This window comes from Massilia niabensis (assembly GCF_042655085.1).
Classification (GTDB): Bacteria; Pseudomonadota; Gammaproteobacteria; order Burkholderiales; family Burkholderiaceae_D; genus Telluria; species Telluria niabensis.
Window position 1 is genome coordinate 57,672 of record NZ_JBHSMU010000007.1, and the last position, 56,598, is coordinate 114,269.

The window sequence follows — 56,598 nt, forward strand, 5'->3', positions numbered from 1 at the left end:
GGGGACTTCTGCGACTGGCTCGGTGCCTGGCTCGACCTGCGTGCTGCCAGCATGACCTCGCGCTTCGTTACGACCAGTACCTTCGGTGTCGTGCCGTTCGCAGTCGGTGGCGTCCAGCCACTGGAGCTGCTGCGCGACTTGTACAGCGCCGCGATCGGCGCACTCGACGGTCCGCATCGCGTGCGCGTCTTTTCGGCCGAGCAGAACGCTGCAGTCGTGCGGCGCTTCCGCCTGGTGAACGAGTTCGGCGCCGCGCTCGACGACGACAGCCAGCTGCGCCTCGTGTACCAGCCGAAGGTCGAGCTGGCAACCGGGCGCTGCGTTGGCGCCGAAGCGCTGCTGCGCTGGCGCCACCCGGCCCTGGGCGAGGTGTCGCCCGGCGAATTCTTCCCTGTCATCGAACAGACCGTGCTGGCCCGTGCGACAACGCGCTGGGTGATCGAGCGCGCGCTGCGCCAGCTAGCGAGCTGGCACCGCGCCGGGCTGGCGCAGCAGGTGGCGGTAAACGTGTCGGCGGTGAACCTGCTCGAGCCGGACTTCTGTGCCTGGGTGCTGGCGCGCCTGCGCGAGCACGACTTGCCCCCCACGGCGCTCGCCATCGAAATCACCGAAAGCGCCCTGATGGGCAACCGCCAGCTCGCCGGCGCCACCCTCGACGGCCTCGTTGCCGGCGGCGTGCAGCTGGCGATCGACGATTTCGGCACCGGCTACAGCAGCCTGGCCTACTTGCAGAGCATGCCGGCCAAAGTGGTGAAGATCGACCAGAGCTTTGTCCGCGACCTCGACCAGGACGAACGCAAGCGCGCGCTGGTGGCCACGATGATCAAGCTCTCGCACGACCTGGGGCAGGTGGTGGTGGCCGAAGGGGTGGAGACGGCGGCGGAGGCCCAGTTCCTGCGCGGCGCCGGTTGCGACCAGGTGCAGGGCTACCTGTACGGCCGCCCGATGGCGCCCGAGGATTTCGAGCGTTGGGTGTGCGCCAAGTGGACGCTGCCGCGTCCGCGGGTTGCGCGCCAGCTCGAGCCGGCCTGCGCCTGAAGGCGCATACTCGCCGACGTGAAAAGCATACCGTAGGGTGGACGGGTCTCCCGTCCACGCGTTCAACTGGCACAAGATCAATCGAGCAGGAATGTCAGGCGTGATTTGAACGCGTGGACGGCAGAGCCGTCCACCCTACGTCCTGCCTCGTGCGGTAACTACGCTTTTAAAACTCTTCCCAACCATCTGCGCCCGCCGTTGCGGTTTCCGCCTTAGGCGCTTTCGCCTGTGGCTTGGCCGCAGCACGCGCTGCCTTCGCAGCAGGTGGGGCAAGCCGCGTCGCAGCGGGCTTTGCGACAGCGACAGCCGCCGGCTGCGCCTCCTCCCCGATACGGAACACCGCCACCGTGGTCGCCAGCGTCGCCGCCTGCGTGCGCATCGCGTCGGCGGCGGCCGAGGTTTCCTCGACCAGCGCGGCGTTCTGCTGGGTCACCTGGTCCATCTGGGTGATGGCCTGGTTGATCTGCTCGATGCCGGCGCTCTGCTCGCGGCTGGCTGCGCTGATCTCGCCCATGATGTCGGTGACGCGGCGGATGCTTTCGACAATTTCTTCCATCGTGCCGCCGGCCTCGGCCACCAGGCGGCTGCCGTCGCCGACCTTCGCGTTCGAGTCGGCGATCAGGCCCTTGATGTCCTTGGCCGCGGCTGCCGAGCGCTGGGCCAGGTTGCGCACTTCGCTGGCGACGACCGCGAAGCCGCGGCCCTGCTCGCCGGCGCGCGCCGCTTCCACGGCGGCATTCAGCGCCAGGATATTGGTCTGGAAGGCGATGCCGTCGATGACGCCGATGATGTCGGCGATCCGGCTCGACGAGGCATTGATCGCGTCCATCGTGCCGACCACCTGGCCGATCACCTGGCCGCCGCGCTCGGCGACTTGCGAGGCCGCATCGGCCAGCGTGCTCGCCTGGCGCGCGTTTTCGGCGTTCTGCTTGACGGTCGAGGTCAGTTCTTCCATCGACGACGCCGTCTCTTCCAGCGCGCCGGCCTGCTGCTCGGTTCGCGCGGAGAGATCGAGGCTGCCGGCGGCCACTTGCGACGAGCTCGATGCGATCAGGTCGGTGCCCTTGCGTACCGTCGAGACGGTGGCGACCAGACTGGCGTTCATCTTTTTCAGGGCCGCGAGCAGCTGGCCCAGTTCGTCGGTCGAGGTGACTTCGATCCGGCTGCTCAGGTCGCCGGCGGCAACCGTTTCAGCGATTGCCAGCGCACGTGCGACCGGGGTGGTAATCGAGGCCGTGATGCGCCAGGCGGTGAAGGCTGCCAGCAGCAGGATTGCGGCGCTCAGCGCGTACAGGGTCGTCACCGTGTTGTCGTAGGTCGTGTGGGCCTGGGCCACAGCCTGGTCGGCGAGCTTCTTCTGCAGGTCGATCTGCGCGTTCAGGGTCTTGCGGAATTCGGCCAGCTGCGGGCGATATTCGGCTTGCAGGTAAGTGGCGGCGCCGGCGAGGTCATCCGCGCCGACGCGGCGCATCAGCTCGTTCTGGCCGGCGACGAACTTCAGGTTGTGTTCCTGGTTCTGGCGCAGCAGTGCCTTGCCTTCGTCGCTGACGATCGTTTGCTGGAGCCTGGACAGGATCTCGGCGATCGACGCGCGCGCCTTTTCGATATCGGCTGCCTGCGCCTTGCGGTCGGCGGGGTCCGCGTTAAGCATCATGTTGCGCAGGGCGAGCGAGATGGTGTTGACACGGTGGAGCACATCGTTCGATGCCTCGATCTTGGGCATGTAATTGTTGACGATGACCTCGCTACCCTGGCTGATACGGCTGAGCATGCTGCTGCTGAACAGGACGATGACGATCAGGAAGGCACAGAGGATGCCGAAGCCGGCGAAAAGCCGGGTCCGGACGCGCAGGTTTGCAAGGTTCATGGTCTACGTTGTTCTAATGGTTATCTGGGCAGGACAGGCTCCCGGATGGGGCAGCCTGTCTTTGTATTTGCCGTGCGGCAACCTAGAGTAACGTCTTCAGATTTGCAAACTCAATGACGGAAGATCAAGAACAGCGAGATATATTGACGGTGTGTTGCTTTTGCACCTAAATAGTGCGAACGGTCGTTCTTATACGAGGGCGCCGTCGATGATGCCGCCGCCGAGGCAGATGTCGCCGTCGTACAGCACGGCCGACTGGCCCGGCGTGACCGCCCACTGCGGATCGGTAAAGTCGAGCGCAAAACGGTCCAGCCCGTCCGCAGCCACGGTACAGGCCACGTCTGCCTGGCGGTAGCGCGTCTTGGCCGACAGCAGGCCCGCCGGCGCTTCGCCCGAAACCCAGCTGGCCTGGCCGGCCTCGAGGCGGTTTGACAGCAGCCACGGATGGTCGTGGCCCTGCACGATATATAGCGTGTTGCTGGCGATGTCCTTGCGCGCCACGAACCACGGCTCGCTGGTGCCGTCCGCATTCCGGTGCGACTTCAGGCCGCCGATGCCAATGCCTTTGCGTTGGCCCAGCGTGTAGAACGACAGGCCGATGTGTTCCCCCACAAGCTGGCCGTTGTCGAGCTTGATCGGGCCGGGCTTGTGCGACAGGTAGCGATTCAGGAAGTCGCGGAACGGCCGCTCGCCGATAAAGCAGATGCCGGTGGAATCCTTCTTGGCCGCGTTCGGCAGCTTCAGCTTTTCCGCGATCTGGCGCACTTCCGTCTTCGGGATTTCGCCGAGCGGGAACAGCGACTTCGACAACTGCGCCTGGTTTAGGCGGTGCAGGAAATAGCTCTGGTCCTTGGTGTGGTCGAAGGCCTTTAACAGCTCGAACTTGCCGGCCGAATTCTCCCGCACGCGCGCGTAGTGGCCGGTGGCGATCAGGTCGGCGCCGAGCTTCATTGCATGGTCGAGGAAGGCCTTGAACTTGATCTCGGCATTGCACAGCACGTCCGGGTTCGGCGTGCGGCCGGCCTGGTATTCACGCAGGAATTCGGCGAACACGCGGTCCTTGTATTCGGCGGCGAAATTCACCGCTTCGATGTCGACCCCGACCACGTCGGCCACGCTGGCCGCGTCGATCCAGTCCTGGCGCGACGAGCAGTATTCGGAGTCGTCGTCGTCTTCCCAGTTCTTCATGAACAGGCCGACCACGTCGTAGCCCTGTTCCTTCAGCATCCAGGCCGCGACCGAGGAGTCGACTCCGCCCGACATCCCGATCACGACTTTTTTCTTGCTCATGTTACGTCCGGTTGGTTGTCAGCTCTTCCGCGAATACTGACGGGTGGGTGTACAGCAGGGCCAGTTCGGTGCGCTTGCCGGCCAGGTAATCGTCCACGCACTGCAGCACGATCGGGCTGCGGTGGCGCTCGGCACTGGCGGCGATTTCATCGCGCGTCATCCACAGGGTGCGCAGGATGCCGTCGTCGAGCGGCTGGTCGTATTGCTTGCCGGCCGTGCCGCAGAAGGTAAAGCGCAGGTAGGTGATGTCGGCATTGCGCGACTTCGAGTAATAACGCGACATGTACATGCCGACCAGCCCTGTCGGGATGAATTCATGCGCCGTCTCTTCGATCGACTCGCGCATCACGGCCTGCTCGAGCGATTCGCCCGGGTCCAGGTGACCGGCCGGCTGGTTCAGCTTGATGCCTTCGCTCGTCTCTTCCTCGATCAGGAGGAAACGGCCATCCCGTTCGATGATGGCGGCAACGGTGACTGACGGTCTGAAGGTATGGGTCATGCGCGTCCTCGACAAATGAGCCGACATTCTACAGCGGTGCGCAGAGGGTTGCTCGACGGTACGTGTGCAATGCAGCAAAAAAGCACCAGTTACCGCCATTTGATACAACAAACGTGGCCAGCGCGCCCCATCTGTGTCGTATTTACCCCCGCCTTGGCGAGCAAATTTGGCCGTTGCCCGGACCTGTCATTTTAACTAGCAAAAAGGCTATGTTTACGTGGTAGATTGTGAACACAACACTAATATAGCAAGGAGGAATGCATGAGAATCGGCATTCCGGCCGAAACACGGCCGGGCGAGACCCGCGTAGCGGCAACTCCGGAAACAGTGAAAAAACTAGCGGCAAAACATCAAATCGTGGTTCAAGCAGGCGCCGGCCTGCACGCGGCGGTGACGGACGAGGCCTATGCCGCCGCCGGCGCCACGGTCGGCAGCGCCGACGACGCGCTCGCCTGCGACATGGTCCTGAAAGTGCGCGCCCCGAACGAATCCGAGCGCGCCCGCATGCGCCCTGGCACGGTCGTGGTCGGCATGTTGAATCCTTTCGATGCTGAGAATATCGCCGCCATGGCGAGCAGCCGCCTGACCGCCTTTGCGCTGGAAGCGGCGCCGCGCATCACGCGCGCGCAGTCGATGGACGTGCTGTCCTCGCAGGCGAATATTGCCGGCTACAAGGCCGTGATGCTGGCGGCGAACACGTATCAACGCTTCATGCCGATGCTGATGACTGCCGCCGGCACGGTCAAAGCCGCGCGCGTGCTGATCATGGGTGTCGGCGTGGCCGGCCTGCAGGCGATCGCCACCGCCAAGCGCCTCGGCGCCGTGATCGAAGCCTCCGACGTGCGCCCGCCCGTCAAGGAACAGGTCGAGTCGCTCGGCGCGAAATTCATCGACGTGCCTTTTCTTACCGACGAAGAGCGCGAAATCGCGCAAGGCGTGGGCGGCTACGCGCGCCAGATGCCGGCCGACTGGATGCGCCGCCAGGGAGAGCTGGTGCACGAGCGCGCACGACAAGCCGACATCATCATCACCACCGCCCTGATTCCCGGACGCGCGGCGCCAACCCTGATTCGCGAGGAAACCGTGCGCGCCATGAAGCCCGGCTCGGTGATCGTCGACATGGCGATCGAGCAGGGCGGCAACTGCCCGCTCACCGAACTGGGCAAGACCGTCGTCAAGCATGGGGTCTACATCATCGGCGAGCCGAACCTGGCCTCGCTGGTGGCGGCCGACGCCTCGGCCCTGTACGCGCGCAACGTGCTCGATTTCTTAAAACTCGTGATCGACAAGGACGACAAGTTCGTGATCGACCAGGAAGACGAGATCGTGCGCGCCACGCTGCTGTGCCATGGCGGCGAAGCGTTGCGCAAATAACAAGGAGAGCGATATGGAAATCAGCCACACCATCATCAACCTGATCATCTTCGTGCTGGCGATCTACGTCGGCTACCACGTTGTCTGGACCGTCACGCCGGCGCTGCACACGCCGCTGATGGCAGTCACCAACGCCATCTCCGCCATCATCATCGTCGGCGCCATGCTGGCCGCCGGCCTGACCGAAGGCGCGCTCGGCCAAAGCATGGGCACGCTCGCGGTGGCGCTGGCCGCCGTCAACGTGTTCGGCGGCTTCCTCGTCACCCAGCGCATGCTGGAGATGTTCAAGAAGAAGGAGCCGAAGGCACCAAAGGCCGCGCCACAGAAGGAGGCTGCATGAACTACATCAGCATGAATGTGGTCACGCTGCTCTACCTGGTGGCCTCGGTCTGCTTCATCCAGGCACTGAAGGGGTTGTCCTCGCCGTCGACGGCGCGCCTGGGCAATACCTTCGGCATGGCCGGGATGGCGATCGCGGTGGCGACGACGATTGCCCTGATTTTTAAAATGCAGGCCGAATTCGCCGCCCGTAGCGGCGATGGCGGCGGCATGGGCTTTCCGCTGGTGCTGCTCGGCGTGATTGTCGGCGGCGCGATCGGGGCCTACGCCGCGAAAAAGGTCGAGATGACCAAGATGCCGGAACTGGTGGCGGCGATGCACTCGCTGATCGGCCTGGCTGCCGTCTGCATCGCGGTGGCCGCCGTATCTGAGCCCTGGGCCTTCAACATCGCCGAGCGCGGCGGCGCGCTGCCGTTCGGGAACCGGCTCGAGCTCTTCATCGGCACCTTTGTCGGCGCGGTAACCTTTTCCGGCTCCGTGATCGCCTTCGGCAAACTCTCGGGCAAATACAAATTCCGCCTGTTCCAGGGTGCGCCGGTGCGCTTTGGCGGCCAGCACATCCTGAACCTCGTCATCGCGATTGCCATCATCGCGCTCGGCCTGGTGTTCTGCTTCTCCGATGCGGTGGAGCCGGCCTGGACCCCGTTCGTCATCATGACCGCGCTCTCCTTCGTGCTGGGCGTGCTGATCATCATCCCGATCGGCGGCGCCGACATGCCGGTGGTGGTGTCGATGCTGAACTCGTACTCGGGCTGGGCGGCGGCCGGCATTGGCTTCTCGCTGAACAACTCGATGCTGATCATCGCCGGCTCGCTGGTGGGCTCGTCGGGCGCGATCCTCTCGTACATCATGTGCAAGGCGATGAACCGCTCGTTCTTCAACGTGATCCTGGGCGGCTTCGGCGGCGAGGCGGTGGCCGCCGTGGGCGGCGCCCAGGAACAGCGCCCGGTGAAATCGGGCTCCGCCGAAGACGCGGCCTTCATCCTGCAGAACGCGGAATCCGTGATCATCGTCCCGGGCTACGGCCTGGCGGTGGCGCGCGCCCAGCACTCGGTGAAGGAACTGGTCGACAAGCTGACCGAGCACGGGGTCAACGTGCGCTATGCGATCCACCCGGTGGCGGGGCGCATGCCGGGCCACATGAACGTGCTGCTGGCCGAGGCCGAGGTGCCCTACGACCAGGTGGCCGAGATGGAAGACATCAACGGCGAATTCGGCCAGACCGACGTGGTGCTGGTGCTGGGCGCGAACGACGTCGTCAATCCGGCCGCGAAAGACCCGAAGTCGCCGATCGCCGGCATGCCGATCCTCGAGGCGTACCGGGCGAAGAGCATCATCGTCAACAAGCGCTCGATGGCCTCGGGCTATGCGGGTCTCGATAACGACCTGTTCTACATGCCGAACACGATGATGGTCTTTGGCGACGCGAAGAAGGTGATCGAGTCGATGGTCAAAGCAGTGGAGTAGGAGATTTTGTAGGGTGGGCTCCGCCCGGTGAACCCGTCATTGAGGCCATTGGCCTCAATGACCCCTACGAAAACCTAGCCCTGCCTGTGCGGCAGCAACGCCGACCCGCCCCTTCGCCCATACATCATCAGTTCCGCCAGCAGCGTGCGCGCCGGTTTTACCGCGTCCAGCGTCGCCAGTCCCAATCCGAGCACCGACTGCAGCGGCCCGCTGCCGACAAAGGCCCTGGCCATGGCATCGGTCAGGGCGATCGTCACTTGCCGGTCCTGCGCCCGTTCGTCGATGAAGCGCCCGATGCCTTCCGGCCCCGCGCAACGCGCCAGCAGGCGTGCCAGCACCGCCGCGTCGCGCAGGCCCAGGTTCAGGCCCTGTCCGGCGACCGGATGCAGCGTCTGCGCCGCGTTGCCGATGGCGACCGTGCGCGTGGTGGCGCGCGGCTCGGCGTTGAGCCCAAGCGGGTAGGCGAAGCGCGCCGACACTTTAGTAAAACGCCCCAGGCGCGTACCGAAGGTTTCGCCCAGTTCAGCCAGGAAGCGTTCCTCATCCATCGCCTGCAGCAGCTCGGCGCGCCCGGGCCGTACGCACCAGACAAGTGCATAGCCGTGACCATCGGCGCCATCCTGCGGCAGCAGCGCCAGCGGGCCCTCATCCGTAAAACGCTCGAAGGCGCGGTGCGGGATCGGGTTGCTCGCCGTGACGCGCGCGATCACGGCGCTCTGGCCGTAGTCGCGCAGGCGTGTGCCAATGAGCGCCTTGTCTTCCTGCGCACCGAACACGCCGCCCTCGGCACCGACCACGACCTGCGCGGTGAGGGTACGGCCGTCGTCGAGCGCCAGCGTCACGTGCTCGCCAGATTCATCCAGGGTGGCGACGCGCGCCGGCCGGATCACCTCGATCCCGGCACGCTCCACGGCGCGCGACAGCGCATCGACCACGTCGCCGTAGCGCGCGACGTAGCCCAGCGCATCGAGCTTGTGCTCGTCGCGGTCCAGCAAGCTGCGCCCGAAATAACCGCGGCGCGAGACGTGGATAGTGTGGATCGGCGTCGCCGCAAAGGACCATGCCCCGATTTCTTCCAGCAGCTGGCGGCTGCCCCAGGCCAGCGCAATCGAGCGCGGGTCGGAAATCGCCTGGCCGAGCGCGCGCGCGTCGATCAGCGCGATGCGTTTGCCCTCGACGCCGCGCCGCGCCAGCAGGGCGGCCAGCGCCAGGCCCACCGGCCCGGCGCCGCAGATCGCAACGTCGATATCGTCTTTGTGTTGTTCCATATTCAGCCTCTCATCAGCGCTTCGATCTCGAGCACGGTCTTCGGCGCGGCATCGGTCAGCACGCGCGGGCCCACGTCGCCGACGATGACGTCGTCCTCGATCCGGATGCCGATGTTCCAGAAGCGTTCCGGCACGCCGGGCGCCGGGCGCACGTAGATGCCCGGTTCGACCGTCAGCGCCATGCCTGGCATTAATAATCGCGAAGGCTTGCCCTCGCGCTCCAGGGCCCGGTAACTGCCGGTGTCGTGCACGTCCAGTCCCAGCCAGTGGCCGGTGCCGTGCATGTAGAAGGGCGTGTAGGCGCGCTCGGCGAGCACGTTGTCCACGCTGCCGTATTTGGCCTTGTCGAGCAGGCCGTGCTCGAGCATGCCCGCCGACAGGACCCGCAGCGCCGCTTCGTGCACGTCGCTGTAAGGGCGGCCCGGTTCGATTGCGGCCAGCGCCGCCGCCTGCGCGCGCAGCACCAGTTCGTACAGGGTTTTCTGCGGCTCGGAAAAGCGGCCGTTGACCGGGAAGGTGCGCGTGATGTCGGCGGCGTAGCTGTCGAATTCGCAGCCGGCATCGATCAGGACCAGGTCGCCATCCTGTGTTTGCGCGTTGTTGGCGCTGTAGTGCAGGATGCAGGCGTTGCCGCCTGCCGCCACGATCGGCGTGTAGGCCGGGAACTGGGCGCCGTTGCGGCGGAATTCGTGGAGCAGTTCGGCTTCGAGCTCGTATTCGAACATGCCGGGCCGGGCCGCGCGCATTGCCCGCGCGTGGGCCTGGCCGGAGATGCTTGCGGCGCGCTGCATCAGCGCCTGTTCCGCGTCGTCCTTCAGCAGGCGCATCTCGTCGAGAAGTGTCAGCAGGTGCTGCGTGCGCGACGGGGCGGCGATGCCGCTACGCGCTTTGGCGCGCACGGCCCGCAGCCAGCCCGCCACCCGGGCGTCGAGCGACGCGTCGTGGGCGATGGCATAGTACAGGCTGGGCACGTCGGCCAGCAGGCAGGCCATCTGCGCGTCGAGTTCGGACACGGGATACGCTTCGTCGAAGCCGAAGCTGTCGCGGGCCGCGGCCGGGCCATGGCGGAAACCGTCCCAGATCTCGCGATCGACATCCTTTTCGCGGCAGAACAGGATCGAGCGGGCAGGCGCATCGCCGCGCGCCGCGACCAGCACCAGCGCGCTTTCCGGTTCGGTGAAACCGGTCAAATAATAGAAATAGCTGTCGTGCCGGTAGGGGTAGTCGCTGTCGCTGTTCCGCGCCACCTCCGGCGCCGTGAACAGCACAGCCACCGCGCCGGGCTCCATGCCGGCTGCCAGGCGTGCGCGGCGGGCAGCGTAGGGGTTCACGCGCCGGCCCGCTTGGCCTTGGACAGCGGTGCGTTCAGTTCTTCCAGCTGTTCGACCGTGCCGACATTGACCCAGGGGCCATGGTAGATCTCGCCGCCGACGCGCTTTTGCTCGATGAACTTGCGCATCAGGGGACCGAACTTGAGGAATTCACCGGCTTTCACGCCGTCGAACATTTCCGGGCGATAGACGCCGATGCCGGCGAAATTCCACTTCGGGTCGCCCTCGTTGGCCAGCGTGTACATGTCGAGGCCGAAGTCGCCGTTCGGGTTGTGCCACGGGTTCGGCGTCAGGTACAGCCAGGCGATGTCGCGCTGGTCAGGCGGGATCGGCTGGCCGACCGCATCGTTGTCGGGCAGGGTGCCGAGCGCCTGCGAGAAATCGAAATAGGGCGCGTAGATGTCGCCCGACACGGCCAGGAAGGGTTCTTCGCCGAGCAGGTGCAGGGCGTTGGCGATACCGCCGGCCGTTTCCAGCGGGGTCGGTTCGTGCGAATAGACGATGCGCGCGCCATACTTGCTGCCGTCGCCCAGCTCGTCCTCGATCATGTGGCCGAGGTGCGAGTGGTTGATGACGATGTCGGTGATGCCGGCGCGTACCAGGTTCAGCACGTGCCAGGTGATCAGCGGACGGCCGCGCACCTTGAGCAGGGGTTTCGGGCAGGTGTCCGTCAACGGACGCATGCGCTCGCCGCGGCCGGCGGCGAAAATCATGGCTTTCATGGGCTTCCCTGGAAATGGGCTCAGAAGGTATAGCCGAACTGGGGCGCCTCGCCGTTGCCAAATGCGTCGAAGGTGTCGAGCAGGCGGATCAGGGGCTTGAGTTCAGTGTAGCGGTTGGCGGTCTTGCGCACGTAGTCCATCACGGTCGGCAGGTCGCCCATGTAGATCGCCTTGCCGTCGCGGTAGTTCAGGCGGCAGAAGATGCCGAGGATCTTCAGGTGGCGCTGCAGCGCCATGAATTCGAAGTCGCGGTAGAAGGCGTCGATGTCCGGGTTCACCGGCAGGCCAACCTGCTTGGCGCTCTGCCAGTAGCGCACGACCCAGTCCAGCACGATCTCTTCGTCCCACTGGATGTAGGCGTCGCGCAGGAGCGAGCCGAGGTCATAGGTGATGGGGCCGTAGACGGCGTCCTGGAAGTCGAGCACGCCCGGGTTGTCCTGGTCGAGGAACATCAGGTTGCGCGAGTGGAAATCGCGGTGCATGAACACTTGCTGCTGCGCCAGCACATTGGCGGTGATGGCTTCAAACACTTTATCCAGCTGAGCCTGCTGCTTCTCGTCCAGGGTGACGCCCAGGTGGCGGCCGATGAACCATTCCGGGAACAAATTCATTTCACGCAACACGAAGGCGCGGTCGAATTCGGGCAGCACCCCGGGGCGGCTGTTCAATTGGAACTTGATCAGGGCGTCGACCGCATCCGAGTACATGAAGGCGGCGTTGTCGGCGTCGAGGCGGGCCAGGTAAGTGGTGGTGCCGAGGTCCGACAGCAGCAGGAAGCCGCGCTCGACGTCGCGCGCGACGATGGCCGGCACGGTGACGCCGGCTTCGTGCAGCAGGCTTGCCACGTGGATGAAAGCGGGAACGTTTTCGCGCTCGGGCGGGGCGTCCATCGCGATCAGGGTGTCGCCGAGCTTGGCGCGTAGCGCCGGCGCCACATCGAGGCGGAAATAGCGGCGGAAGCTCGCATCCGACGACGCGGGACGGCGCGAACCGGCTTCCACCAGGCCGAGTGTGCCCAGCCATTCGGTCAGCAGCGCCAGGCGTGCATCCTGTTCAAGCGAAGTAGGGGTGTTTTGATACAAAGAAGACATGAAGCGTCCAGGAGAAGCCGGTTGAGGGGGACAATTCCCATATAATAAGGGATTCAATCCAAAAAATCGCCCTTTATGGTGCAGCCACAGATTCCATGAGCTGGTTTACGGCCCTACCATTCCCGCGGCGGCGGGCAGTTGCCTTGTCCGCCCTCGTCACCGTGGCCTCGGGGCCGTTGCATGCGCAGCTTGCGCCGGCCACGTCTCCTGCCGACGAACAAGACCTTCCGATCACCGTGCGCGCCGAGGAAATTGACGGCCGTCCCGATCGCGAGATCAACCTCAATCGCAACGTCGAGATCACGCGCGGCCAGTCCAGGCTCGTTGCCGATACCGCCTGCTACCGCCTCGTCGAAGACGAGGTCACGGCCAGCGGCAATGTGCAGATGTGGCGTTTCGGCGACCGCTACCAGGGCGACTCGCTGCAGATGAACCTGTCGACCCAGCGCGGCTGGGTGCTCAATCCGCAGTACCGCCTGCAGATGAATAACGCGCAAGGCCGGGCCGACCGCATCGACTTCCTCGGCCAGGACCAGGCGCTCGTGCAGGACGGTACCTACAGCACCTGCGAAGGGCCGAACCCCGACTGGTACCTGAAATCGAGCACGCTGCGCCTCGATACGGGCCGCGACGTCGGCACCGCCGGCAAGACCGTCATCTATTTCAAGGACGTGCCGATCCTGGCCACGCCCGGGATGTCGTTCTCGCTCTCGGGCCAGCGCCGCTCGGGCTGGCTGCCGCCGACGATCGGCTTCGGCTCGAAGGGCGACTCCGAAGTCATGCTGCCCTATTACTTCAACATCGCTCCCAACCGCGATTTGACGGTCTTCCCGCGCCTGATGTTCGACCGCGGCCTGCAGCTCGGCGCCACCGCGCGCTATATCGGCGAAACCACGCGCGGGCCGTATGGCGGCGAAACCCACGCCGAATTCCTGCGCAACGACCGCATCACGAAAACCGACCGCTGGCTGGTCAATTCCTTTCACAACCAGACGCTGGGAGCGGGCTGGAACTATGGCTGGAACGTCAACGGGGCGTCGGACGACGAATACCCGAGCGACTTTTCGCGCACGGTGTCCACCAGCGCCGAGCGCCAGCTGGTGCGCGAGCTGTACACGAGCTACAGCAGGCCGTACTGGAGCCTGACCGCGCGCGCCCAGAATTACCAGATCCTGCAGGAGCCGGCGGCGGTGAACAATCCGGCGCTGGCGATCCCGCGGCCGTATGCCCGCCTGCCGCAGGTCCTGTTTCATGCCGGCCGTTACGATATAAAAGGCTTCGACTGGGCAATCGACGCCGACGCGACGCGCTTCGAGCACCCGACCCTTGACGATGGCGACCGCCTGGTGGCGGTGTCGCAGGTCAGCTATCCGTTTATCCGCCCGGGGTATTACGTCACCCCGAAGCTGATGCTGCACGCGACCAAGTATTCGATGGCAACCAATTCGCGCGGCCCGACCAGCCTGTCGCGCACGCTGCCGATCTTCTCGATCGACAGCGGCATGGTGTTCGAGCGCGACACGACCCTGTTCGGCAGCGCCGTGGCGCAGACCCTCGAGCCGCGCCTGTTCTACGTGCGTACGCCGTACAAGGACCAGGACCAGTTCCCGGTGTTCGACACGGGCGAAGCCGGCTTCAGCTACGCCCAGCTGTTCAGCGAGAACCGCTTCGTCGGCCCCGACCGCGTTTCCGACGCCAACCAGCTGACCGCGGCCCTGGTGTCGCGCTTCATTGAGCCCGACGGCGCCGAGCGCCTGCGTATGGCGTTTGGGCAGCGCTTCTATTTCACCGAACCGCGCGTGCAGATGCCGGGCCGCGTGCAGGACCGCCAGGGCCGCTCCGACCTGCTGCTGGCGGCATCGGGCCGCATCATCAATAACTGGAACTTCGACAGCAGCGTACAATATGATGCGACCAGCACCAGCTTGTACAGCCAGAGCCATGGCGTGCGCTGGACGCCGGGACCGATGAAGGTGCTCAACGCCGAATACCGCTATGTGCGCGACAGTTTCCGCAACGTCGATGTCTCGGCGCAGTGGCCGCTGTCGATGCGCTGGTATGGCGTCGGCCGCGTCAGCTATTCGCTGCGCGACCGCCGCCTGCTCGAGAGCCTGATCGGGCTCGAGTACAAGGCCGATTGCTGGGTGTTCCGGGCGGGCGCGCAGCGCTTCGTCACGGCGGCCCAGACGACCTCGACGCCCATGTTCTTCCAGCTCGAGCTCAACGGCCTGTCGCGCCTGGGTCTCGGCGGCAACCCGCTGGAGGCGTTTTACAAGAGTATTCCCGGCTATACGCGGCTGAACAGTAACGTCGGCCGTCCCTAGCCGGGCGCCCCATGACCCGACCCATGGATGTGTTATTTACCCTGAATGAGTGCACCCCAGATTATGCGTACTACCCGTTTGCATCACCTTAAACTCGCAGCGGCGCTGCTGTGCGCGCTCACGGCCAATGCCGCCATCGGCCAGGCCGCGAAACCCGCTTCTGCTGCACCTGCTGCCGCACCCGCCGCGCCTGCTGCAGCCCCGGCCGCCAAGCCGGCCTCGAAGGAGGGAGCCGGCTTCCTGCCGCCCGCCTCGAGCAGCGCCAACGTCATCGATTCCATCAAGGTGGTCGTCAACGACGAAGTCATCACCACCAACGAACTGCGCGGCCGCGTCGCCCAGATCACTGCCCGCCTGCGCGGCCAGAACGCCCAGCTGCCGGCCCAGGCCGACCTCGAGCGCCAGGTGCTGGAAGCCATGATCGTCGAGCGCGCCCAGCTGCAGCTGGCGCGCGAGATGGGCGTGCGCGTCAATGACCGTGAGCTCGATGCCGCCATCGGCCGCATCGCCGAGGGCCAGAAGATGACGGTCCAGGACATGCGCAACCAGATGGAAAAGGAAGGCATGACCTTCGCCCAGTTCCGCGAAGAGATCCGCAACGAGATCATGATGCAGCGCCTGCGCGAACACGAGGTCGACAGCAAGATCCAGGTCTCCGACGCCGAGGTCGATACCTACCTGGCCGCCGAAAAGGCCGCCGCCGCCGAGAAGGTCGAGATGGACCTGTCGCAGATTTTCGTCGGCATCCCGGCCAATGCCACGCCCGAGCAGATTGCCGCCCGCCGCGCCCGCGCCGACGAAGTGATGCGCCAGCTGCGCACCGGCGCCGACTTCGCCAAGATCGCCGCCACCTATTCCGACGCGCCCGATGCCCTCAAGGGCGGCGCCATCGGCTGGCGCGAGGCGGACCGCCTGCCGCCGCTGTTCGCGAACGAACTGCGCAAACTAAGCCCGGGCCAGGTCACGCCGGTCATCAAGACCAACACCGGCTTCTACATCCTCAAGATGGCCGACAAGCGCAACCTGGCCAAGTCGGATCAGCAGCAGGCGGTGGTGCAGCAGACCCGCGCGCGCCACATCCTGATCAAGCCGACGCCGGCGATGCCGGCCGCGGAAGCCAAGCGCAAGCTGGCCGAGCTGAAGGCGAAGATCGAGAGCAAGTCCGCGACCTTCGAGGAACTGGCACGCCAGAACAGCCAGGACGGTTCGGCCGCCAAGGGCGGCGACATGGGCTGGCTTGAACCGGGCGACCTGGTGCCGGAATTCGAGACCCCGATGAATGCGCTCAAGCTGGGCCAGGTGTCGGACGTGATCGAAACGCCGTTCGGTTTCCACATCATTGAGGTGCTGGAGCGCAAGAGCCAGGACATGACGCAGCAAAAGGAACGCCTGCAGGCACGCCAGGTGATCCGCGAGCGCAAACTCGGCGAAGCCTTCGAGGACTGGGCGCGCGAAGTGCGCGACCGCGCCTACGTCGAGTTCCGCGAGGAAGGCTGAGGCTATGGCAGTACCGGCAGGATCACGGCCGACCCTGGCGCTGACGGTCGGCGAGCCCGCCGGCATCGGCCCCGAGATCGCCATCCGGGCGGCCTGGGCGCTGCGAGATGTCGCCAACTGCGTGCTGGTCGGCGACGCGGCCTTCCTGGCGCTTACCGCCAGCCTGGCCGACCCTGCGATCCGCCTGGCGGCCCTGTCGACCCAGGCGCTGAGAAATGGCGGCCTGCCGCACTTCGGTCCTGAGCGCATCGCCGTCATCGACGTGCCGCTGGCGGCCCACGTGGTGCCCGGCCTGCTGGACGCGCAAAACGGCCGCGCCGTGCTGGCCACGCTCGACCTCGCGGTCGAGGGTGTGCAAGCCGGCTGGTTCGACGCCATCGTCACTGCGCCCCTGCAAAAGAGCACCATCAACGAGGCCGGCATCGCGTTTTCCGGCCATACCGAATACCTGGCCGAAAAGACGGGCACCCCGCAAGTCGTGATGATGCTGGCCGGACAACCGGCAAACGACCAGCCTTATCTGCGCGTGGCGCTGGCCACCACCCATCTGCCCTTGAAGGACGTCCCAGGCGCGATCACCCGGGAGGGCCTGGCCCAGGTGCTCGACATCATCGATGCCGACTTGCGCACCAAGTTCGGCATCGCCGCGCCGCGCATCCTGGTGACGGGCCTGAACCCGCATGCCGGCGAAAACGGCTACCTCGGGCGCGAAGAGATCGACGTCATCGAACCCGCCCTGGCGGCTGCACGTGCGCGCGGCATCGATGCGCGCGGCCCGTACCCGGCCGACACCCTGTTCCAGCCGAAATACCTGCAGGACGCCGACTGCGTGCTGGCGATGTACCACGACCAGGGCCTGCCGACCCTCAAGCACGCGACCTTCGGGCGCGGCATCAACGTCACGCTCGGCCTGCCGCTGATCCGCACCTCGGTCGACCATGGCACCGCGCTCGACCTGGCCGCGCGCGGCCTGGGCCTGGCCGACTGCGGCAGCATGGAAGAGGCGATCCGCGCCGCCATGCACATGGTTGCGGCCAGCAAATCCGGCGCACAATCCAAATAACGAAAGCACCAATGAAACACGTTGCACGCAAGCGCTTCGGCCAGAACTTCCTGACCGATAAACTCGTCCTGACCAGCATCATCGAAGCGATCGATCCGCGCCGCGGCGAAGCAATGGTCGAGATCGGGCCGGGCCTGGCCGCGATGACGGCGCTGCTGCTCAAGCAACTGGACCACATGCATGTGGTCGAACTCGACCGCGACCTGGTGGCGCGCCTGGAAAAGGCCTACCCGCGCGAAAAGCTCACCATCCATTCGGGCGACGCACTGAAGTTCGATTACAGCTCGATTCCCGTGCCGGAAGGGCAGAAGCTGCGCATCGTCGGCAACCTGCCATACAACATCTCGAGCCCGCTGCTGTTCCACCTGGCCGAGTTCGCGCACCTGGTCGAGGACCAGCACTTCATGCTGCAAAAGGAAGTAGTCGAGCGCATGGTGGCCGAGCCGGGCACCAAGGCCTACGGCCGCCTGTCGGTGATGCTGCAATGGCGCTACGACATGTCGCTGCTGTTCATCGTGCCGCCGACCGCCTTCGATCCGCCGCCCCAGGTCGAGTCGGCCATCGTGCGCATGGTGCCGACGCGGAACCAGCTCGCTGTCGATGGCGCAACGCTGTCGGCAGTGGTGCAGAAGGCGTTTTCCCAGCGCCGCAAGGTCATCCGCAACTGCGTGGCCGGCATGTTCACCGAGCAGCAGCTGGTCGACGCCGGCATCGACCCGGGCACCCGCCCGGAAACGGTCAGCCTCGAGCAGTACGTGGCGCTGGCGAATATCCTCAAGCCGGGTTGAATGCTGTAACGCTCCGCCTCCCTGGCGGGGCCGCATTAAAACGCACGGCTACCTCAGCCGTGCCGCGCTGCACAATACGCACACAACGCACTCTATCGGCCTCCGGCGCGCTTCATCGCGCGCTTTTTGCATTCCGTCGCAACCCGATGGAAGGCCCGCGCCCCGATTGCTAAAGTACTCCCATCGAAAGCCCGAACGCACCCAGCAGAGGGCAACAACCACTCACAAGGGAGTACTGAAATGAACGTCCTCAAACACATGGAAGCGCTCTTTGTCGTCGCCGCACTGGTCGTTGGCGTCAGCACCTATGCCAGCGCCGAGAGCTACAAGGCGCAAGTGCGCGCCGATGCGATGGTGTCGGTCGGCAGCGAAAAAATGGCTGTGGTGAAGGTCACCGCCAAGCGCCTCGCGCCGATGACGAAGGTCGGCTGAAGCCTGCAGGCGAAAAAAAAGCCCACCGTTGCGGGTGGGCTAAATCCAATTCTTTTCTGAGGAGAGTTGGAGGAGACAGGTGCAGTATGCTGCATCACAGCATATACGTCTAATTTTCTTTCAGAATAGGCGACATGCGTGTGGTGAATATCTCTCGTTAAGCGTTAGGCTGACAAACCACGGCAACGTTGGTCACTGGGTTGTCGCCCATGATCCCGGCGCCGTTGCTGACGGTGCAGGTCAGGTTGGCGGGCTTGCTCAGGACCGTGATGCCGTAGGTCTGGTTATACGTCACCAGGGTCTCCTCGCTCGCGAAGGCGAAACTGGTCGCATTGGCGGCGACGATGACCTGGCCGCCGGTGCTGCCGTTAGTCAGGACCAGTTCGCCACTCGTGAGGCCGCTCACCGTGCCGCTGATCGGGTTTTTGACCAGTGCGCAGGCAATGGCGGCGTTGATGACGGACAGGCGGCCTGCCGTGTCCGCGGTGCCACCGGCCAGGACGCAGTTTTGGTGCGGGGGCAACGTCTTCACGGTCACGTTATAGGGGTCGCCGTAGTCGACCTGGGTATTGAACGCATAGTTGACGTTTTTCGGCACGCGCCCAATGACGTTGCCCTTGTCGTCCTTCACATCGTCATAGCCGAGTGGCTTGACCGCCACGTCTTCGCCATTGTTCGACAGCACCAAGCCCTCGAATTCCAGGCCGGTGACGGCGCCGCCGACGGTGTAGCTCGAGGTGCCGCCGCCGCAGGCGGAGAGGCCGGCGGCCAGCGCCAGGGTCAGCGCGGCCAGCGCCAGGGTCGATTTCTTCAAATTAGCCTCCAGAATCATGGGGTGCAACGCACGACGATGCTCGCGACGTTACCTGATGGCATCTGTCCTGTGCCGTTCTCCACGGCGCAGTTCGGTCCGCCGGGCGTAGGCAGCACGGTCACGCCATACGGCGAATCTTCGGATACCGGGGCCATCTGAAAGGTCGTGGCGTTCGGGGCGATCTCGACCTTGTCGGTGCCGTTGACGAGCACGAGGCCGGTCTTGTTGCCCAGTCCGACGACCGAGCCGCCCAGCGCCCACTTGCGGATCGTGCAGGTGACGCGGACAGTGTTGACATTGAAGACGGCGCGGCCAGTCGCGTTGTCCACCACGCAGCCGCCCGGCTCGACGTTGGCCGGAACGCTTTTCACCTCGACGAAATAGCGGTCGTCGGTTTCCACCAGGTCGTTGAAAACGAAGCTGCCCGAACTCGCGATGGCGAGGTCCGAACCGCCGTTGTTCGTCAGGACCAGGCCCGGCTTGGTAACGCCGGAGACCGTGCCGCCGATATACAGGTCGCCGTCGCCGCCGCCGCAGGCGGACAGGCTCAACGCGCATGCCAGCGCGAGGCCGGCACGCAGGGGGGAACGAATCATCATTTCTCCAAATAAAAAGGGAAGGGGCTGGCGCGCAACCGGATGCGCCACGCCGCACGATAGAAGTTTGCCCATCATTTTAGAGCATTTGACAAGCCCCGGGCCTATCGCTCTTTGTATCACGGTGTAACGTGGGCGCGCGATTGCACGCATTTGCATTTGGCCGCTGGCCTCGCTATCCTTGGTCCGCCCCCATTCAAGCACGAACGATGACGCCTACCAACCGCCGCCCCTGGCCCAAAGCCGTCCTGTTCGACCTGGACGACACCCTGTGGCCGATCGCGCCTGTGATCCTGCAGGCCGAACAGACCCTGTTCGCGTGGCTTGCCAACAACGTGCCGCGGGTGGCGGAGCGCTTCACCATCGACAGCCTGCGCCAGGCCAGGCTCGAACTGCTGGCGCGCAAACCCGAGTTCCAGCTCGACCTCGGCGCCCTGCGCCGTGCCGGCCTGATCGCCGCTTTCGAGCAGGCCGGCGAGGACGCGGCCAAGGTGGAGCAGGCCATGACGGAATTCTTCGCCGCCCGCAATGCCGTGATTCCCTATGACGACGTGCTGCCGGGCCTGTTGCGGCTGAAGGGGCGCGTGCTGATCGGTTCGATTACGAATGGCAACGCCGACTTGCAGACGATCGGCCTGGCCCACCACTTCCACGCCTCGGTGTCGGCGCCGGCCTTCGGGCGCGCCAAACCGGACCCGTCCATCTTCCACGCCGCCCTGGAGGCGCTCGGCGTGGCGCCGCAGGAGGCGGTCTACGTCGGCGACGACCTGATCCTGGACGTGCAGGGCGCCCAGCGCGCCGGGCTGCGCGCGGTATGGATGAACCGCACCGCCAGCCGGCGCGACCTGGAAGAGGGCGTGCAGCCGGACGCGACCGTTGCCGATTTCGACGGTTTGCTCGCCTGGCTCAAGCGCGAACACGCTTGAGCCCACAGGGGGCGAACGAACGTGCATAATAGGTGCAGAACATTCTGCCGCTTGCCTTCCCCATGCATCTTGAACCCCGTGCCCAAACCCTCCTGAAAGCCCTGGTCGAGCGCTATATCGCCGACGGCCAGCCGGTCGGGTCGCGCGCGCTCTCGAAGATCTCGGGCCTCGACCTGTCCCCGGCCACGATCCGCAACATCATGGCCGACCTCGAGGAAATGGGCTATGTCGCCAGTCCCCACACCTCGGCCGGGCGCGTGCCCACGCCGCGCGGCTACCGGCTGTTCGTCGACACCCTGCTGACGGTGCAGCACCTGGACGGCCAGCACGGCGTCGATTCCGAGCGCATGCGCCTCTCGAGCCAGCAACCGCAGAAACTCATCGCCAACGCGGCGCAGATGCTGTCCTCGCTGACCCAGTTTGCCGGCGTGGTGCAGAGCCCGCGCCGCGAGTCGGTGTTCCAGCAAATCGAATTCCTGCGCCTGTCCGAGCGGCGCATCCTGCTCGTGATTGTCGACCCGCGCGGCGACGTGCAGAACCGCCTGCTGCTGACCGAGGTCGACTACACGCCGAACCAGCTGGTGCAGTCGGCCAATTACCTGAACCAGAACTTCGCCGGCCTGACCTTCGAGGAAGTGCGCAGGCGCCTGGGCAGCGAACTGCGCCAGCTGCGCGACGACATCGGCGGCCTGATGCAGACGGCGGTGGAAGCCGGCACCGAGGCCATGGCCGAGCAGGGCGACGGCATGGTCATTTCCGGGGAACGCAACCTGCTGTCAGTCAGCGACCTTTCATCCAACATGAGCTCGCTGCGCCAGATGTTCGAGATGTTCGAGCAGAAGACCGGGCTGATGCAGCTGCTCGACATGTCGAGCAAGGCCGGCGGCGTGCAGATTTTTATCGGCGGCGAATCGAAGCTGGTGCCGATGGACGAAATGAGCGTGGTCACCGCGCCGTATGAGGTGAACGGCAAGGTCGTCGGCACCCTGGGCGTGATCGGGCCGACGCGCATGGCCTACGAGCGCGTGATCCCGATCGTGGATATCACGGCCAAGCTGCTGTCGAATGCGCTGAGCCATCCGTAACGACCACCCTGCGTGGCAATAAAAAATGGCGCCATCGGCGCCATTTTTGTCAAAGCATGGGGCGATCAATTCCGATGCGGGCAGGCCGGTTTGACGCAGTTGCCGTAGATCGCCAGCGCGTGCTCGGCGATCTTGAAGCCGCGCTCGACGGCGATCTTGTGCTGCCGGGATTCGATGTCCTCGTCGTAGAATTCTTCGACATGGCCGCAGTCGAGGCAGACCAGGTGGTCGTGGTGCGAGCCGGCATTGAGCTCATAGATGGCCTTGCCGGTTTCAAAGTGGTTACGGTTAAGCAGGCCTGCCTGCTCGAATTGGGTCAGGACGCGGTACACGGTCGCCAGGCCGACATCCATGTTCTCGGCCAGCAGGATTTTGTAGACGTCTTCCGCCGTCAGGTGCCGCACTTCGCTGTTCTGGAAAATTTCCAGGATCTTCAGGCGAGGCAAAGTCGCCTTCAGGCCGCTCGCCTTCAGGTCGGTAGGGCTGTTACTCATGTTTGTTACTCGTAGATAGGCGGAGTGCTTTATGATATAGCGTTTTGGAAGCTCCCGCTTAATCGTTTTGAGGTTACTTATGCGCGTCATTGATGCCGTTGTTCATCGTTCCTACGCCCGCGCCGCGCTCGTCGCAGGCCTCGCATGCACGCTGGTCTTGTCCGGTTGCGCATCCTGGCGTAACCAGACCAAGCCGGCCGCGCCGGTGAACACGTCCCCGCAAGCAGTGGCGGCCGATGCCGACAAGTCCGCCGCGTCGGCCAATGCCGGCGCCCAAACGACCCAGGTCACCAAGCTGCAGAAGTTCCTGTGGATCTTCTCGCCTTACCGTCCCGATATCCAGCAGGGCAATTTCGTATCGCAGGAAATGCTGACGCAGCTGAAAGTGGGCCAGACCCGCGAGCAGGTGCGCTTCCTGCTGGGCACGCCGCTGCTGACCGACATGTTCCACGTCGACCGCTGGGACTACCCGTTCTATCTGGCGCGCGGCAACGGCGAGCTGACCACCAGCCGCGTCACCGTCTATTTCAAGGATGGCGTGGTCGAGCGTTTCGACGGCGGCAACCTGCCGACCGAACGCGAATACATCGAGCGCATCGCCGGCCCGATCAAGACCTTCACCAAGGATGCGAAGAAGGCCGCCGCGGCGCCATCGACCCGTCCGATCGAACCCACCACGGCCGCACAGCCGGCCACCTCGACAACCACCCCGTAACTGTCATGAAGCAAATGAAAATCGCGGTTGCCGGCGCCGGCGGGCGCATGGGCCGCATGCTGGTCGAAGCCATCGCCGCCGCGCCCGACCTGGTACTGTCCGGCGCGCTCGACGTGGCAGGTTCCCCCTCCATCGGCCAGGACGCCGGCGCGTTTTCGGGCCAGCCTACTGGTGTCACCATCGAGTCCGACCTGGCGCGCGCGCTGGCGGGCGCCGACTGCCTGATCGACTTCACCCGTCCCGAGGGCACGCTCGAGCACCTGGCATACTGCGCGGCCAACGGCGTCAAGATCGTCATCGGCACCACCGGTTTCGACGACGCGGGTAAAGCAGCGATCGCCGCTGCCGCTGAAAAGACGGCCGTGGTGTTCGCACCGAACATGAGCGTGGGCGTGAACGTCACCTTGAAACTGCTGGAGATGGCCGCCAAAAGCTTCGCCGAAGGCTACGACATCGAAATCATCGAAGCACACCACCGCCACAAGGTCGACGCGCCCTCGGGCACCGCCTTGAAAATGGGCGAAGTGATTGCCGACGCGCTCGGGCGCGACCTGAAGGACTGCGCCGTCTATGGCCGCGAAGGCGTCACCGGCGAGCGCGATCCCTCGACCATCGGGTTTGCCACCGTGCGCGGCGGCGACATCGTGGGCGACCACACCGTGCTGTTTGCCGGCACCGGAGAGCGCATCGAGATCACCCATAAATCGAGCAGCCGCGTCACCTATGCCCACGGCGCCCTGCGCGGCGCGCGCTTCATCGCGGACCGCGCGAATGGCCTGTACGATATGCAGGACGTGCTTGGTCTCAAAACGGCGCTGAAAGGCTGATCATGGCAATTGCAGAACTGAATGGCGCGGCCATCGTCGACGAAGCCTCGTTTTATGCCGAGAGCCGCCGCGCTTTCGGCTTTCACACGGCCTCCGGCGACACCATCGACACCTGGGTCGACTGCCTGAGCTACCTGCGCGACGACGAGAACATGACCAAGTTCCGCCTCCAGCCCGACGAGGTGCTGGAAATCGTCATCACCGACAGCGGCGCCCTGCGCGCGCGCCTGCCGGACCTGGTGGACGAGATCATCTTCTGCGTCGGCGGCATCAACGAGCGCTACGAGGATTACGGCGAGAAGCCGGCCCTGGAACTCATTCTGCGCTGATCCGGCATGAGGCGGATCGGGAGGGCAGTACTGTTATTGTTCTCGCTGCTGCTGGCCTACCTCGCCCTGGCGGCGTCATGGGCGGGCGCATCGGCCAACCAGCTGCTCGTGCGGCAGCCGACCGTGCAGCGCATGCCGCTGTCGCCGCGCCAGCTCGACATCCTCCTCCGCATCGAAGACCCGACCTTCTTTTCCCACCACGGCTTGAGCCTGACCGACGGGCAGGGCGTTGCGACGATCTCCTCCGCCGTCGCGCGCGAGCTGCTTCTGTACGGACCCGGGCTGACGGGCTTCAAGGGCATGCTGCAGGGCTTCTACCGCGGCGTATTCGAGTGCTGCAAGAAGATCGACTTCGGCCGCGATGCGATGGCGCTGGTGCTCGACGCCCGGGTGTCGAAAGAGCGCCAGCTGGCGATCTACGTCGCCAGCATCTACATGGGCCGGCATGAGGGGCAGCAGGTGCGCGGCCTGGAGGCGGCGGCGCTAGCTTACCTGGGCAAGCCGCTGGACCAGGCCGGCGACGACGAGATGGCGCAACTGGTCACCATGATCCGTGCCCCGAACGCATTGCATCCGGTGCGCAAGCGCGCGGCCTACGAGCTGCGCCTGGCGCGGGTGCGGGCAGTGCTGGCCGGGCGCTGCCAGCCGGCGGGCTGGTTCGACACGACGTACGCGCATTGCGCGAGCTAGGCAATGCCTTCAGCTCCCGCTGGCGCGGTGCACGCGCTTGTCCCGTTCAAACGCGCATGCAGCAAAATCGCGCGTGAAATCCGGCACTTGACGGCTTCGCCGCAGTGCAAGATGAACCAGTATAATGTTCTGCTCCACCTCCAAATTTCTTCCGCAGAACATCATGCAAGATAAATATAGTCCCGCCGAAGTTGAACAGGCTGCCCAGGCGTACTGGAAGTCGATCGACGCGTATAAAGCTGTCGAAAACGATCCACGTTTCCCGAAGGGCAAGTACTACGCTTGCTCGATGCTGCCTTACCCATCCGGCAAGCTGCACATGGGCCATGTGCGCAACTATACGATCAACGACGTGATGTACCGCTACCTGCGGATGAACGGCTATAACGTCCTGATGCCGATGGGCTGGGACGCCTTCGGCATGCCGGCCGAGAACGCGGCAATGGCGAACAACGTGCCGCCGGCCGAGTGGACCTATTCGAACATTGCCCACATGCGCGGGCAGATGGAGTCGATGGGCCTGGCCATCGACTGGTCGCGCGAGATGACCGCCTGCAAGCCGGAATACTACAAGTGGAACCAGTGGATGTTCCTCAAGATGCTCGAGAAGGGCATCATCTACCAGAAGACCGGCACCGTGAACTGGGACCCGGTCGACCAGACGGTGCTCGCCAACGAGCAGGTTGTCGACGGCAAGGGCTGGCGTTCCGGCGCGCCGATCGAAAAGCGCGAAATCCCCATGTACTATGTACGCATCACGGACTATGCCGAGGAGCTGCTCGATTACGTCGACAACAAGCTGCCGGGCTGGCCGGAGCGCGTGCGCACCATGCAGACCAACTGGATCGGCAAGTCGGTCGGCGTGCGCTTCGCCTTCCCGCACGTGATCATGAGCGAGTCCGGTGAGCTGATCAACGACGGCAAGCTGTACGTCTTCACCACCCGCGCCGACACCATCATGGGCGTGACCTTCTGCGCCGTGGCTGCCGAACATCCGCTGGCCCAGCATGCCGCACAAAACAATCCGGAACTCGCCGCCTTCATCGCCGACTGCAAACTCGGTTCCGTCATCGAAGCCGACATGGCGACGATGGAGAAGAAGGGCATGCCGACCGGCCTGTTCGTGACGCATCCGGTCACCGGCGAGCAGGTTCCGGTCTGGGTCGGCAACTACGTCCTGATCACCTATGGCGATGGCGCCGTGATGGGCGTGCCGGGCCACGACGAGCGCGATTTTGAATTCGCCAAAAAATACGATTTGCCGATCAAGCAGGTCGTCGAGGTCGAAGGCCAGGAATACTCGCTGGATGCCTGGCAGGAGTGGTACGGCGACAAGGAAAACGGCCGCACGGTCAACTCGGGCAAGTACGACGGGCTGGACTACACCTCGGCCGTCAACGCCGTCTCCGGCGACCTGGCCGAAAAGGACCTGGGCGACAAGAAGGTGACCTTCCGCCTGCGCGACTGGGGCATTTCGCGCCAGCGCTACTGGGGCACCCCGATCCCGATGATCCACTGCGGCGACTGCGGCGCGGTGCCGGTGCCGGAATCCGACCTGCCGGTCGTGCTGCCCGAGCACCTGGTCCCGGACGGCACCGGCAACCCGCTGAACAAGGACGAAGCCTTCCTCGCCTGCGATTGCCCGAAGTGCGGCAAGCCTGCGCGCCGCGAGACCGACACGATGGACACCTTCATCGACTCGTCCTGGTACTACATGCGCTATACCTCCCCGGGCTCGAACGAGGCCATGGTCGACGCGCGCAACGATTACTGGATGCCGATGGACCAGTACATCGGCGGCATCGAGCACGCCGTCATGCACCTGCTGTACGCGCGCTTCTGGACCAAGGTCATGCGCGACTTCGGCCTGGTGAAGTTCGACGAGCCGTTCGTCAACCTGCTGACCCAGGGCATGGTCCTGAACGAGACCTATTATCGCGAAGATGCATCGGGCAAGAAGACCTGGTACAACCCGGCGGACGTGGAACTCGTGTTCGACGACAAAGGCCGCCCGCAGAGCGCGACCCTGAAAAGCGATGGCCAGCCGGTCGACATCGGCGGCACCGAAAAGATGTCGAAGTCGAAGAACAACGGCATCGACCCGCAAGCCCAGATCGAACAGTACGGCGCCGACACCGCGCGCCTGTTCACGATGTTTGCGTCGCCTCCGGAGCAGACCCTGGAGTGGTCGGACAGCGGCGTGGAAGGCGCCAGCCGCTTCCTGCGCCGCGTCTGGGCCTATGCTTACGCCCAGCGCGAGCGCGTTGCCGCGGCCTTGGCTCACCCGGCCGGCCAGCAGCAGGGCGCTATGGAAGAAGCCCATAAAACGCTGCGCCGCGAAGTGCACAAGATCCTGCAGCAGGCCGACTACGACCTGAAGCGCATCCAGTACAACACGGTGGTGTCGGCCTGCATGAAGATGCTCAACACGCTCGAGTCCAGCAAGCTGGCCGAAGGCGAGGCGGGCGACGCGGTGATCATGGAGGGCCTGTCGGTCTTCCTGCGCATGCTCAACCCGGTGGCGCCGCACATCACCCACGCGCTGTGGCAGGAACTCGGCTATGCCAAGGCCTACGGCGACATCCTCGACGTGCAGTGGCCGGAAGTGGATGCGCAAGCGCTCGAGCAGGCCGAGATCGAGATGATGATCCAGGTGAACGGCAAGCTGCGCGGCTCGGTCAAGGTGGCCAAGGATGCCGACAAGGCGACGATCGAAGCTGCCGCACTGGCTTCCGAATCGGTGCAGAAGTTCGTGGAAGGTACGCCGAAGAAGGTCATCGTCGTGCCCGGCAAACTCGTCAACATCGTGGTGTAACCCATGCGCGCTCCTTCTCCTTTCCTTGCGCGCGCGGTCGGCGCAGTCGTGCTGGCGGTGACGGTGGCCGCTTGCGGCTTCCAGTTGCGCGGCTCGAACGGCGCCTACAACATGCCGTTCTCCAGCATCTACCTGGCCTTCCCGGATACCTCGCCGCTCGGCAACGAGCTCAAGCGCAACCTGCGCGCCGGCGACCGGGTCGTCATCACGCCGACCCAGGAAGGTGCGCAGGCGCGCTTCGAGGTGCTGTCGGAAGCCCGTAACAAGGCCATCCTGTCGCTGAACAACCTGGGCCGCGTGCGTGAGTACCTGCTGAGCTACACGGTGGTATTCCAGGTGCGCGACGCCACCGGCAACCTGATGCTCGGCCCGACCGAGATCACGCTGCGCCGCAACCTCGCCTTCAGCGAGGAAGCCGTGCTGGCCAAGGAAGGCGAAGAAGCGCTGCTGTACCGCGACATGCAGTCCGACCTGGTGCAGCAGATCATGCGCCGCCTGGCGGCCGTCAAGCCGCAGCCGGTGTCGCTGCCAACCTCGCAGCCGGCCCTGCAGCCGGCTCCGCAGTCGGCTCCGCAGTCGGCTCAGTAAGCGCAACAGGAATCACCCATGCAACTTCGGCCTGAGGCGCTCGAGCCCCATCTGGCAAAAGGGCTCGCGCCGCTGTACGTCATCACCAGCGACGAGCACCTTTTGGCACTGGAGGCGGCCGACAAGATCCGCCGCGCCGCGCGCGCGGCCGGTCACACCGAACGCGACGTCCTGACTGTCGAGCGCACCTTCAAGTGGGGCGAACTGCTGGCGGCGAACCAGGCGCTGTCGCTGTTCGGCGACAAGAAGCTGATCGAACTGCGCATCCCGAGCGGCAAGCCCGGCAAGGACGGCAGCGCCGCCCTGCAGGCCTATGCCAAGGACCTCAGCCCCGACAACCTGACCCTCATCACGCTGCCCAAGCTCGACTGGCAAACGGCGAAAGCGGCGTGGGTGGCCAGCCTGCAGCAGGCCGCCGTCTACATCGAGATCCCGAACATCGAGCGCGCGCAGCTGCCGGGCTGGATCGGCATGCGCCTGAGTAGCCAGGGGCAGAGCGCCGACCGCACCGCGCTCGACTTCATCGCGGACCGGGTCGAGGGCAACCTGCTGGCGGCGCACCAGGAAATCCAGAAGCTGGGCCTGCTGCACGAGCCGGGCAAGCTGAGCTACGAGCAGGTCCAGGACGCCGTGCTGAACGTGGCGCGCTACGACGTGTTCAAGCTGTCGGAAGCGATGCTGGCCGGCGACCCGGCGCGCCTGGCGCGCATGCTCGAAGGCTTGAAGGGGGAGGGCGAGGCGCTGCCGCTGGTGCTGTGGGCCGTCTCCGAAGAAATCCGCACGCTGTTAAAATTGAAAGCCGGGATGGCGCAGGGGCGGCCGCTCGGGCCGCTCATGAAGGAGTACCGGATCTGGGGGCCGCGCGAGCGGATGATGGAGCCGGCGCTGCGCCGGGTCTCGCTCGCCACGCTGGAAGGCGCGCTGCAGCAGGCGGCGCAGGTGGACAAGATGGTCAAGGGCTTGCGCGCGAAGCAGTTTGCCGGAGATGCATGGGATGCGATGTTGCAGCTGGCGTTGAAGGTGGCCGGGTAATCCAGTTCGTTGGATGCGGGGCCTGCAGAACGCTTGGCCTGCACCAGATGCTCGCCGCTCATTTCATCTCACCTCATCACGATTACTGAACTGGAACCGACGATGGACATCACCGACTACATGCACACGCTGGGCCGCAAGGCCCGGGCCGCGTCGCGCGCGATGGCGCGGGCCGATGGCGCCACGCGCAACCGCGCGCTGCTCCTGATTGCCGAGGCGATCGAACGCGATGCCGCCGGCCTCTCCGCGGCCAACGCACTCGACCTCGACGCCGCCCGCACTGCCGGCCTGGCCCCCGCGCTGCTCGACCGCCTGGCCCTGTCCCCGGCGGCGATCGCCACCATGGTCGACGGCCTGCGCCAGATCGCCGCGCTGCCGGACCCGATCGGCGAAATCTCGAACATGAAATCGCGGCCGAGCGGCATCCAGGTCGGCCAGATGCGCGTGCCGCTGGGCGTGATCGGCATCATCTACGAGGCGCGCCCGAACGTGACGGTGGACGCCGCCGGCCTGTGCATCAAGAGCGGCAATGCGGCGATCCTGCGCGGCGGCTCCGAAGCCATCCACTGCAACCGCGCATTGGCGAAACTGGTCACCGAAGGCCTGGACAAGGCCGGCCTGCCGATCGACGCCGTGCAGGTCGTGGACACGGTCGACCGCGCCGCCGTCGGCACCCTGATCACGATGCCGCAGTACGTGGACGTGATCGTGCCGCGCGGCGGCAAGGGTTTGATCGCGCGCCTGATCGAGGAGGCGACGGTCCCGATGATCAAGCACCTGGACGGCATCTGCCACGTCTACATCGACGACAAGGCCGACATCGCCAAGGCGCTGCCGATTGCCTTCAACGCCAAATGCCACCGTTACGGCACCTGCAACACGATGGAAACGCTGCTGGTGGCGAGATCGGTCGCCCCGAGCGTGCTGCCCGCATTGGCCGAGCTCTACAAGACCAAAGAGGTCGAACTGCGCGCCGACGGGGAAGCGCAGGCGATCCTGGCCGGCTACCCGTTCCTGGCCGCAGCAAGTGAAGAAGACTGGAGCACCGAATACCTGGCGCCGATCCTCGCCGTGAAGGTGGTGGCCGGCATCGAGGAAGCGATGGACCACATCGACCGCTATTCGTCGAAGCACACGGAAGCGATCGTCACCGAAGACTACAGCGCGGCCCTGCGTTTCCTGCGCGAGGTCGATTCGGCCTCGGTAATGGTGAACGCCTCGACCCGCTTTGCGGACGGCTTCGAGTACGGCCTGGGCGCCGAGATCGGCATCTCGAACGACAAGCTGCACGCGCGCGGGCCGGTCGGGCTGGAAGGACTGACTTCACTGAAATACGTCGTGTTCGGCCACGGCGAAGTTCGCGCCTGACAACGCCCTCATGGCGGCGTTGCATCGTCTCGCCGTACTAGCGTACTGTCTTCGCCGAAGCGCCTTGCCCTGAGGGCGTTGTCAGGCGCTCAAATTTTTTTAACAAGGAACCCATGTACCTCTGGATCAAAGCCTTCCACATCATCTTCATCGCCTCCTGGTTCGCCGGCCTGTTCTACCTGCCGCGCATCTACGTCAACCTGGCGCAGGAAACCGACGCCGCCTCCACCACGCGCCTGCTCGGAATGGCGCGCCGGCTGTTCCGGTTCACGACGATCCTGGCGGCGCCGGCGGTGCTGCTGGGCCTCTGGTTATGGCTGGGCTTCGACATCAAGGGCGGCTGGCTGCACGCGAAACTGGCGCTGGTGCTGCTGGCGATCGGCTACCATCATGCCTGTGGCTCGCTCCTGAAAAAGTTCGAGCGCGGCGCGAATGTGCGCAGCCACACGTGGTATCGCTGGTTTAACGAAGTGCCGGTGGTGTTGCTGGCGCTGATCGTGATCCTGGTGGTGGTCAAGCCGTTCTGACCCGCGTTTTGACCCGATAAGCAGCAACACAAGAGCATTGCATTCCCGTGGCGGGAAGCGGAGGCGCTTCCCGCCACAATCATTTTTTTACTAACGGACAAAGGGTACTCCCATGACCTCATACTTTTGCCCATGCCCGCGCGGCATGGAAGCGGCGCTTGCCGAAGAAATCGCCGAGATCGCACAGCAGCACAGCAGCACGCTGAAGGTCCACAACCAGGTGCCGGGCGGCGTGCACTGCTCGGGCACGCTCGTCGATTCCTATCGCATCAACCTGCACTCGCGCATCGCCTCGCGCGTGCTCATGCGGATGGGCCAGCGCAGCTACTCGACCGAAAACGACATCTACGACCTCGTGCTCGAGCAGCCCTGGGAAGACTGGTTCGGCGTCGACCACACGATCCGCGTCGACGTCACCGCCGTCAAGTCGCCGTTGCGCAGCCTCGAATTCACGACGCTGAAAATCAAGGACGCGATCTGCGACCGCTTCCGCGACCAGTTCAACAAGCGCCCGTCGGTCGACACGCGCGAGCCGGACATGCGCATCGTCGGTTTCCTCGACCAGCGCAACTTCATCATCTACCTCGACACCTCGGGCGAAGCGCTCTTCAAGCGCGGCTGGCGTGAAGAGACGGGCGACGCGCCGCTGCGCGAAAACCTGGCGGCCGGCATGCTGCGCGTGGCGGGCTGGAAGCCGGGCACGCCGCTGTTCGACCCGATGTGCGGCTCGGGCACGATCCTGATCGAGGCGGCGCAGATGGTGCAGGGCATCCCGGCCGGCGCGCGCCGCCGCTTCGCCTTTGAAAAATTCGCCGACTTCGACCGCGACGCCTGGCAGGAGATGAAGGCCGCGATCAAGGCCAATCCGCTGCCGACTGAACCGACCATTTTCGGTTCCGACATCTCGGGCGACATGGTCGAGATGACGCGCCACAACCTCAAGATCGCCGGCATCCTTTTCGACGTGCCGCTCAAGCAGATCGAGGCGCAGCACGTCAGCCCACCGGTCGACGGGCCGGGCATCCTGCTGACCAACCCGCCCTACGGCGAGCGGATCGGCGTGCGCGGCGATTCCACCATGGCCCCGGACGACATGGCCGCGTCCTTCTATTCGGCGCTGGGCACCACGCTCAAGCAGCGTTTCGCCGGCTGGACCGTGTTCCTGTTCACGGCCGACCTGTCGCTGCCCAAGCTGCTGCGCCTGAAGGAAGCGCGCAAGACGCCGTTCTTCAACGGCGCGCTCGAATGCCGCCTGTTCCGCTTCGACATGGTGGCCGGCTACAACCGCCGCGAGGAAGCCAAGCCGAAGGCAGCCTCGGAGTAAAACCACACATGCTGCCACCGACCGATCCCGACCAGCTCCCGAAAGACCCCGTCATCCCGGTGCCGCTGCCGGCGCCGCACAAGATCGTCATGCTGTCGGCCGGCGGGCTGGCCACGCTGCTGGCCGCGCTGTCGATGCTGGGGCCGTTCTCGATCGACGCCTACCTGCCGGCCTTCCCGCAGATCCAGGCCAACCTGGCCGCGTCCCCGATCGAGGTGCAGCAGACGCTCACCGCCTACATGCTGGCATTTGCCGGCATGGTGCTGTGGCACGGCGCGCTGTCGGACGCCTTCGGGCGGCGCAACGTGATCCTGGTCGCCCTGGTCGTGTTCGCGATCGGCACCCTGGGCTGCGCGGCCGCCTCCACCGTGCATTACCTGTGGGTGTTCCGCATCATGCAGGGAGTGTCGGCCGGCGCCGGCGTCGTGGTCGGGCGCGCCATCATCCGCGACCTGTATTCGGGCGCGCCGGCGGCGCGCCTGCTGTCGATGGTGACGATGATCTTCTCGATCGCGCCGGCGCTGGCGCCCGTGCTGGGCGGCTGGATCGTCACCTGGTTCGACTGGCGCGCGATTTTCCTGGCGCTGTTCGGCTACACGGTGGTGCTGGGCTGGGTGTGCTGGAAGCACCTGCCGGAAACGGTGCCGCCCGGCCAGCGCCAGCCCTTCAATCCGCGCTTCCTGGCGCAGAGCTATGGCGCCATCTTCAGTTCCTTCCTGTTCGACATGAAGGCCGGCATCACGGCACTGAACTTCGCCGGGCTGTTCCTGTACATCTCGGCCGCGCCAGTGCTGCTGCCCGTGCACCTGGGGCTTGGGCCTTCCGAGTTCGCCTGGTTGTTCGTGCCGACCGTCAGCGGCATCTTCCTCGGTTCCATGGCGGCCAACCGGATGGCCGGCAAGCAAAGCTTCGCGCGCCAGATCTGGATGGGCTTCGGCTTCATGCTCAGCGCCGTCGCCTTCAACGTCGGCTACCACCTGTTCCAGCCGCCGGCGCTGCCGTGGACGGTGCTGCCGATGTTCTTCTACACCTTCGGCAGTTCCCTGATCGCGCCCGGTGCGACCCTGCTCGCGCTCGACCTGTTCCCGCACATCCGCGGCACCGCCGCGTCCTGCCAGTCGTTCATCACGACCTTGCTGGGGGCGGTCGTGGCCGGCGTGATCTCGCCGGCGCTGTCGCATTCGGTGCTGGCGCTGGCCCTGGGCCAGGCCGGTTTCGCCGTGCTCGCACTGGTGCTGTGGCTGGTTGCGCGCCAGTACCGCCGGGTCAGGGCCCGCCAGCACGGCTGAGCACTCAATCAGCGTCGCGTTATAAATCTGATATGCTTTTAATGCAATAGAATGTATGCATCTTGCATCAATCTCTTGGTATGGAGCACACTTTTGATTGAAAGTATTGTTCCCGGTCAGAAATGTATATATGCTAAGACGACTTTTTAACAATGGAATACAGGAAATAAGTCTTTTCTGTTCCAAATATTGCATGAATGACATGTCGTGGTAGCCCCGAGGGGAAGCCACCCCGTAACCTCGTTTAGTGGCGTCCTCGCTTGAGACCATGCACCAACCAGACCAGGATATCCGCAATCGCCTGCTGATCGCCCGCTTGCCGGCGATGCCGCAGATACTCATCAAGCTGCTCGGGCACCTGCAGGCCGACGATCTCGGCATGCCGGAGCTGGCGGCCCTGATTGCGAACGATGCCGGCATCACCGGCAAACTGCTGGCCACTGCCAGCAGCTCGGCCTACCACCGCAACAGCCGCGGCGCCAACCTCGAGCAGTCGCTGGTTGCCCTCGGCACCGACATGATCAAGACGCTGGTGATCAGCGACTCGGTCTTCCAGACCTTCAGCAGCTTCCCGCATTCCGGCAGCACCGACCTGCGCGCCTTCTGGAAGCGCTCGCTGGGCGCGGCCGTGCTGGCGCGCGACATCGCGCGCCGCATCGGCTATCCGCACCTCGAGGAAGCCTACCTGGCGGGCCTGCTGCACAACGTCGGGCGCCTGGCCCTGCTGGCCACCGCGCCAAAAGAATACGCTTTCAACTTCAGCGCCCGCGACGACGAAGACCTGTGCGCGGTCGAGCAGCGCACGCTGCAGATCACCCACGCCGAAGCCGGCGCCTGGCTGGTCGAGCGCTGGCAGCTCGACTCCTTCATGGCCGACGCCGTGCTGTACCACCACGAGACGAGCGAGCGCCTGGAAGCGGCGCACCCGTTGATCCGCATCGTGCGGATGGCGCACGTGATGGCCTGCCATGCCGACGACCATCGCGCCCTGCGTGATGCCGCGGCCTTGTGCGGCATCGAGGAGGGCGAACTCGACGCGATGCTGGCATCGAGCGCGCGCCAGGTCGACAAGGCCGCCATTCACCTCGGCATCGACCTCGCCGGCGCCGACGACATCCCGGCGCCGCCGGCCTTTGCCGCGCCCACCCCCGACCCGGTCCAGCAGCGCCTGTCGGAAGAGGTGCGCAACCTGGTGCTGGTGTCGGAAGTCGGCCAGGTCTTCGCGCGCCAGCAGGGGAGGGAGGAATCCGGCCTGCTCGAATCAATGACGCGTTCGGCGCGCATCCTGTTCGATTTCGATAACACCGTGATCCTGCTCGAGAACCCGACCGGCAATATGTTAGTCGGCGCGCCTGGCGGGGCCAGTGCGCGCCTCACCGAATTTACCATCCCGCTGGGCAAAGGCGGGCAGGTGGCCGAGGCCGTGCAGCAGCGGCGTACCGTTTATATCCGGCGCGACGCCGCACCCCTGGCCCTGCCGGAAGAGCAGCTGCTGCGCATGCTCGGCACCGAGAGCATGGTCTGCCTGCCCCTGGTCGCGGGCGGGCGCTGTCTCGGCGTGATGGTCGGCGGCATCCAGGCCTGGCAGCTCCCGGATTGCCAGAAACGCGAACGATTCCTGCAGTCGTTCGGCGCCCAGGCCGCCAGCGCGCTGGAAACCGCGTTGTCCGAGAAGGGCAATGCGCGGCGCCAGCTGGCCAGCGTCGCCGAGGAATACCGCGAAGCCTCGCGCCGCGTGGTGCACGAGGTGAACAACCCGCTGTCGATCATCAAGAATTACCTGAGTGTCCTCGACAGCAAGCTGGCGCGCCAGGAGCCGGTCGCCACCGAAATGTCGGTCCTGAACGAAGAGATCGACCGCGTCGGCCAGCTGATCGGCAGCCTGGCCGAGATCGAGCCGCCGGCCACGGGCCCGCGCCCGTTCGACGTGGCCAAGGTCGTCGACGACGTGGTGCGGCTGTTCCGCGCCGGGCAGTTCGTCCCCGGCGGCGTGCAGATCGCCACCACCATGGACGACGACGCGCGCCTGGTCGAGGGCGAGGCCGACCTGCTCAAGCAGGTCCTGGTGAACCTCGTCAAGAACGCGGTCGAGGCACTGGGAGAGTCCGGCGGCGGCCGCATCGAGATCGTCAACCGCGGCATTGTCCACCGCGAGCGCAAGCTGTACCTGGAACTGGCCGTGACCGACACCGGTCCGGGCCTGTCGCCGGACGTGATGGCCAACCTGTTCTCGGTTGTGCGCAGCACCAAGGACGGCGCGCACCGCGGCCTGGGCCTGTCGATCGTCCACGGCCTCGTGAAAAAGATGGGCGGCCAGATCGCCTGCCGCAGCGGCCGCAGCGGCACCGCATTCGAAATCCTGCTTCCGGCCTGGTCCGGCTCCAGCGCTGCCCCGGCGATCCCGGTGCGCGCAATCGGTTCTGCTTAAGGTCATCATGAACGAGTACTGCGCCAGCGCCGATCCCGCCTGGCATGCCGATACCGAAGACCAGCCACGCCTGCTGCTGGTCGACGACGAGCCGCGCCTGCTGGCTTCTCTCTACGAGCTGCTGCGCGACCGCGGCTTCCACCTGACCACGGCCAGCTCCGGCACCGAGGCGATCGCCCACCTGTCGCGCTTCCGTTTCGACCTGGTCCTGCTCGACCTGCGCCTGCCCGACATCGGCGGCCACGAGATCATGGACTTCATGAACGAGCGCGGGGTCGAATCCGACGTGATCGTGATGAGCGGCGAAGTGGGGATCGAGGCCGCCATCGGCGCCCTGAAACGCGGCGCCTACGACTACCTGCGCAAGCCCTACAGCCGCGAAGAACTGCTGAAAACGGTCGCCAACGCGCTCGAACAGCGCCGCCTGGCCAGCGCCAACCTGCGCATCGCGAACCAGCTCGAAAACTCCGAGAAGATGTACCGCTACCTGGTCGACAGCTCGCCGGACATCATCTACACGCTCAACCACGAAGGCCGCTTCACCTTCGTGAACGACCGCGCCTACCAGTTATTGGGGTTCTCGCGCGATGAGCTGATCGGCAAGCATTACTCGATCCTGGTGCACGATGAAGACCTCGAGCGCGCGCGCTATGTCTTCAACGAGCGCCGCGTCGACGAACGCGCCTCGCGCAACGTCGAATTGCGCCTGAAGTGCAGGGGAGCCAAAAGCAACAGCGGCGACCGCACCTTCAACAACACCTTGATGACGATTTCGCTGAACTCGATTGGCATGCACGTGCCCGACGGCGAAGTGAGGAAGCTCGAGTTCTTCGGCACCTATGGCGTGGCGCGCGACATCACCGACAGGAAGCGCGCCGAGGAAGTCATCTCCTACCAGGCCTACCACGACATCCTGACCGACCTGCCGAACCGGATCCTGTTCAAGGACCGCCTCGGCCTGGCGGTGATCCAGGCCAAGCGCAAGCAGACCGAACTGGCCGTGATGTTCATCGACCTGGACCGCTTCAAGCTGGTCAACGACACGCTCGGCCACGTGAAGGGCGACGAGCTGCTGCAGCAGGCCGCCGTGCGCCTGAAGGACTGCCTGCGCCGCGGCGACACCATCGCGCGCCAGGGTGGCGACGAGTTCACGATCGTGCTGCCCGAGCTGCGCGACCGCGACGACGCGCGCATCATCGCTGACAAGTTCCTGGAAAGCCTGCAGCGCCCATTCGACCTCGACGGCCACGAAGTGCACATCTCGGCCTCGATCGGGATTGCGATCTACCCCGGCGACGGCGAATCGATCGACGAGCTGCTGCGCCATGCCGACATCGCGATGTACCAGGTGAAAGCGCTGGGCAAGAACGGCCACAGTTTTTATCATGACTCGATGCTCGACGTGTCGCACCAGAAGATAGCGCTGGAGCAGGCGCTGCGCCGCGCGCTCGAGCACAACGAGCTGGAGATGTACTACCAGCCGCAGATTGATTCCACCAGCGGGCGCATCGTCGGCGCCGAGGCGCTGATGCGCTGGAACCACCCGACGCGCGGGCTGCTGTCGGCCGGCGAATTCCTGCCGTTCGCGGAAGAGAACGGCCTCATGCTGCCGATCTCGGACTGGATGATCGGCGCACTGTGCCGCGACATGCTGCAGTGGAACCTGGCCAGCGGCCAGGAAGTGAAACTGTCGCTGAACCTGTCGCCGCAATACCTCGACCGCGGCGACTTCTTCGAGAAGATGCGCGGGGCGCTGGTGCGCTACGGGATTTCCCCGGGCCAGATCGAGGTCGAGATCACCGAGAACATCTGCATCCGCAATCCGCAGTACGCGATCGAGCAGCTCAATAAACTCTGCCAGCTGGGGGTGTCGGTGGCGATCGACGACTTCGGCACCGGCTACTCGTCGCTCTCTTACCTGCACCGCTTCCCGATCCACACGATGAAGATCGACCAGTCGTTCGTGCAGGAGATCCACGACGCGAACGGGCACTATCCGGTGATCCTGGCGATCATCTCGATCGCGCGCGGCCTGAACCTGAACCTGGTGGCCGAAGGCGTCGAGACCGAGACGCAAGCCGATTACCTGCGCGCCAATGGCTGCGAGACGATGCAGGGCTACCTGTTCCACCGCCCGATTTCGCTTTCCAGCTTTATCGGCGTGCTGCGCGCGCAGGTCCCTGCAAGCGACGTACCGGTGGGCGCCTTGCGGCCAGCGGTACGCGCCTTGCGCGCTTAACCCTCCACCGTGAACAGCGCCACCGCGCCCGCCGGCGCACCTGTCTCCAGCGAGCGCCACACGGCCGAGTACCTGCGCGTCAAGGGCCTGGCCGAGCGCGGCATCGCCAGCGCCCAGCACAGCCTGGGCTTCATGTACGCGAACGGGCAGGGCGTGCCTCGCAACGATGCCATGGCCGTGATGTGGTACCGCGAGGCCGCCGGCGCCGGCTTGAGCCACGCCCAGTACAACCTCGGCGTCATGTATCAGAAGGGCCAGGGCGTGGCGCAGGACCATGCGGAGGCCATCGACTGGTACGCGCGGGCGGCCGAGCAGGGCTATGCCCCGGCCCAGTACAACCTCGGCTGGCTGTATGCGAAGGGCCAGGGCGTCCAGGCCGACGCCGGGCAGGCGCTGCACTGGTTCGGCCAGGCGGCCGCCCAGGGCGACCCCGGCGCCCAGCACAATCTCGGCATGATGTACGAAGGCGGCAAGGGCGTGGCCCAGGACCTCGATGCGGCGCTGGCCTGGTACCGGCGCGCGGCGGACCAGGGTTATGCGCGTGCGCAGTTCGCCCTCGCCCTGCGCTACGACAGCGGCCAGGGCGTGGAGCGCGACGCGGCCCAGGCGCTGGAGTGGCTGCGCCGCGCCGCCGAACAGGGGCATGCGCCGGCCCAGTTCAACCTGGCGCTGCGTTACGACAAGGGGCAGGACCTCGAGCAGGACAGCCGCCAGGCGATTGCCTGGTACGAGCGCGCCGGCGCCCAGGGCCACGCCAGCTCGCAGTTCAACCTCGCGCTGATCCTCGACAGCGGCCATGGCGTGCCGCGCGACGAAGCCGCGGCACTGACCTGGTACCGCCGCGCCGCCGAGCGTGGCCATGCGGGCGCGCAGGACAATCTCGGGCTGCGCTACGAGCACGGTCAGGGCGTGGAGCGCGATCCCGCGCAGGCGGCACATTGGTACCGCCAGGCGGCCAGCCAGGGCTTGCCGGCAGCGCAGTACCACCTGGCGCAGCTGTTTGACGCCGGCAGCGGCGTCGAACATGATCCGGCGCAGGCTGCCGAGTGGTATCAAAAAGCGGCCGAGCAGGGGCACCTGCGCGCCCAGTTCGATCTCGGCTTGCGCTACGAGAGCGGTGCCGGGGTCGAACAGGATGCGGCGCGCGCACTGCGCTGGTACCTGCGCGCGGCCGAGCAGGACTACGCACCGGCGCAGCACATGGTCGCCACGATGCTGGACCGCAGCGACGCGGCGAATCCGGTGGAGGCGACGAGGTGGTATCGCAAGGCGGCGGACGCTGGCCACGCGCTGGCCCAGTTCGCGCTCGCCCTGCGTTATGACAGCGCCCATGGCGCCGAGCGCGATTACGAGGCGGCGTATTTCTGGTACCTGTGCGCCGCGCGCCAGGGGCATGCACGGGCGCAGTTCAACCTCGGGGTGATGTATGCGACGGGGCAGGGAGCGGCGCGCGACCTGGTCGAGGCGCATGCATGGCTGGCGCGCGCGGCGGGCAGCGGCGTTGCGGCGGCGGGGCCGTATCTCAAGCGCGTGGCTGGCCGCATGACGGCGGCGCAGTTGGCGCAGGTGCAGGGGTTGCAAGAGGCGGCGTAGCGGTTGTTCAACCGTTCCATGCATATCTAAAACCTGTCCCGGCCGTTGCACCCCACGGTTAAAATACCGCGCATAACAACCATAATCATCCCCGGAGACCATGAACAAACCGCTCCCCACCGTGCTGGCGCTGGCGCTGGCGCTCGCCTTCGCCTCGACCTCCCTCCTGCCCGCGCACGCCGCACCTGCCGCCGCTGTCACATCCCCCTCCTTCGACCGCAAGGCCTACACGATCAACCATAAAAAGTTCGTCCTGCCCAACGGCCTGACCCTGATCGTGCACGAAGACCACAGCGTGCCCGTGGTGGGCGTGAACATGTGGTACCACGTCGGCTCACGCAACGAAAAACGCGGCAAGACCGGGTTCGCCCACCTGTTCGAGCACTTCTTCTTCAACGGCTCGGAGAACTACCCGCACGGCTTCCGTGAAGCGATGGACGACCTGGGTGCGAACAACCGCAACGGCACCACCAACACCGACCGCACCAACTTCTTCGAAGACGTGCCGGTGTCGGCGCTGGAGCGCACCCTGTTCCTCGAATCGGACCGCATGGGCTTCCTCGGCAACTACATCTCGAAGGAGATGCTCGAGCGCGAGCGCGGCGTGGTGCAGAACGAAAAGCGCCAGGGCGAGAACCAGCCCTATGGCCGCGTGCGCAACGAGATCGGCGCCAAGATGTATCCGTACTCGCACCCGTATTCGTGGTCGACCATCGGCAGCATGGAAGACCTGTCGGCGGCCTCGCTGGAAGACATCCGCGAGTGGTACCGCACCTACTACGGCCCGAACAACGCGGTGATCTCGCTGGCCGGCGACATCACGCCCGAACATGCGCTGGAACTGGTCACCAAATACTTCGGCGCGATCCCGCCGGGCCCGCCGCTGCCGCGCACGGAAAAATGGATTCCGACGCTGGACCGCAACATCCGCGACGAGATGGAAGACCACGTGCCGCAGGTGCGCATCTACCGCAGCTGGCACGTCGCCGCCTGGAAGGATGCCGACACCCCGCGCCTGACCCTGCTGGCCGAGGTACTGGCCGGCTCGAAGAGCGCGCGCCTCGACAGGCGCCTGGTCTACGACAAGGGCCTGGCGACGAACGTCAGCACCTATGTCAACGACGCGGAGCTGGGCGGCACCTTCAATATCGTCGTCACGGTCAAGCCGGGCGCGGACCCGCTGCTGGTCGAACGCGAGGTCGACGCCATCGTCGCCGAGGTGCTCGATAAAGGCCCGACGGATGCCGAACTGGCGCGCGTCAAAACGCGTACCCTGTCCGACTTCTCGCGCAGCCTGGAGCGCCTGGGCGGCTTCGGCGGCCGCTCGGACGTGCTGGCCGAAAGCATGACCTACGGCGGCTCGCCCGACGCCTACCTGACGCGCCTGGAGCAGCTGGCCAAGGCCAACGCGGCCGAGGTGAAAGCCGCCGGCCAGCGCTGGCTGCGCGCGAACCACTACACGATGACGGTGCGTCCGTTCGCGAAACTGGCGGCCGTCAAATCGACGCTGGACCGCAAGGTGCTCCCGGGGCTGGGCGAAGCGCCGGATGTGAAATTCCCGGCCATGCAGCGCGCCCAGCTGAAGAACGGGCTGAAGGTGATCCTGCTCGAGCGCCACACGGCGCCGATCGTCAACGCGACGCTGGCGGTCGACGCCGGCGCCGCATCCGACACCCTGGCCAAGGCCGGCGCCGCCTCGCTCGCGCTCGACCTGCTCGACAAGGGCACGAAGACGCGCGACGCCTTTGCGCTGTCGGACGCGCTGGAAAACCTGGGCGCGCGCCTGTCGACCGGCACGGCTGCCGACCAGTCGCTGGTGCGGCTGCAGGCGACATCAAGCAACCTGGCGCCGTCGCTGGCCATCATGGCCGACGCCGCGCTGGCGCCGAGCTTCCCGCAAGACCAGTTCACGCTGCAAAAGGGACGCCGCATGGCCCAGATCGGCCAGGAAAAGGCGCAGCCGACTAGCCTGGCGACGCGCCTGGTGCCGGGCCTGCTGTACGGCCAGGAGCACGCCTACGGCAAGCCGGCCAGCGGCAGCACGCAGAGCGTCGAAGGCATCACCCGCGAAGACCTGGCAGCCTGGCACGCGGCCTGGTTCAAACCGGGCAGCGCGACCCTGATCGTGGCCGGCGACACCACGATGGACAAGCTGCTGCCGGCGCTGGAAGCCTCGTTCGGAGGGTGGAAGGCTGGCTTGGCCCCCGCCAAGGCGGTGGCCGGCGCCAACGCGAACGTCAACGCCGGCAGGAAGGTCTACCTGGTCGACAAGCCGGACGCGCCGCAATCGACTATTGTCGCCGCCCACCTGTCGCTGCCGTATGGCCAGCCGGAAGACCTCGCGGTCGAGCCGGTGATGCACAACTTCGGCGGCATCGCGACCTCGCGCCTGAACCGCAACCTGCGCCTCGATAAACACTGGAGCTACGGCACCAGCGCGCGCCTGACCGAAGTACGCGGCCAGCGCAGTTTCATGACGATCGCGCCGGTGCAGACCGACAAGACGGTCGAGGCGATGCGCGAAGTGGCGAAGGAAGTGAAGGGCGTGGCGGGCGAGCGTCCGCTGGTCGGCACGGAATACGAGAGCATCATGCGCAACATGACTTCGCGCCTCGCCGGCCGTTTCGAGACCCTGAGTGCGCTGGAAGGCGCGGCGCTGGCGAGCGTCAACCTGAACCTGCCGGAGGATTACTGGAGCGGCTATTCGCGCAGCCTGAAGGCCCTGACCCCGGCACAGCTGGGCCAGGCCGCGGGCAAGTTCGTCAAGCCGGACGAGGTGACCTGGATGGTGATCGGCGACCTGCGCAAGGTGGAGGCGGGGATTCGTGCGCTGGGCTGGGGCGAGGTGGTGGTGCTGGACCAGGACGGGAAGCCGGTGCGGTAAGTGTTAAGAGCCGCCGTGTGACCAGGGTGGGCTCGTGCGTCCACCCGCACACCGACCCGCATTTGTCCCGGTTTTCGGTCGCACCCGCACGGCGTGCATACATCGGCTGGTATATACTGTACACCCATACAGTTTCGCCACCCAGATGAAACTTTCCGACAAGCTCGAAATCCTGGCGGATGCCGCCAAGTACGACGCCTCCTGCGCCAGCAGCGGCGCCCCGAAACGCGCCTCCGACGGTGCCGACGGCGGCATCGGCGCCACCACGGGCATGGGCATTTGCCACAGCTACACGCCCGATGGCCGCTGCGTGTCGCTGCTGAAAATCCTGCTCACCAATTTCTGCGTCTACGACTGCCAGTACTGCGTCAACCGCCGTACCTCGAACGTGCCGCGTGCGCGCTTTTCGGTCGAGGAAGTGGTCAAGCTGACCCACGATTTTTACCTGCGCAACTACATCGACGGCCTGTTCCTGAGTTCCGGCATCATCCAGTCGAGCGACTACACGATGGAGCAACTCGTTGCCGTGGCGCGCACGCTGCGCGAAGTGCACAACTTCCGCGGTTACATCCACCTGAAAACCATCCCCGACGCCGACCCGCTGCTCATTGCCGAGGCCGGCCGCTATGCCGACCGCCTGTCGGTGAACATCGAGCTGCCCACCCACGACAGCGTGACCCGCCTGGCGCCGGAAAAGAACGTGCACACCATTAAACTGGCGATGGGTTCGATCCGGCGCAAGCTCGACGAAAAGGCGGAGGAGCCGAAAGCCCCGGCCTTTGCCCCGGCCGGGCAAAGCACGCAGATGATCGTCGGCGCCGATGCCAGCGACGACCAGACCATCCTGAATACCGCCGAGACCCTGTACGGCAGCTATAAACTCAAGCGCGTGTATTACTCGGCCTTCAGCCCGATCCCGCAAAGCCCGGATAGCGTGCCGCTGGCACCGCCGCCGCTGCTGCGCGAGCACCGCCTGTACCAGGCCGATTTCCTGCTGCGCAGCTATGGTTTCACCGCCGGCGAACTGATGCCGGCTGCCGGTAATCTCGCGCTCGATGTCGATCCAAAACTGGCCTGGGCGCTGGCCAACCGCGACCACTTCCCGATGGACCTGAACCGCGCCGAGGAAACGATGATCGCGCGCGTGCCGGGCATCGGCCTGCGCAACGCCAAGCGCATCGTCGAGCTGCGCCGGTTGCGCCGCGTGCGCTGGGAAGATCTGTCGCGCCTGCGCTGCAGCATGAAGAAGATCGCGCCCTTCGTGGTCACGGCCGACTACAAGCCGGCCCAGGGGCTGGCCAGTTCCGACCTGCTGCGGCGCCATTTGGGGGCGCCGCAGGAGCAGATGAACCTGTGGCCTGAACTGCAGGCAGCATGAACGCGGCGGCCAAGGTTGCCGCCGGCCAGCCGCTGGTGGTCTCCAGCTTCCCCGAGTGGCGCGACGCCGCGCGCGACCTGCTGCTGCACGGCGTGGCGCCGGAACTGGTCACCTGGAACGAACACGGGACCTTGGATGCCGACCTGTTCTCGGGTGCGCCGGACTCGTCATCTTCTTCGGATAATGCTCCTGCCGGGGTCGTCCCGGTAGAAGAAGCACCGCCGCCGCATTTACCACCGTCTTTACTGCGTATTCCACGCGCCTTCATGGACATGCTGCAGTCGGCCGCCTGCTGCCGCGTGCCGGACCGCTGGGCCTTCCTGTACCGCGTGATCTGGCGCTGGCAGCACGGCGAGCACGACGTGCAGTCGCCGGCCGATGTCGACGGCGTCAAGTTGCATGCGATGGTGAAAGCGGTGCGTCGCGAGGAGCACGACATGCATGCCTATATCCGATTCCGCGAGCGCCCGCTTGAAGCCGGCCCGCCGCAATTTGCCGCCTGGTTCGAGCCACGCCACGACGTGCTGCCCCAGGTGGCCGAACATTTCAGAAACCGCATGGGCGGTGTCACCTGGATGATCGGCACGCCCGAGGCCAGCGTCATGTGGGACGGCGCCACGCTGCACCACACCGGCCCCCTGATGTCGAGCGCGGCCGACCTGGACGATGCCGGCGAGGCGCTCTGGCTGACCTATTACCGCAGCATCTTCAATCCGGCCCGCGTGAACGCCCAGCTGATGCAAAGCCATATCCCGTCGCGCTTCTGGAAGAACCTGCCGGAAGGCGCCATCGTGCCGGGCATGGTCAGCAACGCCGAACTGGGTGCGCGCAGCACCGGCCAGGCCCAGGCAGTGGGCAAGAAAAGCGGCTTCACGATCCCGATCGCCCCGGCCGACGCCCAGCCCGAGCGCCAGCAGCCCTCAAAGCTGGACGAGTGCCGGCGCTGCGAGCTGTGGCAGTACGCGACCCAGGCCGTGCCCGGCGAGGGGCCGAAGCGGGCGCAGATCATGCTGGTGGGCGAGCAGCCGGGCGATCAGGAAGACCTGGCCGGCAAGGCCTTCGTCGGCCCGGCCGGCAAGCTGCTGGACCGGGTGTTCGAGGCAGCCGATCTCGAGCGCCGCGCGATCTACCTCACCAACGCGGTCAAGCACTTCAAATGGGAGCCGCGCGGCAAGCGGCGTCTGCACAAGACGCCGGTGCAGCGCGAGATCGAAGCCTGCGGTTACTGGCTGGAGAAGGAACTGGCGACCGTCAAGCCGACCGTCATCGTGGCGCTCGGCGCCACGGCGCTGAAATCCGTGCTCGGCAATGGCAACGCGAAGCTGGCCGAATCGCTCGGCAAGGCAATCCGGCACGAAGGGCGCTGGGTCGTCACCGTCTACCACCCGTCGTATATCCTGCGCGTGCCCGACGAGGAGGCCAAGCGGCAGGCGTTCAATGTGATGGTCGAAGGCTTGAAGCTGGCCAAGCAGCTCCTCGAGCGGCCGCCGGAAGAACCGCCGGCGTAAGGTTTCATCACCGGCCCGGCGCCACCGCCACGTCGAACCGCACCATATCCCCGGCGCTGACCTGTTTCGCAGCGGAGGCAGGCGTCATGGTGCCGATTGCAAACCCCGGCTGTACTTGGACGATGCCGATCGTTCCCACCGGCGTCTCCACGGTGCCGAGCGGCACCCGGGGATCGGCACCGTACACCTGCTGGCGCGGGTCTACCCGGTAGACCACGAGCTGGTCGCCCGGCGTCACCGACGCGGTGCTGCCGGCGTCGATGAAAATCCGCTCGCCCTGCACCTGCACCACCTTCGCCATGAAGGGCAGGGGAGCAAGGTCCGTCATGATGCCGGCGATGCCTTCGTCGAGCGCGCGCAGGATCGCGCCGCCGAAGGGGGTGGCCGCGAAGCTGGCGCTGCCGAAGGGCTTGTCGCGGCCGACGCGCTGCGTCCCCACCTGTTCCACGCTTGCCGTGCGGCGGGCAAGCAGCACACCGGTCAGCCCGTCGTGGACAAAAAATTCGATTTCGATGCGGCGTGCCTTGCGATCGACCAGGCCGTAGAAGGCCGGCTTTTCAAAAGGGCTGGCGTCGACGATCTCGCCCGAAATCACGAACTGGCTCTCGTGCATCGATGCCAGGCGGCGCACGGCGGCCGTATCCGCGCCCGGGCCGCTGCTGCCGGGAGAAATCACGTAAGGGCTGCTCTTGCCGAGGAATTTGCCGGTGCCGGTCAGGCGGCGCAGCAGTTCCTGCGGCAGGCGGGTGGCGATGTCGTCGACGTCGTCGAGCTGGGGCGAGCGGCGCACGTGGAAGGGAGTGACGACGATTTTTTTCTTGTAGCCGAGGTTGACGCTGCCGCTGGGGCGCGCTTCCTCTTCCTTGACGGCGACGCGCACGTGCAGCATCGGACCGGATTGCCACTCGCGCAGGACGGTGTAGCGGTCGAAATCATACGCCGGCTGGACGCGGCTGCTTTCATACGCGCCGCGGGTGCCGGCGCCGGCTGCGACATCGACCCGGGCGCCGGTGCGCAGGCCGAGCTGCTCGAGCGCGTCCTTGATGGCAAGCTGGCGGGCGCGCGCCAGGCCGCCGTTGGCGATCGCCGCCACGCCCTCGGCCTCGATCGGCGCGGCATGGGCAGGCGCGACCAGCGCAAGCAGCAGCGCCAGCAGGGCGCCACAAGCAACTTTACATTTACTGGGCATGGTAGAACGAGGCGCCGTAACCCGCGCCAGGACCGGCGCTGCCCACCATGGCGCGGGCGTTCCTGACCGCCGGCAGTGCCGCGCGCGAGGAGCGCGCCTGGGCCTGGGACCGGGCGGCATTGGTGTCGAAATCCATTTCCACGGTCGTCTCGAAGGTGCCGTCTTCGCGCTGGGCGACATTGCTCACGCGCGCGCCACGGATGAAGGCGTCAATATACACCTTGAAACTATCGTCTTTCAGCGCCAACGAGGCCACCGTGCTGCCGCCTTCGATGCGCAGGCCATAGACCTGCTCGGCCATGACGCGGTAGGCGTCCAGGCGAGAGGCGCGCATCGCCAGCAGTTTGCGCTGGGCTGGCGAGAGGCGCTCGCACTGGCCGGCGCAGGCGGCATTGTTGACAGCGGCATAGCCGGTGGCGTTCAGGGTGACGATGACGGGCTGTGCGGCGGCCTGTCGGGCAGGCATGTGCATGGTGCCGCAGGCGGAGAGCAGCGAGGCGCAGGCAAGGGCGAGGACAGCAACGAGTTTCATGACGGATCCGGTAAGAATGCTGGGCGCGAAAGGCGCGGTATCAGTCAGGATAACGGCCGCTGCGGGCAGATCTTGATGGACGCAGGGAAATATTTAGCGCAAACGGCCGCGCAATTCGCGGCCGGATTGACGCATCGACAAGGCTTTCAGGAGGAGGACAGCACGAACTGGTTACCGTCCGGATCCTTCATGATGGCGAACTCGCCCCAAGGCTGCTTTTGCGGCGGGGATACGAACTCGACGCCACGAGCGGATAACTGGCGGTAGGTCGCTTCGACATCGTCGCAGGCCAGCGATCCGTTGAAGGCGCTGCCGATCCGGTCTTCCTGGCCATCCGGCGTGAACAGCACGAAGCGCGTGTCGGACGCACCGACGCGCAGCTCGATCCAGCGCTGCTTGCCGAAGGGCTGGTCGGTAATGACGCGAAAGCCGAGCTTTTCGGTATAGAAGGCGAGCGCCACGTCCTGGTCGCGGGTCGGGATGCTGACGAATTTGATATGGGTGATCAAGCGGGTCTCCTGTTGTGATGGGCCGCATTCTCGCACGCGGCAGGGTCCCGCTATAATCATCAAGACTATACTCTTGAAGAATACAGTGAGGCTACGGTGACAACGCTCGACCCCTACGTGCTCGATGTCCTGATGCCTGACCTCGTCGGCCACGAACATTCGCCGGCCGCCTTCCTGATCTACCTGTACCTGTGGCACCGGATCGAGGCGGCGGGCGACCGCGCCGTGCAGCTCAGCTACGCGACGATGGCGCTGGAAACGGGCCTGTCGCGCGTCACTGCCCAGCGTGCCATCGCCTTGCTCGAGCGCCGGCAACTGATCAGCGTCACGCGCAGTTCGCGCACGGCGGTGCCGAGCTACCTCGTGCTGCGGCCGTGGGCGGCGCGCAAGCGGGCGGGATAGGGGTGTGGTATCTCCACGGATACCATTTATGCATATGCTTCTTGTAACATCTTGTTTCTTGCTCGTGGTTGCTAATATCGCTTAACGGAAAGACAATGCCCTTCAGTAACTAACGAGACGAAGGGATGTTCCGATGTTCAAGCATGTATTGCCTGCCCTGGCCTTGTGTTTCCTGAGTCTGCCCGCGTGGTCGCAGACCGGGATTCCGTCTACCCCCCATGCAGCGGCGGTTGAAGAAGCCGAGCCGGTTCCACAGACCGTGCTCGTCACCGGCAGCCGCCCGGGACCTGGCCTGTGGAAGGTGTCGAAAGGTGAAAACGTCATGTGGGTGTTCGGCACCTATGCACCGCTGCCGCCGAATATGGAATGGCGCTCGCGCAACGTGGAAAAGGTCATTGCAAACTCCCAGGAATACCTGAAGCCGCCGGCTTCCTCCGCCGGGGTAGGCGTGATGGGTGGACTGGGGGCCTTGCCCTTCCTGATTGGCTTCAAGAAGAACCCCGACGGTGCAGAACTGAAGGATGTGCTGCTGCCGGATGTGTACGCACGGTGGCTACCTTTGAAGCAACAATATTTCGGCAACGACGACGATATCGCACGCGAACGTCCGATTTTCGTCGCTGAGCAGCTATCGCAGCGTGCTATGAAGGCGGCCGGACTGGGAGGACGCAGCTACGACGTACGCAAAACGATCGAAAAGCTCGTCGACAAGCACAAGATCAAGACCACGAGCTCACTCCATCGCGTCGACATCAAGGACCCCGCCAAGACCCTGCGTGAATTCAAAAAGTCGCCAATGGACGATGCGGCTTGCCTGGTCCAGACCATGGCGCGTCTCGACACCAATATCGAGGTCATGCGCGCTCGTGCCAACGCGTGGGCAGTGGGCGAACTCGACGAGATCCGCAAGCTGGACTTCAGTGACCGCGACGCCTGCTACGATGCCGTGAATGCCAGCTCGCTTGCAAAAAACCAGCCCGAACTCAAAGACATGAAAATAATGGCAGAGGAGAAGTGGATCGCCAACGCCGAAAAAGCGCTTGCCACCAATACGAGCACGTTCGCTGTGGTCGAGATCAGGGATATCCTGGACCCGAAAGGCATCATTGCCACCCTGCAGGCCAAGGGCTATACGGTCGAGTCGCCTAAATAAACCAACAAGGAATGTCCATGTTCAAGCGCGTACTGCCGGCCCTGACCCTCTGTCTCCTGACGACGCCCGCTTGGGCGCAGGCCGAGGCCCCGGCCGCTCCGCCAGCCGCTTCATCCGCCACCATCGACGCGCCGACGATGGAAAATGGCGAAGCGGTCCCGCAAACCGTCCTCGTCTCCGGCAGCCGCCCGGGGCCGGGTTTATGGAAGGTGTCGAAGGGAAACCACGTGATGTGGGTATTCGGCACCTATTCGCCGCTCCCCTCGAAAATGGAGTGGCGTTCGACCAAGGTCGAGAAGGTCATCGCGGCTTCTCAGGAATACCTGATGGCGCCAGGGTTCTCGATGGGCGTCGGCTTCAGTGGCGTGACGGCCTTGCCATTCCTGATCGGCATCAAAAAGAATCCAGATGGCGCCGAGCTGAAGGATGTGTTGCCACCGGAGGTGTACGCGCGCTGGCAACCCCTGAAGCAAAAATACTTTGTTAACGACAGGGGCATCGATCGTGAGCGTCCCACCTTCGTGGCGGGGGAACTGTACAGCCGCGCACTGAAACAGGCGGGGCTCTCGCGGGACGACGAGGTGCGAGCGACAATCGCGAAGCTTGCAGAAAAGCACAAGCTCAAGTTCACGGACGCGACCTACCACGTCGCCATCAAGGATCCCGGCAAGGCGGCGCGCGAATTCAAGAAGTCGGCACTGGACGATGCGCCCTGCCTGATGAAAACGATCGAAAGCCTCGACACCGACGTCGAGGCGATGCGGGCCCACGCCAATGCCTGGGCCAACGGTGAGCTGGACGAGATCCGCAAGCTGAACTTCGGTGACCGCGCCAACGCCTGCATCCACGCACTCGGCACGGGTTCCCTCGGGAGAAACCAGCCCGAACTGAGATCCGCGCAGGAAACGGCGCTCGCCCGCTGGCTCCTGGCCGCGGAGAAGGCGCTCGCCACCAATGCCAGCACCTTTACCGTCGTGCCCCTCAAGGAAATCCTCAACCCGAAGGGCGTCATCGCCACGCTGCAAAGCTGGGGCTATACGGTCGAGCAACCGAAGTGAGGGGCGCGGCATCGCACAACATCATGTTGCGATTCAATTTCCCGTGCGCCCCAAAAATTGATAATTGGCTATCATCCCTGTCGCTTCTGCGGACCCCGCAATGAACCGGTTCAAACAAGGGATGAACGATGAAACTGTCACACGTATTGAATGTGGCCTCGCAGTACATGCGTGCCGAGCTGTATGCGATCTCATCGATCAAGCGGCTGTCGGACGTGCATTTGCTGTGGGGACCGATTCATGCGCGGCGTAACCTGGGCCTCGGCGCCAAATTCTTTTCGCTCTACAGCCTGGCCGAAGTGCCCAAGCGCACCTGGTCGGATTACCTGGACAACGAGCCGCTCAAGAAGCGCTATGCCGCCATCACGTCGAAGGAAGCACGCCTGCTGGCCGACGACAAGATCAAGTTCTTCGAGCATTGCAGCGCGCATGGGATCGCCACGGCGAACATCGTTGCCCTGGTCACGAAGTCCGAGCCGAACGGCAGCAGCATCCCGCATGTGCTGGCTGCCTCCGACCTGGAAAAACTGCTCGTGCCCGGCGAGTATTTCGTCAAGCCGAGCAACGGCTCGCACGGCAAGGGCACCTTTTCGCTGACGGTGACCGCCTCTGGCGTGCGCTGGAGCGGGGGCAACAGCGGTTCGTTCCCCGACCTTGCCCGTTACTGCGAAGCGGCGCTCGCGTTCACGCGGGCCCTGATCGTGCAGCCCAAGCTGGTGAACCACCATGTCATCAAGAACATCACCCAGTCGAAAGGCCTGTCGACGATCCGCGTGGTCACCATCCGCAACGCCCGGCAGATCGAAGTCATTGCCGGCGCCGTGCGCATCGTCGTCGGCGAATCCGATGTCGACAATTTTTCGCACGGCGCCAGCGGCAACCTGGTGGCCGGCGTCGACGTCGACACGGGCGAAATGATTACCTCGATCGGTTCCAAATCGAAGACCTGGCCTGCCATGAAGGACGTGCCGGTGCATCCGCAATCGGGCGCCTCGATCATGGGCGTGCAGCTGCCGTACTGGCCGGAAGTACTCGCGCTGGTGAAGGCGGCCCACACCTCGATCGCGGGCCTGCACACGGTCGGCTGGGATGTCGCCATCCTGGAAAACGGCCCGGTGATCGTCGAAGCCAACTGGCGCTACGACATCGATATCCTGCAAGTGGCCTACAAAAAAGGCTTCAGGAAAGTCATCGACGAGAAGCTGGCCTGCTGAGGCCGGCAACGCCGGTTGACGCGGGACAGGCAGGGCACCTGTCGCGCCCGCCCAGTGGCGATGCAATGTTGTCACTGCCGGGCAAAACCGCGTAGAATGCGGGGTGTCCGCAGCATCGCGGGTGTAGCTCAATGGTAGAGCAGAAGCTTCCCAAGCTTACGACGAGGGTTCGATTCCCTTCACCCGCTCCAGTCGTCCAGCGACTACGCCTTTTTTTCTTCCGTATCCCTGAATGACCTCTCCGCCTGGCGCCGCTTGGGCACCGCACTCACGACCATGCCCATCGGCCGCAAGAGCTTTTCCGCGGTGGCAAGCGTTGGACTCGATTCTTCCCGCTCGACATCCTGCAAGGTCCGCGCCGATACCCCGCACAACTTCGCATACTCGGCGATGGTCAGACGCAGTGCGGTACGGATTTTCCGGATGACTGCCGGTATCGGCAGCGAGGGATCGGCTGCCAGCTCGTCCGCCAGGGTCCGCCGTGCTTCGAGCGCTTCGCCGGGCGTCAGGGGTTTGAAGCGTTTATCCATTAGAGCGCCTCCAGTTGAGCGCGGACCTTGTCGATCGTTTTTTCCAGGGGCGCGAAAAATTCCTCCTCGATGCCGAGCGCGCGGGCGTCCGCGAGCAGAGTGGCGAGCGGCGCCGCCATGCGCGCGGCCGCGTCCCGGACCGCTTCCCGTTGCGGCTTGCTGTCGAGCCTCGCGGCATCGCAGGCCTGGGCAATGGCGCTGGCCCAGTCGGGCGAGCCACCGTCGTCCCGCTCCCATCGGATTCGCCGGGCGATGCCGTCCGGATGAAGCCACATCGGTGCGAAATCGAAAAGGGGCGTCAAGCCGATGCTGCCGTCCGGCTTGCGCGCGATCGCGGTATTCCGGGCGTGGTTGTCCTTGTTGCCGAGCGCAACGTTCGCGATGTCGCGTTTGATGTACTCGATCACATCGCGCATGGGGTCGGTCATGCCAGCCAATCGCTGGCACACCTGGTTATGCGTTGGCACGGCTTGAAAGCCACCGAGGCCGCAGAGCGAGGCGATACTTTCCTGCCCATGGCGGATGACCCGGCCATGGACGACTTCGCGGTCGAAACGCGGGATGAACAAGGCGCGTTCGCGCAAGACGAGGTCGGCATGGACATGCAGTCCCAACGAGCGTGCCAGCGTCATGTAGGGGGCTTCGAGGCGAAGAATGTCGGCCAGTTTCTTGTCGCTGCCTCGGCCAAACTTCACGATGAAGTGTTGCTCCGCTTCGTCGTCCGGAAGCATGTGGTCGAGGTAAAACAGCCCGTCATGGGCGCGGGTCAGCAGGATCTTGGGCCATTCGCCTTGAATGCCTGACGAGCCGGCCAAAAACAACCCGTGCTGCGCCAGGTATTCGTTGAAGTCTCCCGCCCTGGACGCGACTTCGTCCATGGTGAAGCCGCGCGTCTTGTTGCCGCTACATGCAGTCACCCATTCATGAGCTTCCTTGACGCGCACGTTGCCAATCGGGTTGCCTGCACCCGCGCACAACAGTACCCAGTCGGCTACCGGACCCGCGTGTTCGGGCCTCTCCAACTGCTTTAATAATTCGACACGGCCATAGCCTTGAGGAAGCAGGTCGATCAGGAAGGGGGGCCAGGCTTGGGCTTGGTCGTTGTCCAGGCCGACTGGTACGTTGACCGATAAGGCAGCGGCATCGCGCCGCTCCCAATACCCGATTGCATAATCGGGCAAATAGATCAGATAAGTAGAAGCAGCAACCCCCAGGGCGGGTTCCCCCGTCAGGTCAACGGCCGCGGCATCGCGCCAGGCGTTGTCGACGAATATCTGGAGTGTGCAGGTCTTGGTGTGCATATGCACAGAATAGTATCACCAATAATCTTGAAAATACTATTAATAATGGTAGAAAACCGTGTAAATAGATCTTCTTAACTTAGAGCGCCTAACAAAACCTTCAGGGCAAGGGATGCGGCCGCCCGACGCGGCGACGAAGACAGTACGCCTGTACGGCGAGGAGCTGCAACGCAGCTATGGAGGTTTTGTTAGGCGCTCTTGGTGACTGTTTCCTTCGTTCCGACCTAAAACGGCAGCGCCTCCTCTTTCTCCGGCGGCGGCAGCGACAAGTCAATCTCGCGCAACGCCAGCGTCTCCAGTTGCAGCAAGGCGAGCAGCTGTCCGGTCTGGAACGGGGCCCAGGCGCGGAAGCCGTTCGCTTCGATCGACACGAGCATGACCGGGCGGGCAGGGAAGTGGGCCGAGACCTGCCTCCATACCGGCTCGGCAGCGCCCGCCAGGGTGTAGCGCGGGTCGACGATCGCGACCACGACGGCCGATCCATGCGGCGTGAATTCCGTTACGTGTACCTTCATCAGATGCGGTCGCTTTCCTTGCGCACGACACGGCCAATGATGAGGCAACTGTCGCCCTCGCAGGCGCGGCGGTAATAGGTACGCTGGTCCGGGTTGTCGGAGGCCAGCCACCAGCGGCCGCCGTCCTTCTGCATCCGCTTGACGACCGGTTCGCCATTGAAATTCACGGCGAACACTTCGCCCACCACTGGCTTCCTGTCGGCGGTATTGATCACGACAATATCGTCCTCGTACAGCGTCGGCTCCATGCTTTCGCCCTTGATAAGGATGGCAATGAGATGGTCCGGGTTGAGCCGCTTGCGTTCGATCCAGTCGCGGCGCATGCCGACGGTGCCGCCGTCGTGATGCTCGGGTTCGGTCTGGAAGCCGGTGACGCCGGCGGACAGGCGCAGCCTCACCATCGGCACCTGGACGAAGGCGTCGTCATTGGCGTCCAGCACCACCACGCGCATGGCGCCCGGGACCAGGGCCTCGGGGTTCGCGCCCTGCAGGCCGGCGATGATCGCCGGCGGCAGGCTCTTGCCTGTGACCTTGGCAATGGCCAGCAATTGCTGCAGGTTCGGGCTGTGCTTTTCGGTCTCCCAATGGGAAATATTCGCCTTGGTATGGCCGCGCGCCGTCCCGAGTTCGAAGGCCAGCCTCGTCCCCAGTGCCTCGCCGGACAGGCCGGCATCTTTCCTGGCCTCTTTCAGCCAGTTGGCGATCATCGTTTTGAGTTCCATTACGCAAGTGTATAGCGAATCGTGGCGCTTTGTATAGAAAAACTTGACGACAAAGTATAGTATAACTATACTTTATTTAATCGTTGTCAATACCCAACGCAGCGGTTCGAACAATAGCCACAGTGAAAGGTGAACCATGAGCAAACTGACATTTCCCGACATGACGAGCGACGCCAGCGCGATTGGTTCGTTCATTGCTTCCTTCATTGCTTCCGTCACGCTGGCCGAGTGGAGCGTGCTGGCCGGCATCGTGACGGCACTCGTGACCTGTGCGGCCAACGTCGCCTACATGCGGCGCAAGGACGCGCGCGAGCAGCGCCAGGCCGAGCTTGCCGAGCGCGAAGCCATGGCCCGTCTGGAACGAGGATGCAAGTGACCTTGACCCTGAGCCTCCATCCGAGCACGCACGCTTGAACCTTCACCTGAACTGTGCTGACATGAAGGCATTACCAGCCCAGTTCCAGACGGAGTCCACCATGGGAATGCCTTCCCGCCAACGCCGGCTGCTGTTACAAGCTTCTCTTGCCGCCGCCGGCATGGCCGTATCGACACGGGGCGCCGCCGCAGCTGGCGCGCCCTTGCTCACACGCCCGATTTCGTCTTCCGGCGAATTGCTGCCCGTCGTCGGCCTCGGCAGCTGGATCACCTTCAACGTCGGCAACGACCCGGCCGCCCGCGCCGTCAGCACCGAAGTCGTGCGCACCTTCTTCGCCGGCGGCGGCCGGCTGATCGACTCGTCCCCGATGTACGGCTCGGCTCAGGACGTGATCGGCGACGCCCTGGCCCGGCTGCGCCATCCGAATACGCTGTTCTCGGCCGACAAGGTCTGGATCGGCTCGGGCGAGCGCGGGCCGGCGCAGATCGAGGCGTCGCGCCAGCTGTGGCGCGTGTCCCGTTTCGATTTGCTCCAGGTGCACAACCTGCTGGCCTGGGAAGAGCACCTGCGCACCCTGTTCGCGATGAAGGCGGCGAAACGCCTGCGCTATGTCGGCATCACGACCTCGGAAGGACGCCGCCACGGGGAGATCGTGAAAATCATGCAGACCCAGCCGATCGACTTCGTCCAGGTCAGCTACAACATCCTGGATCGCGAAGTGGAGCAACGCATCCTGCCGCTGGCGCGCGAGCGGAAGATTGCCGTGATCGCCAACCGGCCATTTCGCCAGGGAGACTTGACGCAGGCGCTGGCGAGTAAACGCGTCCCTGGCTGGGCAGCGGAGATCGGCTGCACCACCTGGGCGCAGGCGCTGCTGAAATTCATCGTGGCCCACCCGGATATCACTTGCGCCATTCCCGCCACCTCGAACCCGGCGCACGCGCGCGACAACATGCTGGCCGCGCGCGGCCCCTTGCCGGACGCGGCGCTGCGCAAGCGCATGATCGCCGACGTGGAGCGGCTCGCATGAGCGAATGGTCGACATACTCGCTGTCGGACCTGCTGATGTTTTCGAAAGCGACCTATTTCCGCCTGTTCGAACTGCACAACCAGGCCCTCTGGCCGGTGCAATTGGCCGCGCTGTCAGCGGGTATCGTGCTGCTCGGCTGCCTGCTGCGCGGCGGCGACCGGGCAGGGCGCCTGGTTGCGGTGCTGCTCGCGCTGGCCTGGATCGGCGTTGCCTGGGGCTATTTTGCGG

52 protein-coding genes and 1 tRNA gene (2 of these 53 running past the window's edge) are annotated in these 56,598 nt (G+C 65.0%); 36 read left to right on the plus strand and 17 right to left on the minus strand.

Annotated elements, in window-relative coordinates; translation table 11 throughout:
* A protein-coding gene (locus ACFPN5_RS06285) for a sensor domain-containing phosphodiesterase (protein ID WP_379781249.1) crosses the window boundary here: on the plus strand, window positions 1–1,038 show its 3' portion. 774 nt of this gene lie to the left of the window's left edge; 1,038 of the gene's 1,812 nt are visible here — the last part of the coding sequence; the start codon falls outside the window, past its left edge; it ends in the stop codon at window positions 1,036–1,038.
* A gap of 166 nt (window positions 1,039–1,204) precedes the next feature.
* On the opposite strand, the gene ACFPN5_RS06290 is transcribed toward ACFPN5_RS06285, so the two are convergent.
* From ACFPN5_RS06290 to ACFPN5_RS06300, 3 genes are all read right to left on the minus strand, one after another.
* On the minus strand, window positions 1,205–2,905 hold the full coding sequence (locus tag ACFPN5_RS06290; RefSeq protein ID WP_379781251.1) for a methyl-accepting chemotaxis protein: 1,701 nt from the start codon (window positions 2,903–2,905) through the stop codon (window positions 1,205–1,207).
* Window positions 2,906–3,094: 189 nt separating this feature from the next.
* A complete protein-coding gene (gene mnmA, locus ACFPN5_RS06295; RefSeq protein WP_379781253.1) occupies window positions 3,095–4,195 on the minus strand; it encodes a tRNA 2-thiouridine(34) synthase MnmA in 1,101 nt (366 codons plus the stop codon).
* A 1-nt stretch (window position 4,196) separates the two neighbouring features.
* On the minus strand, window positions 4,197–4,694 hold the full coding sequence (locus ACFPN5_RS06300; RefSeq protein ID WP_379781255.1) for an NUDIX hydrolase: 498 nt from the start codon (window positions 4,692–4,694) through the stop codon (window positions 4,197–4,199).
* 261 nt (window positions 4,695–4,955) lie between these two features.
* Here ACFPN5_RS06300 and ACFPN5_RS06305 point away from each other — a divergent pair, with 261 nt between their 5' ends.
* The 3 genes from ACFPN5_RS06305 to ACFPN5_RS06315 are packed head-to-tail and all read left to right on the plus strand — an operon-like array spanning window position 4,956 to window position 7,874.
* The gene (locus ACFPN5_RS06305; protein WP_379781257.1) at window positions 4,956–6,068 is read left to right on the plus strand and encodes a Re/Si-specific NAD(P)(+) transhydrogenase subunit alpha; all 1,113 of its coding nucleotides are present in this window, start codon (window positions 4,956–4,958) and stop codon (window positions 6,066–6,068) included.
* Between the two features lie 13 nt (window positions 6,069–6,081).
* Window positions 6,082–6,408 carry an NAD(P) transhydrogenase subunit alpha part 2 gene (locus ACFPN5_RS06310; RefSeq protein ID WP_379781259.1) on the plus strand — a complete coding sequence of 109 codons (327 nt, stop codon included), beginning with the start codon at window positions 6,082–6,084 and terminating at the stop codon, window positions 6,406–6,408.
* A complete protein-coding gene (locus tag ACFPN5_RS06315; protein WP_379781261.1) occupies window positions 6,405–7,874 on the plus strand; it encodes an NAD(P)(+) transhydrogenase (Re/Si-specific) subunit beta in 1,470 nt (489 codons plus the stop codon). The genes ACFPN5_RS06310 and ACFPN5_RS06315 overlap by 4 nt, the downstream gene beginning before the upstream one ends.
* A gap of 74 nt (window positions 7,875–7,948) precedes the next feature.
* On the opposite strand, the gene ACFPN5_RS06320 is transcribed toward ACFPN5_RS06315, so the two are convergent.
* From ACFPN5_RS06320 to ACFPN5_RS06335, 4 genes are read right to left on the minus strand one after another with little or no spacing between them, the layout of a single operon-like run.
* Entirely contained in the window at window positions 7,949–9,142 is a 1,194-nt protein-coding gene (locus tag ACFPN5_RS06320; RefSeq protein ID WP_379781263.1) for a UbiH/UbiF/VisC/COQ6 family ubiquinone biosynthesis hydroxylase, read from the minus strand.
* Window positions 9,143–9,144: 2 nt separating this feature from the next.
* Window positions 9,145–10,473, minus strand: coding sequence for a Xaa-Pro aminopeptidase (gene pepP, locus ACFPN5_RS06325; RefSeq protein WP_379781265.1), 1,329 nt, complete (start codon window positions 10,471–10,473; stop codon window positions 9,145–9,147).
* A complete protein-coding gene (murU, locus tag ACFPN5_RS06330) occupies window positions 10,470–11,195 on the minus strand; it encodes an N-acetylmuramate alpha-1-phosphate uridylyltransferase MurU (protein ID WP_379781268.1) in 726 nt (241 codons plus the stop codon). Before murU ends, pepP begins: the two co-directional genes overlap by 4 nt.
* A gap of 20 nt (window positions 11,196–11,215) precedes the next feature.
* Entirely contained in the window at window positions 11,216–12,286 is a 1,071-nt protein-coding gene (locus ACFPN5_RS06335) for an aminoglycoside phosphotransferase family protein (RefSeq protein ID WP_379781270.1), read from the minus strand.
* Between the two features lie 95 nt (window positions 12,287–12,381).
* Between ACFPN5_RS06335 and ACFPN5_RS06340 the strand changes: the two genes are divergently transcribed.
* The 5 genes from ACFPN5_RS06340 to ACFPN5_RS06360 all read left to right on the plus strand — a co-directional run bounded on the left by ACFPN5_RS06340 (window position 12,382) and on the right by ACFPN5_RS06360 (window position 18,390).
* A complete protein-coding gene (locus tag ACFPN5_RS06340) occupies window positions 12,382–14,610 on the plus strand; it encodes an LPS-assembly protein LptD (RefSeq protein WP_379781272.1) in 2,229 nt (742 codons plus the stop codon).
* Window positions 14,611–14,673: 63 nt separating this feature from the next.
* Window positions 14,674–16,107 carry a peptidylprolyl isomerase gene (locus ACFPN5_RS06345; protein ID WP_379781274.1) on the plus strand — a complete coding sequence of 478 codons (1,434 nt, stop codon included), beginning with the start codon at window positions 14,674–14,676 and terminating at the stop codon, window positions 16,105–16,107.
* Between the two features lie 4 nt (window positions 16,108–16,111).
* On the plus strand, window positions 16,112–17,170 hold the full coding sequence (gene pdxA / locus ACFPN5_RS06350; protein ID WP_379781276.1) for a 4-hydroxythreonine-4-phosphate dehydrogenase PdxA: 1,059 nt from the start codon (window positions 16,112–16,114) through the stop codon (window positions 17,168–17,170).
* A gap of 11 nt (window positions 17,171–17,181) precedes the next feature.
* Window positions 17,182–17,958, plus strand: coding sequence for a 16S rRNA (adenine(1518)-N(6)/adenine(1519)-N(6))-dimethyltransferase RsmA (gene rsmA, locus ACFPN5_RS06355; RefSeq protein ID WP_379781278.1), 777 nt, complete (start codon window positions 17,182–17,184; stop codon window positions 17,956–17,958).
* A gap of 240 nt (window positions 17,959–18,198) precedes the next feature.
* Window positions 18,199–18,390 carry a hypothetical protein gene (locus ACFPN5_RS06360; RefSeq protein WP_379781280.1) on the plus strand — a complete coding sequence of 64 codons (192 nt, stop codon included), beginning with the start codon at window positions 18,199–18,201 and terminating at the stop codon, window positions 18,388–18,390.
* A 157-nt stretch (window positions 18,391–18,547) separates the two neighbouring features.
* On the opposite strand, the gene ACFPN5_RS06365 is transcribed toward ACFPN5_RS06360, so the two are convergent.
* Window positions 18,548–19,204 carry a hypothetical protein gene (locus ACFPN5_RS06365; protein WP_379781282.1) on the minus strand — a complete coding sequence of 219 codons (657 nt, stop codon included), beginning with the start codon at window positions 19,202–19,204 and terminating at the stop codon, window positions 18,548–18,550.
* Window positions 19,205–19,218: 14 nt separating this feature from the next.
* Window positions 19,219–19,800 carry a hypothetical protein gene (locus ACFPN5_RS06370; RefSeq protein ID WP_379781284.1) on the minus strand — a complete coding sequence of 194 codons (582 nt, stop codon included), beginning with the start codon at window positions 19,798–19,800 and terminating at the stop codon, window positions 19,219–19,221.
* A gap of 209 nt (window positions 19,801–20,009) precedes the next feature.
* Between ACFPN5_RS06370 and ACFPN5_RS06375 the strand changes: the two genes are divergently transcribed.
* Window positions 20,010–20,726: an HAD family hydrolase gene (locus ACFPN5_RS06375; RefSeq protein WP_379781286.1), complete on the plus strand. Its 717-nt coding sequence runs from the start codon at window positions 20,010–20,012 to the stop codon at window positions 20,724–20,726.
* Window positions 20,727–20,788: 62 nt separating this feature from the next.
* Complete coding sequence (gene hrcA, locus ACFPN5_RS06380; RefSeq protein WP_379781288.1) at window positions 20,789–21,811, plus strand: heat-inducible transcriptional repressor HrcA; 1,023 nt, start codon at window positions 20,789–20,791, stop codon at window positions 21,809–21,811.
* Between the two features lie 65 nt (window positions 21,812–21,876).
* Here the strand turns inward: hrcA and fur are convergent, their stop codons facing one another.
* Entirely contained in the window at window positions 21,877–22,305 is a 429-nt protein-coding gene (fur, locus tag ACFPN5_RS06385; protein ID WP_379781290.1) for a ferric iron uptake transcriptional regulator, read from the minus strand.
* 79 nt (window positions 22,306–22,384) lie between these two features.
* On the opposite strand from fur, the gene ACFPN5_RS06390 reads away from it, so the two are divergent.
* The 17 genes from ACFPN5_RS06390 (at window position 22,385) to ACFPN5_RS06470 (ending at window position 45,839) form a co-directional block, all read left to right on the plus strand.
* Window positions 22,385–23,020: an outer membrane protein assembly factor BamE gene (locus ACFPN5_RS06390; protein WP_379781292.1), complete on the plus strand. Its 636-nt coding sequence runs from the start codon at window positions 22,385–22,387 to the stop codon at window positions 23,018–23,020.
* A gap of 5 nt (window positions 23,021–23,025) precedes the next feature.
* On the plus strand, window positions 23,026–23,847 hold the full coding sequence (gene dapB / locus ACFPN5_RS06395) for a 4-hydroxy-tetrahydrodipicolinate reductase (RefSeq protein ID WP_379781294.1): 822 nt from the start codon (window positions 23,026–23,028) through the stop codon (window positions 23,845–23,847).
* Window positions 23,848–23,849: 2 nt separating this feature from the next.
* The gene (locus ACFPN5_RS06400) at window positions 23,850–24,176 is read left to right on the plus strand and encodes a barstar family protein (RefSeq protein WP_379781296.1); all 327 of its coding nucleotides are present in this window, start codon (window positions 23,850–23,852) and stop codon (window positions 24,174–24,176) included.
* 6 nt (window positions 24,177–24,182) lie between these two features.
* Complete coding sequence (locus ACFPN5_RS06405; protein ID WP_379781298.1) at window positions 24,183–24,866, plus strand: transglycosylase domain-containing protein; 684 nt, start codon at window positions 24,183–24,185, stop codon at window positions 24,864–24,866.
* A gap of 163 nt (window positions 24,867–25,029) precedes the next feature.
* Complete coding sequence (gene leuS / locus ACFPN5_RS06410) at window positions 25,030–27,681, plus strand: leucine--tRNA ligase (protein ID WP_379781300.1); 2,652 nt, start codon at window positions 25,030–25,032, stop codon at window positions 27,679–27,681.
* Between the two features lie 3 nt (window positions 27,682–27,684).
* Window positions 27,685–28,269, plus strand: a complete 585-nt coding sequence (locus ACFPN5_RS06415) for an LPS-assembly lipoprotein LptE (protein WP_379781302.1) — start codon at window positions 27,685–27,687, stop codon at window positions 28,267–28,269.
* Between the two features lie 18 nt (window positions 28,270–28,287).
* The gene (gene holA / locus ACFPN5_RS06420) at window positions 28,288–29,301 is read left to right on the plus strand and encodes a DNA polymerase III subunit delta (protein ID WP_379781304.1); all 1,014 of its coding nucleotides are present in this window, start codon (window positions 28,288–28,290) and stop codon (window positions 29,299–29,301) included.
* 102 nt (window positions 29,302–29,403) lie between these two features.
* Window positions 29,404–30,669 (plus strand): glutamate-5-semialdehyde dehydrogenase, encoded by a 1,266-nt coding sequence (locus ACFPN5_RS06425; protein ID WP_379781306.1) that lies wholly within the window; start codon window positions 29,404–29,406, stop codon window positions 30,667–30,669.
* 113 nt (window positions 30,670–30,782) lie between these two features.
* Window positions 30,783–31,196: a CopD family protein gene (locus ACFPN5_RS06430; RefSeq protein ID WP_379781309.1), complete on the plus strand. Its 414-nt coding sequence runs from the start codon at window positions 30,783–30,785 to the stop codon at window positions 31,194–31,196.
* Window positions 31,197–31,308: 112 nt separating this feature from the next.
* The gene (locus tag ACFPN5_RS06435; protein WP_379781312.1) at window positions 31,309–32,520 is read left to right on the plus strand and encodes a THUMP domain-containing class I SAM-dependent RNA methyltransferase; all 1,212 of its coding nucleotides are present in this window, start codon (window positions 31,309–31,311) and stop codon (window positions 32,518–32,520) included.
* 8 nt (window positions 32,521–32,528) lie between these two features.
* Complete coding sequence (locus ACFPN5_RS06440) at window positions 32,529–33,809, plus strand: multidrug effflux MFS transporter (RefSeq protein ID WP_379781315.1); 1,281 nt, start codon at window positions 32,529–32,531, stop codon at window positions 33,807–33,809.
* 268 nt (window positions 33,810–34,077) lie between these two features.
* Window positions 34,078–36,237, plus strand: coding sequence for an HDOD domain-containing protein (locus ACFPN5_RS06445; RefSeq protein WP_379781318.1), 2,160 nt, complete (start codon window positions 34,078–34,080; stop codon window positions 36,235–36,237).
* A gap of 7 nt (window positions 36,238–36,244) precedes the next feature.
* Window positions 36,245–38,476, plus strand: a complete 2,232-nt coding sequence (locus tag ACFPN5_RS06450; RefSeq protein ID WP_379781321.1) for a putative bifunctional diguanylate cyclase/phosphodiesterase — start codon at window positions 36,245–36,247, stop codon at window positions 38,474–38,476.
* 9 nt (window positions 38,477–38,485) lie between these two features.
* Window positions 38,486–40,069, plus strand: a complete 1,584-nt coding sequence (locus tag ACFPN5_RS06455) for a tetratricopeptide repeat protein (protein ID WP_379781323.1) — start codon at window positions 38,486–38,488, stop codon at window positions 40,067–40,069.
* Window positions 40,070–40,169: 100 nt separating this feature from the next.
* Complete coding sequence (locus tag ACFPN5_RS06460; protein WP_379781325.1) at window positions 40,170–42,953, plus strand: M16 family metallopeptidase; 2,784 nt, start codon at window positions 40,170–40,172, stop codon at window positions 42,951–42,953.
* Between the two features lie 145 nt (window positions 42,954–43,098).
* On the plus strand, window positions 43,099–44,331 hold the full coding sequence (locus ACFPN5_RS06465; protein ID WP_379781327.1) for a putative DNA modification/repair radical SAM protein: 1,233 nt from the start codon (window positions 43,099–43,101) through the stop codon (window positions 44,329–44,331).
* Window positions 44,328–45,839, plus strand: coding sequence for a UdgX family uracil-DNA binding protein (locus ACFPN5_RS06470; protein ID WP_379781329.1), 1,512 nt, complete (start codon window positions 44,328–44,330; stop codon window positions 45,837–45,839). The genes ACFPN5_RS06465 and ACFPN5_RS06470 overlap by 4 nt, the downstream gene beginning before the upstream one ends.
* A 7-nt stretch (window positions 45,840–45,846) precedes the next feature.
* Here ACFPN5_RS06470 and ACFPN5_RS06475 read toward each other — a convergent pair whose 3' ends face one another.
* The 3 genes from ACFPN5_RS06475 to ACFPN5_RS06485 form a co-directional block, all read right to left on the minus strand.
* Complete coding sequence (locus tag ACFPN5_RS06475) at window positions 45,847–47,028, minus strand: flagella assembly protein FlgT middle domain-containing protein (RefSeq protein ID WP_379781331.1); 1,182 nt, start codon at window positions 47,026–47,028, stop codon at window positions 45,847–45,849.
* Entirely contained in the window at window positions 47,018–47,560 is a 543-nt protein-coding gene (locus tag ACFPN5_RS06480) for an LPP20 family lipoprotein (RefSeq protein ID WP_379781333.1), read from the minus strand. Before ACFPN5_RS06480 ends, ACFPN5_RS06475 begins: the two co-directional genes overlap by 11 nt.
* A gap of 146 nt (window positions 47,561–47,706) precedes the next feature.
* Complete coding sequence (locus ACFPN5_RS06485; protein WP_379781335.1) at window positions 47,707–48,069, minus strand: VOC family protein; 363 nt, start codon at window positions 48,067–48,069, stop codon at window positions 47,707–47,709.
* Between the two features lie 96 nt (window positions 48,070–48,165).
* On the opposite strand from ACFPN5_RS06485, the gene ACFPN5_RS06490 reads away from it, so the two are divergent.
* From ACFPN5_RS06490 to ACFPN5_RS06510, 5 genes are all read left to right on the plus strand, one after another.
* Entirely contained in the window at window positions 48,166–48,471 is a 306-nt protein-coding gene (locus ACFPN5_RS06490; protein ID WP_379781337.1) for a helix-turn-helix domain-containing protein, read from the plus strand.
* Between the two features lie 133 nt (window positions 48,472–48,604).
* The gene (locus ACFPN5_RS06495; protein ID WP_379781340.1) at window positions 48,605–49,624 is read left to right on the plus strand and encodes a TraB/GumN family protein; all 1,020 of its coding nucleotides are present in this window, start codon (window positions 48,605–48,607) and stop codon (window positions 49,622–49,624) included.
* Window positions 49,625–49,641: 17 nt separating this feature from the next.
* Entirely contained in the window at window positions 49,642–50,682 is a 1,041-nt protein-coding gene (locus ACFPN5_RS06500) for a TraB/GumN family protein (RefSeq protein WP_379781342.1), read from the plus strand.
* Window positions 50,683–50,810: 128 nt separating this feature from the next.
* Window positions 50,811–51,896: a sugar-transfer associated ATP-grasp domain-containing protein gene (locus ACFPN5_RS06505; RefSeq protein WP_379781344.1), complete on the plus strand. Its 1,086-nt coding sequence runs from the start codon at window positions 50,811–50,813 to the stop codon at window positions 51,894–51,896.
* 117 nt (window positions 51,897–52,013) lie between these two features.
* Window positions 52,014–52,087 (plus strand) — tRNA-Gly (locus ACFPN5_RS06510).
* 12 nt (window positions 52,088–52,099) lie between these two features.
* On the opposite strand, the gene ACFPN5_RS06515 is transcribed toward ACFPN5_RS06510, so the two are convergent.
* From ACFPN5_RS06515 to ACFPN5_RS06530, 4 genes are all read right to left on the minus strand, one after another.
* Window positions 52,100–52,426 carry a helix-turn-helix domain-containing protein gene (locus ACFPN5_RS06515; protein WP_379781346.1) on the minus strand — a complete coding sequence of 109 codons (327 nt, stop codon included), beginning with the start codon at window positions 52,424–52,426 and terminating at the stop codon, window positions 52,100–52,102.
* Entirely contained in the window at window positions 52,426–53,727 is a 1,302-nt protein-coding gene (locus ACFPN5_RS06520) for a type II toxin-antitoxin system HipA family toxin (RefSeq protein ID WP_379781348.1), read from the minus strand. The genes ACFPN5_RS06515 and ACFPN5_RS06520 overlap by 1 nt, the downstream gene beginning before the upstream one ends.
* A 224-nt stretch (window positions 53,728–53,951) precedes the next feature.
* Window positions 53,952–54,242, minus strand: coding sequence for a hypothetical protein (locus ACFPN5_RS06525; protein WP_379781350.1), 291 nt, complete (start codon window positions 54,240–54,242; stop codon window positions 53,952–53,954).
* The gene (locus ACFPN5_RS06530; RefSeq protein ID WP_379781352.1) at window positions 54,242–54,964 is read right to left on the minus strand and encodes a S24 family peptidase; all 723 of its coding nucleotides are present in this window, start codon (window positions 54,962–54,964) and stop codon (window positions 54,242–54,244) included. The genes ACFPN5_RS06525 and ACFPN5_RS06530 overlap by 1 nt, the downstream gene beginning before the upstream one ends.
* Before the next feature lie 136 nt (window positions 54,965–55,100).
* On the opposite strand from ACFPN5_RS06530, the gene ACFPN5_RS06535 reads away from it, so the two are divergent.
* The 3 genes from ACFPN5_RS06535 to ACFPN5_RS06545 form a co-directional block, all read left to right on the plus strand.
* Window positions 55,101–55,340 (plus strand): phage holin family protein, encoded by a 240-nt coding sequence (locus tag ACFPN5_RS06535; protein ID WP_379781354.1) that lies wholly within the window; start codon window positions 55,101–55,103, stop codon window positions 55,338–55,340.
* Window positions 55,341–55,440: 100 nt separating this feature from the next.
* On the plus strand, window positions 55,441–56,370 hold the full coding sequence (locus ACFPN5_RS06540; RefSeq protein ID WP_379781356.1) for an aldo/keto reductase: 930 nt from the start codon (window positions 55,441–55,443) through the stop codon (window positions 56,368–56,370).
* Window positions 56,367–56,598, plus strand: partial view of a DUF6064 family protein gene (locus ACFPN5_RS06545; RefSeq protein WP_379781358.1) — the 5' portion only. The gene runs 446 nt beyond the window's last position; 232 of the gene's 678 nt are visible here — the first part of the coding sequence; its start codon is at window positions 56,367–56,369; its stop codon lies off the right edge, out of view. Before ACFPN5_RS06540 ends, ACFPN5_RS06545 begins: the two co-directional genes overlap by 4 nt.

Bases quoted from the DNA above. Each gene is read 5' to 3' on its own strand.
- ACFPN5_RS06290 (WP_379781251.1), bottom strand. From the start codon at position 2,905: ATGAACCTTGCAAACCTGCGCGTCCGGACCCGGCTTTTCGCCGGCTTC.
- mnmA (WP_379781253.1), bottom strand. From the start codon at position 4,195: ATGAGCAAGAAAAAAGTCGTGATCGGGATGTCGGGCGGAGTCGACTCC.
- ACFPN5_RS06300 (WP_379781255.1), bottom strand. From the start codon at position 4,694: ATGACCCATACCTTCAGACCGTCAGTCACCGTTGCCGCCATCATCGAA.
- ACFPN5_RS06305 (WP_379781257.1), top strand. From the start codon at position 4,956: ATGAGAATCGGCATTCCGGCCGAAACACGGCCGGGCGAGACCCGCGTA.
- ACFPN5_RS06310 (WP_379781259.1), top strand. From the start codon at position 6,082: ATGGAAATCAGCCACACCATCATCAACCTGATCATCTTCGTGCTGGCG.
- ACFPN5_RS06315 (WP_379781261.1), top strand. From the start codon at position 6,405: ATGAACTACATCAGCATGAATGTGGTCACGCTGCTCTACCTGGTGGCC.
- ACFPN5_RS06320 (WP_379781263.1), bottom strand. From the start codon at position 9,142: ATGGAACAACACAAAGACGATATCGACGTTGCGATCTGCGGCGCCGGG.
- murU (WP_379781268.1), bottom strand. From the start codon at position 11,195: ATGAAAGCCATGATTTTCGCCGCCGGCCGCGGCGAGCGCATGCGTCCG.
- ACFPN5_RS06335 (WP_379781270.1), bottom strand. From the start codon at position 12,286: ATGTCTTCTTTGTATCAAAACACCCCTACTTCGCTTGAACAGGATGCA.
- ACFPN5_RS06340 (WP_379781272.1), top strand. From the start codon at position 12,382: ATGAGCTGGTTTACGGCCCTACCATTCCCGCGGCGGCGGGCAGTTGCC.
- ACFPN5_RS06345 (WP_379781274.1), top strand. From the start codon at position 14,674: ATGCGTACTACCCGTTTGCATCACCTTAAACTCGCAGCGGCGCTGCTG.
- pdxA (WP_379781276.1), top strand. From the start codon at position 16,112: ATGGCAGTACCGGCAGGATCACGGCCGACCCTGGCGCTGACGGTCGGC.
- rsmA (WP_379781278.1), top strand. From the start codon at position 17,182: ATGAAACACGTTGCACGCAAGCGCTTCGGCCAGAACTTCCTGACCGAT.
- ACFPN5_RS06360 (WP_379781280.1), top strand. From the start codon at position 18,199: ATGAACGTCCTCAAACACATGGAAGCGCTCTTTGTCGTCGCCGCACTG.
- ACFPN5_RS06370 (WP_379781284.1), bottom strand. From the start codon at position 19,800: ATGATTCGTTCCCCCCTGCGTGCCGGCCTCGCGCTGGCATGCGCGTTG.
- ACFPN5_RS06375 (WP_379781286.1), top strand. From the start codon at position 20,010: ATGACGCCTACCAACCGCCGCCCCTGGCCCAAAGCCGTCCTGTTCGAC.
- hrcA (WP_379781288.1), top strand. From the start codon at position 20,789: ATGCATCTTGAACCCCGTGCCCAAACCCTCCTGAAAGCCCTGGTCGAG.
- fur (WP_379781290.1), bottom strand. From the start codon at position 22,305: ATGAGTAACAGCCCTACCGACCTGAAGGCGAGCGGCCTGAAGGCGACT.
- ACFPN5_RS06390 (WP_379781292.1), top strand. From the start codon at position 22,385: ATGCGCGTCATTGATGCCGTTGTTCATCGTTCCTACGCCCGCGCCGCG.
- dapB (WP_379781294.1), top strand. From the start codon at position 23,026: ATGAAGCAAATGAAAATCGCGGTTGCCGGCGCCGGCGGGCGCATGGGC.
- ACFPN5_RS06400 (WP_379781296.1), top strand. From the start codon at position 23,850: ATGGCAATTGCAGAACTGAATGGCGCGGCCATCGTCGACGAAGCCTCG.
- ACFPN5_RS06405 (WP_379781298.1), top strand. From the start codon at position 24,183: ATGAGGCGGATCGGGAGGGCAGTACTGTTATTGTTCTCGCTGCTGCTG.
- leuS (WP_379781300.1), top strand. From the start codon at position 25,030: ATGCAAGATAAATATAGTCCCGCCGAAGTTGAACAGGCTGCCCAGGCG.
- ACFPN5_RS06415 (WP_379781302.1), top strand. From the start codon at position 27,685: ATGCGCGCTCCTTCTCCTTTCCTTGCGCGCGCGGTCGGCGCAGTCGTG.
- holA (WP_379781304.1), top strand. From the start codon at position 28,288: ATGCAACTTCGGCCTGAGGCGCTCGAGCCCCATCTGGCAAAAGGGCTC.
- ACFPN5_RS06425 (WP_379781306.1), top strand. From the start codon at position 29,404: ATGGACATCACCGACTACATGCACACGCTGGGCCGCAAGGCCCGGGCC.
- ACFPN5_RS06430 (WP_379781309.1), top strand. From the start codon at position 30,783: ATGTACCTCTGGATCAAAGCCTTCCACATCATCTTCATCGCCTCCTGG.
- ACFPN5_RS06435 (WP_379781312.1), top strand. From the start codon at position 31,309: ATGACCTCATACTTTTGCCCATGCCCGCGCGGCATGGAAGCGGCGCTT.
- ACFPN5_RS06440 (WP_379781315.1), top strand. From the start codon at position 32,529: ATGCTGCCACCGACCGATCCCGACCAGCTCCCGAAAGACCCCGTCATC.
- ACFPN5_RS06445 (WP_379781318.1), top strand. From the start codon at position 34,078: ATGCACCAACCAGACCAGGATATCCGCAATCGCCTGCTGATCGCCCGC.
- ACFPN5_RS06450 (WP_379781321.1), top strand. From the start codon at position 36,245: ATGAACGAGTACTGCGCCAGCGCCGATCCCGCCTGGCATGCCGATACC.
- ACFPN5_RS06460 (WP_379781325.1), top strand. From the start codon at position 40,170: ATGAACAAACCGCTCCCCACCGTGCTGGCGCTGGCGCTGGCGCTCGCC.
- ACFPN5_RS06465 (WP_379781327.1), top strand. From the start codon at position 43,099: ATGAAACTTTCCGACAAGCTCGAAATCCTGGCGGATGCCGCCAAGTAC.
- ACFPN5_RS06470 (WP_379781329.1), top strand. From the start codon at position 44,328: ATGAACGCGGCGGCCAAGGTTGCCGCCGGCCAGCCGCTGGTGGTCTCC.
- ACFPN5_RS06475 (WP_379781331.1), bottom strand. From the start codon at position 47,028: ATGCCCAGTAAATGTAAAGTTGCTTGTGGCGCCCTGCTGGCGCTGCTG.
- ACFPN5_RS06480 (WP_379781333.1), bottom strand. From the start codon at position 47,560: ATGAAACTCGTTGCTGTCCTCGCCCTTGCCTGCGCCTCGCTGCTCTCC.
- ACFPN5_RS06495 (WP_379781340.1), top strand. From the start codon at position 48,605: ATGTTCAAGCATGTATTGCCTGCCCTGGCCTTGTGTTTCCTGAGTCTG.
- ACFPN5_RS06500 (WP_379781342.1), top strand. From the start codon at position 49,642: ATGTTCAAGCGCGTACTGCCGGCCCTGACCCTCTGTCTCCTGACGACG.
- ACFPN5_RS06505 (WP_379781344.1), top strand. From the start codon at position 50,811: ATGAAACTGTCACACGTATTGAATGTGGCCTCGCAGTACATGCGTGCC.
- ACFPN5_RS06515 (WP_379781346.1), bottom strand. From the start codon at position 52,426: ATGGATAAACGCTTCAAACCCCTGACGCCCGGCGAAGCGCTCGAAGCA.
- ACFPN5_RS06520 (WP_379781348.1), bottom strand. From the start codon at position 53,727: ATGCACACCAAGACCTGCACACTCCAGATATTCGTCGACAACGCCTGG.
- ACFPN5_RS06525 (WP_379781350.1), bottom strand. From the start codon at position 54,242: ATGAAGGTACACGTAACGGAATTCACGCCGCATGGATCGGCCGTCGTG.
- ACFPN5_RS06530 (WP_379781352.1), bottom strand. From the start codon at position 54,964: ATGGAACTCAAAACGATGATCGCCAACTGGCTGAAAGAGGCCAGGAAA.
- ACFPN5_RS06535 (WP_379781354.1), top strand. From the start codon at position 55,101: ATGAGCAAACTGACATTTCCCGACATGACGAGCGACGCCAGCGCGATT.
- ACFPN5_RS06540 (WP_379781356.1), top strand. From the start codon at position 55,441: ATGGGAATGCCTTCCCGCCAACGCCGGCTGCTGTTACAAGCTTCTCTT.